This window comes from Kitasatospora sp. NPDC097605 (assembly GCF_040302725.1).
Taxonomy (GTDB): Bacteria; Actinomycetota; Actinomycetes; order Streptomycetales; family Streptomycetaceae; genus Kitasatospora.
Map to the genome: position 1 here is coordinate 56375 of NZ_JBEOSF010000023.1, position 56172 is coordinate 112546.

49 protein-coding genes and 2 tRNA genes (1 of these 51 running past the window's edge) are annotated in these 56172 nt (G+C 73.1%); 21 read left to right on the forward strand and 30 right to left on the reverse strand.

The features are described 5' to 3' along the window. The 3 genes from ABTX81_RS39725 to ABTX81_RS24775 all read left to right on the forward strand — a co-directional run. Positions 1–172, forward strand: partial view of an FAD-dependent monooxygenase gene (locus ABTX81_RS39725; RefSeq protein ID WP_502892842.1) — the 3' portion only. It extends 17 nt beyond the left edge of the window; only the last 172 of its 189 coding nucleotides appear in the window; the start codon falls outside the window, past its left edge; its stop codon occupies positions 170–172. A 145-nt stretch (positions 173–317) separates the two neighbouring features. Continuing rightward, entirely contained in the window at positions 318–1691 is a 1374-nt protein-coding gene (gene gltX, locus ABTX81_RS24770) for a glutamate--tRNA ligase (protein ID WP_350549422.1), read from the forward strand. A 188-nt stretch (positions 1692–1879) separates the two neighbouring features. Next, complete coding sequence (locus ABTX81_RS24775; RefSeq protein WP_350549326.1) at positions 1880–2386, forward strand: cupin domain-containing protein; 507 nt, start codon at positions 1880–1882, stop codon at positions 2384–2386. A 51-nt stretch (positions 2387–2437) separates the two neighbouring features. Here ABTX81_RS24775 and ABTX81_RS24780 read toward each other — a convergent pair whose 3' ends face one another. Continuing rightward, positions 2438–2731 (reverse strand): hypothetical protein, encoded by a 294-nt coding sequence (locus ABTX81_RS24780; protein ID WP_350549328.1) that lies wholly within the window; start codon positions 2729–2731, stop codon positions 2438–2440. 157 nt (positions 2732–2888) lie between these two features. Here ABTX81_RS24780 and ABTX81_RS24785 point away from each other — a divergent pair, with 157 nt between their 5' ends. Continuing rightward, positions 2889–3437, forward strand: a complete 549-nt coding sequence (locus ABTX81_RS24785) for a DUF7919 family protein (RefSeq protein WP_350549330.1) — start codon at positions 2889–2891, stop codon at positions 3435–3437. Between the two features lie 251 nt (positions 3438–3688). After that, positions 3689–3772: transfer RNA gene (locus ABTX81_RS24790), tRNA-Leu, on the forward strand. Positions 3773–3829: 57 nt separating this feature from the next. Here the strand turns inward: ABTX81_RS24790 and ABTX81_RS24795 are convergent. The 3 genes from ABTX81_RS24795 to ABTX81_RS24805 form a co-directional block, all read right to left on the reverse strand. Continuing rightward, positions 3830–4507 (reverse strand): hypothetical protein, encoded by a 678-nt coding sequence (locus tag ABTX81_RS24795; protein ID WP_350549332.1) that lies wholly within the window; start codon positions 4505–4507, stop codon positions 3830–3832. A 77-nt stretch (positions 4508–4584) separates the two neighbouring features. Continuing rightward, a tRNA-Glu gene (locus ABTX81_RS24800) sits at positions 4585–4656 on the reverse strand. A gap of 101 nt (positions 4657–4757) precedes the next feature. Next, a complete protein-coding gene (locus ABTX81_RS24805; RefSeq protein ID WP_350549334.1) occupies positions 4758–5384 on the reverse strand; it encodes a TetR-like C-terminal domain-containing protein in 627 nt (208 codons plus the stop codon). Between the two features lie 114 nt (positions 5385–5498). Between ABTX81_RS24805 and ABTX81_RS24810 the strand changes: the two genes are divergently transcribed. Beyond that, positions 5499–6551 (forward strand): alpha/beta hydrolase, encoded by a 1053-nt coding sequence (locus ABTX81_RS24810; protein ID WP_350549336.1) that lies wholly within the window; start codon positions 5499–5501, stop codon positions 6549–6551. Between the two features lie 71 nt (positions 6552–6622). On the opposite strand, the gene ABTX81_RS24815 is transcribed toward ABTX81_RS24810, so the two are convergent. Together ABTX81_RS24815 and ABTX81_RS24820 are read right to left on the reverse strand one after the other, a co-directional pair. Beyond that, on the reverse strand, positions 6623–10402 hold the full coding sequence (locus ABTX81_RS24815) for an endonuclease/exonuclease/phosphatase family protein (protein ID WP_350549338.1): 3780 nt from the start codon (positions 10400–10402) through the stop codon (positions 6623–6625). Between the two features lie 116 nt (positions 10403–10518). Next, positions 10519–10968, reverse strand: coding sequence for a peptidase inhibitor family I36 protein (locus ABTX81_RS24820; protein ID WP_350549340.1), 450 nt, complete (start codon positions 10966–10968; stop codon positions 10519–10521). A gap of 297 nt (positions 10969–11265) precedes the next feature. Between ABTX81_RS24820 and ABTX81_RS24825 the strand changes: the two genes are divergently transcribed. Beyond that, on the forward strand, positions 11266–11508 hold the full coding sequence (locus tag ABTX81_RS24825) for a hypothetical protein (protein WP_350549342.1): 243 nt from the start codon (positions 11266–11268) through the stop codon (positions 11506–11508). Between the two features lie 60 nt (positions 11509–11568). Here ABTX81_RS24825 and ABTX81_RS24830 read toward each other — a convergent pair whose 3' ends face one another. Further along, positions 11569–14259, reverse strand: coding sequence for a glycoside hydrolase family 3 C-terminal domain-containing protein (locus ABTX81_RS24830; protein ID WP_350549344.1), 2691 nt, complete (start codon positions 14257–14259; stop codon positions 11569–11571). A 163-nt stretch (positions 14260–14422) separates the two neighbouring features. Between ABTX81_RS24830 and ABTX81_RS24835 the strand changes: the two genes are divergently transcribed. Beyond that, positions 14423–15067, forward strand: a complete 645-nt coding sequence (locus ABTX81_RS24835) for a TetR/AcrR family transcriptional regulator (RefSeq protein ID WP_350549346.1) — start codon at positions 14423–14425, stop codon at positions 15065–15067. A 9-nt stretch (positions 15068–15076) separates the two neighbouring features. Here the strand turns inward: ABTX81_RS24835 and ABTX81_RS24840 are convergent, their stop codons facing one another. Together ABTX81_RS24840 and ABTX81_RS24845 are read right to left on the reverse strand one after the other, a co-directional pair. After that, positions 15077–16000, reverse strand: a complete 924-nt coding sequence (locus tag ABTX81_RS24840) for an RNA polymerase sigma-70 factor (RefSeq protein ID WP_350549348.1) — start codon at positions 15998–16000, stop codon at positions 15077–15079. Positions 16001–16058: 58 nt separating this feature from the next. Next, entirely contained in the window at positions 16059–16532 is a 474-nt protein-coding gene (locus ABTX81_RS24845) for a carboxymuconolactone decarboxylase family protein (RefSeq protein ID WP_350549350.1), read from the reverse strand. Between the two features lie 231 nt (positions 16533–16763). Between ABTX81_RS24845 and ABTX81_RS24850 the strand changes: the two genes are divergently transcribed. Then, complete coding sequence (locus ABTX81_RS24850) at positions 16764–20789, forward strand: hypothetical protein (protein WP_350549352.1); 4026 nt, start codon at positions 16764–16766, stop codon at positions 20787–20789. A 145-nt stretch (positions 20790–20934) separates the two neighbouring features. On the opposite strand, the gene ABTX81_RS24855 is transcribed toward ABTX81_RS24850, so the two are convergent. Together ABTX81_RS24855 and ABTX81_RS24860 are read right to left on the reverse strand one after the other, a co-directional pair. Beyond that, a complete protein-coding gene (locus ABTX81_RS24855; protein WP_350549353.1) occupies positions 20935–21171 on the reverse strand; it encodes a chaplin in 237 nt (78 codons plus the stop codon). A 116-nt stretch (positions 21172–21287) separates the two neighbouring features. After that, complete coding sequence (locus ABTX81_RS24860; RefSeq protein WP_350549354.1) at positions 21288–23825, reverse strand: SpoIIE family protein phosphatase; 2538 nt, start codon at positions 23823–23825, stop codon at positions 21288–21290. A gap of 241 nt (positions 23826–24066) precedes the next feature. Between ABTX81_RS24860 and ABTX81_RS24865 the strand changes: the two genes are divergently transcribed. Together ABTX81_RS24865 and ABTX81_RS24870 are read left to right on the forward strand one after the other, a co-directional pair. Further along, positions 24067–24984 (forward strand): AurF N-oxygenase family protein, encoded by a 918-nt coding sequence (locus ABTX81_RS24865; protein ID WP_350549355.1) that lies wholly within the window; start codon positions 24067–24069, stop codon positions 24982–24984. Between the two features lie 51 nt (positions 24985–25035). Then, positions 25036–26649, forward strand: a complete 1614-nt coding sequence (locus ABTX81_RS24870; RefSeq protein ID WP_350549357.1) for a 4Fe-4S binding protein — start codon at positions 25036–25038, stop codon at positions 26647–26649. Between the two features lie 219 nt (positions 26650–26868). Here the strand turns inward: ABTX81_RS24870 and ABTX81_RS24875 are convergent, their stop codons facing one another. From ABTX81_RS24875 to ABTX81_RS24905, 7 genes are all read right to left on the reverse strand, one after another. Further along, positions 26869–27327, reverse strand: a complete 459-nt coding sequence (locus ABTX81_RS24875) for a hypothetical protein (protein ID WP_350549359.1) — start codon at positions 27325–27327, stop codon at positions 26869–26871. Positions 27328–27508: 181 nt separating this feature from the next. Continuing rightward, on the reverse strand, positions 27509–28636 hold the full coding sequence (locus tag ABTX81_RS24880) for a PucR family transcriptional regulator (RefSeq protein WP_350549361.1): 1128 nt from the start codon (positions 28634–28636) through the stop codon (positions 27509–27511). A gap of 196 nt (positions 28637–28832) precedes the next feature. Continuing rightward, a complete protein-coding gene (locus ABTX81_RS24885; protein WP_350549363.1) occupies positions 28833–29855 on the reverse strand; it encodes an ABC transporter ATP-binding protein in 1023 nt (340 codons plus the stop codon). Beyond that, positions 29852–30871: an ABC transporter ATP-binding protein gene (locus ABTX81_RS24890; protein ID WP_350549365.1), complete on the reverse strand. Its 1020-nt coding sequence runs from the start codon at positions 30869–30871 to the stop codon at positions 29852–29854. The genes ABTX81_RS24885 and ABTX81_RS24890 overlap by 4 nt, the downstream gene beginning before the upstream one ends. Next, the gene (locus ABTX81_RS24895; protein WP_350549367.1) at positions 30868–31725 is read right to left on the reverse strand and encodes an ABC transporter permease; all 858 of its coding nucleotides are present in this window, start codon (positions 31723–31725) and stop codon (positions 30868–30870) included. Before ABTX81_RS24895 ends, ABTX81_RS24890 begins: the two co-directional genes overlap by 4 nt. Then, the gene (locus tag ABTX81_RS24900) at positions 31712–32683 is read right to left on the reverse strand and encodes an ABC transporter permease (protein ID WP_350549369.1); all 972 of its coding nucleotides are present in this window, start codon (positions 32681–32683) and stop codon (positions 31712–31714) included. The genes ABTX81_RS24895 and ABTX81_RS24900 overlap by 14 nt, the downstream gene beginning before the upstream one ends. Further along, positions 32680–34254 carry an ABC transporter substrate-binding protein gene (locus tag ABTX81_RS24905; RefSeq protein WP_350549371.1) on the reverse strand — a complete coding sequence of 525 codons (1575 nt, stop codon included), beginning with the start codon at positions 34252–34254 and terminating at the stop codon, positions 32680–32682. Before ABTX81_RS24905 ends, ABTX81_RS24900 begins: the two co-directional genes overlap by 4 nt. Before the next feature lie 235 nt (positions 34255–34489). Between ABTX81_RS24905 and ABTX81_RS24910 the strand changes: the two genes are divergently transcribed. Further along, positions 34490–35122, forward strand: a complete 633-nt coding sequence (locus ABTX81_RS24910; RefSeq protein WP_350549372.1) for a TetR/AcrR family transcriptional regulator — start codon at positions 34490–34492, stop codon at positions 35120–35122. Between the two features lie 4 nt (positions 35123–35126). On the opposite strand, the gene ABTX81_RS24915 is transcribed toward ABTX81_RS24910, so the two are convergent. Next, positions 35127–35924 (reverse strand): GntR family transcriptional regulator, encoded by a 798-nt coding sequence (locus ABTX81_RS24915; RefSeq protein ID WP_350549374.1) that lies wholly within the window; start codon positions 35922–35924, stop codon positions 35127–35129. 168 nt (positions 35925–36092) lie between these two features. Between ABTX81_RS24915 and ABTX81_RS24920 the strand changes: the two genes are divergently transcribed. From ABTX81_RS24920 to ABTX81_RS24935, 4 genes are all read left to right on the forward strand, one after another. Continuing rightward, a complete protein-coding gene (locus ABTX81_RS24920; protein WP_350549376.1) occupies positions 36093–36842 on the forward strand; it encodes a tyrosine-protein phosphatase in 750 nt (249 codons plus the stop codon). Next, positions 36839–38617 carry a glycoside hydrolase family 3 protein gene (locus tag ABTX81_RS24925; protein WP_350549378.1) on the forward strand — a complete coding sequence of 593 codons (1779 nt, stop codon included), beginning with the start codon at positions 36839–36841 and terminating at the stop codon, positions 38615–38617. The genes ABTX81_RS24920 and ABTX81_RS24925 overlap by 4 nt, the downstream gene beginning before the upstream one ends. A gap of 77 nt (positions 38618–38694) precedes the next feature. Next, the gene (locus ABTX81_RS24930; RefSeq protein WP_350549380.1) at positions 38695–39261 is read left to right on the forward strand and encodes a DUF4291 domain-containing protein; all 567 of its coding nucleotides are present in this window, start codon (positions 38695–38697) and stop codon (positions 39259–39261) included. Positions 39262–39345: 84 nt separating this feature from the next. Further along, the gene (locus tag ABTX81_RS24935; RefSeq protein ID WP_350549382.1) at positions 39346–39753 is read left to right on the forward strand and encodes a RidA family protein; all 408 of its coding nucleotides are present in this window, start codon (positions 39346–39348) and stop codon (positions 39751–39753) included. Positions 39754–39825: 72 nt separating this feature from the next. Here ABTX81_RS24935 and ABTX81_RS24940 read toward each other — a convergent pair whose 3' ends face one another. After that, positions 39826–40260, reverse strand: coding sequence for a YybH family protein (locus ABTX81_RS24940; protein ID WP_350549384.1), 435 nt, complete (start codon positions 40258–40260; stop codon positions 39826–39828). Positions 40261–40564: 304 nt separating this feature from the next. Here ABTX81_RS24940 and ABTX81_RS24945 point away from each other — a divergent pair, with 304 nt between their 5' ends. Then, positions 40565–42484 (forward strand): glycoside hydrolase domain-containing protein, encoded by a 1920-nt coding sequence (locus tag ABTX81_RS24945; RefSeq protein ID WP_350549386.1) that lies wholly within the window; start codon positions 40565–40567, stop codon positions 42482–42484. A 63-nt stretch (positions 42485–42547) separates the two neighbouring features. On the opposite strand, the gene ABTX81_RS24950 is transcribed toward ABTX81_RS24945, so the two are convergent. The 9 genes from ABTX81_RS24950 to ABTX81_RS24990 all read right to left on the reverse strand — a co-directional run bounded on the left by ABTX81_RS24950 (position 42548) and on the right by ABTX81_RS24990 (position 51965). Beyond that, complete coding sequence (locus ABTX81_RS24950) at positions 42548–43117, reverse strand: hypothetical protein (RefSeq protein WP_350549388.1); 570 nt, start codon at positions 43115–43117, stop codon at positions 42548–42550. Between the two features lie 150 nt (positions 43118–43267). After that, complete coding sequence (locus ABTX81_RS24955; protein WP_350549390.1) at positions 43268–44287, reverse strand: N-acetylglucosamine kinase; 1020 nt, start codon at positions 44285–44287, stop codon at positions 43268–43270. A 130-nt stretch (positions 44288–44417) separates the two neighbouring features. Next, positions 44418–45707, reverse strand: coding sequence for a 6-phospho-beta-glucosidase (locus tag ABTX81_RS24960; protein WP_350549392.1), 1290 nt, complete (start codon positions 45705–45707; stop codon positions 44418–44420). Further along, the gene (locus ABTX81_RS24965; protein ID WP_350549394.1) at positions 45707–46630 is read right to left on the reverse strand and encodes a carbohydrate ABC transporter permease; all 924 of its coding nucleotides are present in this window, start codon (positions 46628–46630) and stop codon (positions 45707–45709) included. Before ABTX81_RS24965 ends, ABTX81_RS24960 begins: the two co-directional genes overlap by 1 nt. A gap of 21 nt (positions 46631–46651) precedes the next feature. Beyond that, positions 46652–47650: a carbohydrate ABC transporter permease gene (locus tag ABTX81_RS24970; RefSeq protein ID WP_350549396.1), complete on the reverse strand. Its 999-nt coding sequence runs from the start codon at positions 47648–47650 to the stop codon at positions 46652–46654. A 39-nt stretch (positions 47651–47689) separates the two neighbouring features. After that, positions 47690–49051 (reverse strand): ABC transporter substrate-binding protein, encoded by a 1362-nt coding sequence (locus ABTX81_RS24975; protein WP_350549398.1) that lies wholly within the window; start codon positions 49049–49051, stop codon positions 47690–47692. 124 nt (positions 49052–49175) lie between these two features. Further along, positions 49176–50366: an ROK family transcriptional regulator gene (locus ABTX81_RS24980; RefSeq protein ID WP_350549400.1), complete on the reverse strand. Its 1191-nt coding sequence runs from the start codon at positions 50364–50366 to the stop codon at positions 49176–49178. 823 nt (positions 50367–51189) lie between these two features. Then, on the reverse strand, positions 51190–51426 hold the full coding sequence (locus ABTX81_RS24985; RefSeq protein ID WP_350549402.1) for a DUF397 domain-containing protein: 237 nt from the start codon (positions 51424–51426) through the stop codon (positions 51190–51192). Continuing rightward, positions 51423–51965, reverse strand: coding sequence for a Scr1 family TA system antitoxin-like transcriptional regulator (locus tag ABTX81_RS24990; RefSeq protein ID WP_502892843.1), 543 nt, complete (start codon positions 51963–51965; stop codon positions 51423–51425). Before ABTX81_RS24990 ends, ABTX81_RS24985 begins: the two co-directional genes overlap by 4 nt. Between ABTX81_RS24990 and ABTX81_RS24995 the strand changes: the two genes are divergently transcribed. The 4 genes from ABTX81_RS24995 (at position 51883) to ABTX81_RS25010 (ending at position 54930) form a co-directional block, all read left to right on the forward strand. Further along, the gene (locus ABTX81_RS24995; protein WP_350549406.1) at positions 51883–52401 is read left to right on the forward strand and encodes a DUF6879 family protein; all 519 of its coding nucleotides are present in this window, start codon (positions 51883–51885) and stop codon (positions 52399–52401) included. The genes ABTX81_RS24990 and ABTX81_RS24995 overlap by 83 nt on opposite strands. Next, on the forward strand, positions 52398–53249 hold the full coding sequence (locus tag ABTX81_RS25000) for a helix-turn-helix domain-containing protein (RefSeq protein ID WP_350549424.1): 852 nt from the start codon (positions 52398–52400) through the stop codon (positions 53247–53249). The genes ABTX81_RS24995 and ABTX81_RS25000 overlap by 4 nt, the downstream gene beginning before the upstream one ends. A 119-nt stretch (positions 53250–53368) precedes the next feature. Then, positions 53369–53545, forward strand: coding sequence for a hypothetical protein (locus ABTX81_RS25005; protein WP_350549408.1), 177 nt, complete (start codon positions 53369–53371; stop codon positions 53543–53545). A gap of 35 nt (positions 53546–53580) precedes the next feature. Further along, positions 53581–54930, forward strand: coding sequence for a tetratricopeptide repeat protein (locus ABTX81_RS25010; protein WP_350549410.1), 1350 nt, complete (start codon positions 53581–53583; stop codon positions 54928–54930). A 61-nt stretch (positions 54931–54991) separates the two neighbouring features. On the opposite strand, the gene ABTX81_RS25015 is transcribed toward ABTX81_RS25010, so the two are convergent. Beyond that, positions 54992–56104, reverse strand: a complete 1113-nt coding sequence (locus ABTX81_RS25015; RefSeq protein ID WP_502892844.1) for a mechanosensitive ion channel family protein — start codon at positions 56102–56104, stop codon at positions 54992–54994. Positions 56105–56172: the final 68 nt, after the last annotated feature.

Below are 56172 nucleotides of genomic sequence, written 5' to 3' on the forward strand. Positions count from 1 at the left end.
GGACGTCTGGTCCGCCGGCCGCGCCGTCCTGCTCGGCGACGCCGGCCACTGCGCCTCCCCGCTCTCCGGCCAGGGCACCGGCCTCGCCACGGTCGGCGCCTACGTCCTCGCCGACGAGCCGGCCCGGGCGCCCAGGCGGCCGAGGAATCGGTCGAGCGGGCGAGGAACGTGATCGGCCTGGACGCCGCGCAGACCCCGGTGACGGGCGCGGGGCGGGGTGCGCGTGCCGGGCATCCCGTCCCGGCCCGATACCCTTGGGTTTCATGACCGAGGTATCCCGTCCCGTCCGCGTCCGTTTCGCTCCGAGCCCCACCGGCATGTTCCACGTCGGCGGTGCCCGCTCGGCGCTGTACAACTGGGCGACGGCACGACAGCAGGGCGGTGTCTTCGTCCTGCGGATCGAGGACACCGACGCAGCCCGCAACAAGCCCGAGTGGACCGACGGCATCATCAGTGCTCTCGCCGCGATCGGCATCCACGAGGGAGACCCGGGCTTCGAGGGCCCGTACTTCCAGTCCGCCAACGCCGACAGCCACCGCGCCGCCGCCGAGAAGCTGTACGCGGCCGGCCGGGCCTACTACTGCGACTGCACCCGCGAGCAGGTCGCCGAGCGCTCCGGCTCCGCCCAGACCGGCTACGACGGCTTCTGCCGCGACCGCGCCCTCGGCTACGAGGAGGGCCGCGCGCTGCGCTTCCGCACCCCGGACGAGGGCACCACCGTCGTGGTGGACCTCATCCGCGGCGAGCCGGCCTTCCCGAACTCCGCGATCGAGGACTTCGTGATCGCCCGCGGCGACGGCAGCCCGGTGTTCCTACTGGCCAACGTGGTCGACGACCTGGAGCAGGGCGTCACGGAGGTCATCCGCGGCGAGGAGCACCTGTCGAACACCCCGAAGCAGCAGCTGCTGTGGGAGGCCCTCGGCGCCACCCCGCCGGTCTGGGCGCACCTGCCGGTGATCGTCAACGAGAAGCGGCAGAAGCTCTCCAAGCGCCGTGACAAGGTGGCGCTGGAGGACTACCTGGCCGAGGGCTACCTGCCCGAGGCGATGGTCAACTACCTGATGCTGCTGGGCTGGGGCCCGAAGGACGACGTCGAGATCCGCCCGTACGCGGAGCTGGAGCAGCTGTTCCGGATCTCGGAGGTGAACGCCGCCTCGGCCTTCTTCGACGTGCAGAAGCTGCGCTCGTTCAACGGCGAGTACATCCGCGCCCTGTCGGTGGACGCGTTCATCGCCGCCTGCGCCCCGTACCTGGCCGCCGACCGCGCCCCGTGGGCGGCCGAGGCCTTCGACGCGCAGGCCTTCGCCGAGCTGGCGCCGCTCGCGCAGTCCCGGATCGCGGTGCTGGGTGAGATCGTCGAGCAGGTCGACTTCCTGTTCCTGGCCGAGCCGGTCCAGGACGAGCAGTCGTGGGCGAAGGCGATGAAGAACAAGGACGTCGCGCTGGCCCTGCTGCGCACCGCCCGCGAGAAGCTCGCCGCGGTGGAGGCCTTCGAGGCCGCCGCGCTGAAGGACGAGCTGGAGGCCGTGGCCGCCGAGCACGGGCTGAAGCTGGGCAAGGCGCAGGCGCCGATCCGGGTCGCGGTCACCGGCCGCACGGTGGGCCTGCCGCTGTTCGAGTCCCTGGAGGTGCTGGGCCGCGAGCGGACCCTGGCCCGCCTGGACGCGGCGGCGGAGCGCCTGGCCGCCTGACGGCAGTGCCTCTCCGAGGGCCGTACCCCGTTGCCGGGGGGTACGGCCCTCGGGTGTTTCCTGGGGCGGAATTGACCCATGATTCTTCTCCCGAAATGCACCTCATCCAGGGTCTCTGTGTCTCCTAGAGTGATCATCACAAGGTCGCGGCAGGGGAGCCGGGACCGCCCGAGACGGGGAGAACCACCGTGAACGCCATCTCGCAGAAGCCGCTGCTGACCCGCGCCGCCACCGCCGAGACCACCAGCGACCCGAGCAGCGTGATGACCCTGCTCGCCGACTGCGGCACCGACGGCAGCCCGGTCACCAGCTACCGCTCCACCTTCGCCAAGGGCGCGGTCGGCGCCCCGGCCCACTTCCACACCCGGGCCTCCGAGCTGTTCTTCGTGATCGGCGGCTCGCTCCAGGTCCTGCTGGACGACAAGGTCGAGCTCCTCGGCGCCGGCGACCTCCTCCTCGTCCCCCCGCACACCCCGCACGCCTTCGCCGCCGCCCCGGGCTCCGAGGCCGACGTCCTCTTCGTCTTCACCCCGGGGATGCCCCGCTTCGACTACCTGCGCCTCCTCGGCCGCGTGATGCGCGGCGAGGTGAGCCCCCAGGAGATCAAGGACTCCTCCGAGCGCTACGACAACCACTACGTCGACAGCCCTCTCTGGCGCGCCACCCTGGAGGCGGCGGCCGGCACCGGAGCATGAGGTTGTTGTCGCACGGGAAGTCGGGCGGGCCGACTTCCCGCGCAACGGAGGTCACTTGACGAAGACGGAGGCGCCGAATTCCTGGGTCGCCTGGCCGCCGGGCGGAACGACCGCGATCACGTAGCCGGTGCAGTTCGGGCCGTTGTAGACGAGGGCGTACTCGTCGGTGTTGTTGCTCGCGACCAGGGGGACGACCGGGGCGTTGTAGCAGCCGCTCGGGTTGTCGATGAACGTGTTGGGCGCGATGAAGAGCTGCCCGTTGGCGGCGAGGGCCGTGCCGGGCAGGGCGAGGGCTATGGTTCCGGCGGCGGCGAGGGTGCCGAGGACGGTCGCGAGACGTCGCATGCTGACTCCTAGGGGGTCGGAGGTCGGGGCGAGCGTGCCCCGAACACAACTTCTCCGCCGCCAGGAATGGCCGCAATCCGCGCGCGCCGAGCGGGCGATGCGTATGCGTGCGAATGGGTGTCCGGGAAGGGGGTGGTGCCGCGTGGTAGACAGCGTTGTGACGTTCTTCCCAGATCTCAGCCCCTACAGTTACCTGGCCGAGGACGGCGTGGCCCATGCCGGCGGGTCCTATTACGCTTCGTTCGTCCCTTCCCGCCGACGCATCAATGTGGGTTGGCTGAGCGGGCGGCACGGCTACACGACGGGGCCGGTCCCGGACGGTTTTCTCGTCAGGCTCCTGGACATCCGCCGCTGGCAGAACGTGAACCTGACGCGGGGCTTCCATGTCTGCGAGCTGTGCCCACCCGGCAAGGAGAAAGCGGGCTTGCTGACCGTGGAACACAAGGGCGATGTGCTCCACCTGGGGAACGGTGAGATCCGCGTCCCCGGTACCTCCGGGGAGGTCTTCGCGGCGCCGACGCTCATAGCCCACTACGTGGACGGCCACGACTACCTGCCGCCGGTGTCGTTCATCGACGCGGTGCTGCTCTGTCCTGACGGATGGATGTCCGGGCCGGACGCGCCCGGCGTGCCGGCCGATGCGACGAGGTACGACTACAGGTCTCCCGGCGACGGCGGCGACGGCGGCGACGCTCGACGGCCGTGATCGTGCCGTGAGTTCGTGGAACCTCAGGTCAGGACGAGTCTCGGGGTGCGGCCGTAGGTTCGGTCGGCGGAGGCGGAGCCTGCAACAAGATCCTGGAGACGGGTGGCATGTTCTACCTGCTCCCTCCGGGCCGGTCCTCCTCTTCCCCGCCTCCTCCTGGCAGGCCTTCCTCACCTCCCTCCGGGACGGGTCGCTCCCCGTTGGTTAGGACCACCCCTCGGGATGGGCTACTATTTACCCATCACCCAGTTGCGCGGGTGGCGGAATAGGCAGACGCGCTGGATTCAGGTTCCAGTGCCCGAAAGGGCGTGGGGGTTCAACTCCCCCCTCGCGCACAAAATCGAGGGCCCCTCACAACTCTGTGAGGGGCCCTCGAGGTTTTCCGCCGGCCGTCAGTGCTCAACAGCCCACGTTCGCAACCGAGTCACCGCCTCCTCCCGGGACAGCGGGCCGTGTTCGAGGTGCAGCTCCTGGAGATGGCGGGTGGCCGCGCCGATCAGGGGGCCCGGAGGCAGGCCGAGCAGCTCCATGATCGCCCTGCCGTCCAAGGCCGCCGGAACGTCCGCGAGCTGCCGGCGCTTCTCGAACTCCGCCTCGGCACGCGCCGCTCTCTCATGCTCCTCGTGCCACTCGTCGTAGCTCGCCGCCCACTGGGCAGCGCGGCCGGCCGACCGCCAGCCGTCCATGTCCTGCTCCCGGCCGAGCCCCACCGCCAGGAACAGGTCATGGCCGCTCGGGACGACGCCGAGCAGGGCGAGCGCGGCGTTGATCGGCCAGCCCTCCCGTGGACCGCTGAAGTCCCGGCTGCGGACCGGGCCCCACACCTTCGCGCCGGCCCGCCACACGGCGGCGGTCTGGTACCCGTCTCCTCCGTGGAAGTCCGCCTCCACAGAGGCGATCGGCCCGCCCTCGGAGGACCAGGCGCTCAAGGTCCCGTCGAGGAGCTGTCCGGTGACGGGCAGCAGTCCCATGCGCTGTCGGAGCGGGGCGACCACCGCCTCCCGGATCCCGGAGGCCACGTCCCGGAGAGCGTCGAAACCTCCGACGACGGCGCTGAGTTCGTACGACATCCCCGCAGCGTAGACGTGGGGCGGGTGAACGCAGAACGGGGGCGGTAACCGTCATCACGGTTACCGCCCCCGAAGGTTGGAGCGCCGGGCCCGAATCGAACGAACGCTTCCCGCTGAAAGCGGGCGTGCTGCCATTGCACCACCGACGCCTGACCGACCGGGATCCGCTCTCGCGGCCCGCCCTGTCGACATGGAAAAACTTACCAACCGATGATCGAAAACCGAAATCGCCGGTGCCGGTGCTGGCTGCCTACGACCGCCAGCCCTCGGCCCGTCCCCCGCGCAAGCCGTCCAGCACCAGGTCCGCCAGGCGCTCCGGCAGGTCCGGTTCGACCGGGCGGTGGCCGAGCAGGGCGCGGGTCTGGATCGGGGCGCAGAGCAGTTCCAGGGTGAGGGCCGGGTCGGTGCCCGCCGGGAGTTCCCCGCGGTCGACGGCCCGGTCGACGAGGACACCGGCCTGGGCGAGGCGGGACTGCCAGAAGGTCTGCCAGGACGCGGCGAGGTCGGGGTCGTCGGAGCTGAACGCGGCGGCCCGGGCCACCGAGCGGCCGGCCGGGGTGGCCAGGTACTCGGCCAGCGCGCGGGCGAAGGCGGCCAGGTCGGTGCGGATCGCTCCGGTGTCGGGGACGGGGATGCCCTCGCTGCTCCCGGCCAGCATGGCGTCCAGCACCAGCTTCTCCCGGCTGCCCCAACGCCGGTACACCGTCGTCTCGTTGACTCCCGCGCGGGCCGCGACCGCGGCGACGGTGAGCCGGGCGACGCCCTCCTCGGCCAGCACCTCCATGGCGGCGGTCAGCACGGCCTGGCGGACGCGCGCGGCACGGCCGCCCGGGCGGCGGCGGATCGGCTCCGCGGGCTCCGGCGCTTGCTCGGTCATGTGGTGATCACCTCGGACACCACCTTAACGCAAGGGGGCTTGCGTTAAGAGGGGTTCGGGCGCATCCTCGTTAAGGCAAGAGTTCTGGCTTTAAGCGCAGCAGGAGGCACCACCATGTCCTTCACCTGGCCCCTGGACCCGCAGGACCTGTTCGTCGAGCGCTATCCGCAGATGACCCTCGGCCTGCCCGCCGACGAGGTGGACGCGGTCCGCGCCGCCGTCACCGAGATGTGGCCCGACCGGCCCGGCGGCTGGGTGCACGAGTGGTCCGCGCTCGCCGCCCGCCACGCGGCGGCCGGCAACCACCGGTCGGCCGCGCAGGCGTACGGCTGGGCCAAGTTCCCCTCGCTGGCCGACGAGCCGAAGCGCACCGCGCTCGACCGCCAGGTCGAGCAGTACGTGCTCGCCGCCCCCGGCTTCCCGGTGGAGTTCGAGCGCCGGGTGCTCACCGTCCCGTACCGCGGTGGCGAGGCCACCCTGCCGGTCCACCTGATGGCCGCCCCGGGGCTGCCCGCCGACGCCCCGGTGGTGCTCGCGAGCGGCGGGGTGGACTCCTGGAAGACCGACCTGCACGGGATGTGGGAGCAGCTCGCGCTCGCCCTGCCGGCCCGGCTGCTGCTGTTCGACCTCGCCGGCACCGGCGAGACCTCCCACCTGCCGATGACGCCGGACGGCGGCGCCGAGGTGGTCGACGGTCTGGCCGCGTACGCCCGGACGATCGGCGACGGGAGGGTCGGCCACTTCGGCATCTCGATGGGCGGCTACTACTCCGCCCGGGCCGGACTGGCGGGGACCGTGGACGCCTCGGTGGTGCTCGGCGGCCCGGTGGAGCGCTCGTTCGCGCCCGGCCGCGGCTTCGCCTTCGGCATGGACGGCATCGTCGGCAACGCCCTGGGCTTCGACGCCGTGCCGGACGCGGCCGAGCTGGCGCGGGCCTTCGCGCCCTTCGACCTGCGCCCGCTGCTGGACCAGGACCTCAACGGGCCCATGCTGGTGGTCAACGGCACCGAGGACGTGCACGTCCCGCTGGAGGACACCACGGTGTTCGAGGGCCGCCGGGACACCCGGGTCGTCCTGATCCCGGACACCGGCCACTGCGCCATCTCGCGCTTCGGCGAGGCGATGGCCGTGATCGTCCCCTGGCTGAAGGACACCCTGGCCCGCTGACCGGTCCCCGGACGGGCGACGGCCCCCCTGCGTGAGGGCAGGGGGGCCGTCGGTGGTCTACCGGGCAGCGGTCACTGGGTGACCGGGCGGAAGAGCCAGTGGAGGCGGGCGGTGGCGGTTCCGGGGCGGGTGATGGTGACGGTGTCGACGGTGGTGCTCTGGGTGAGGTCGAGGTGCTCGTCGGGGCTGGAGAAGTTGGACAGCAGGGTGCCGTTGGGGCCGTCGTCGACCTTGCACCAGAGGTAGCCGTCGTCGTTGGACCGGTAGTCGCCCATGGTGACGGAGTCGCCGTTCTGCGGGGTCCCGGGGTGGGCCCTCGTGGAGTTGACGTACTGGCGGTCGTGGACGAGGTAGAAGCAGTTGTCGGTCGGTCCTGCGGAGATGGTGCCGAACCGCTGGGAGTCCCCGTGCGAGTCCGGGGCCAGGTAGACCGGGTAGGGCGCGATCTCCAGGTCGTCGACCGCGAGCGCCGGGGTCGAGCCGGTGGAGTCCGTGGCGACGATCTCGGTGAGGGCGGTGGCCTCCTGGGGGTCCTGGAGGAACCAGCGCTGGTTGGCCGTGCCGTCCTGGTCGCGGGCCACGATGCCGAGGCCCGGGCCGAGGTCGGTGAGGAACTGGCGGGTGACGTAGTTCTGCAGGGTCCAGGTGCCGTCGCCCTGGCGGGCCGGCTGCCAGAGCTGGTCGAGCGCCGGGTTCGGCCACAGCACCGTCCGCGCGTCGCGGGCCCCGCCCTCCTGGCCGAGGTAGCGGCCGGCGTAGGGCACGTTGGCGTGGAAGATGCGGTAGTAGCCGCTGTACTCCGGGTCGGGCGACAGGCTGAACACCTGTCCCTGGACGCCGGCCCGGTTGACGGGCTGGTCACTGACCGCGTGGGTGCTGCTGCCGGGGGCGGCCACGTTGGTGGTGGCGGCGTTGCGCAGTACGGAGGGGCCCGCCACCGGCACCGTCGTCCCCAGGCCGGCGCCCGGCGGGTTCGGCAGGTTGCCGACCTCCATCACGACAGGGTAGTGGTCCGACAGCAGCACGGCGTCGGCCCGGTTGATGCCGAGGACACGGGGATTCGCGGCGCCGACGGGAGTGACCGCGTAGTCGAGGACGCGGTCCGGGGTGTTGTTCCCCAGGCGCCGGATGGTCGGATGGGTCGGCAGCCCCGGGGCGGTCACCGTGTACTGGCCGCCGATCGCGGTGGCCAGCGACGTGTCCGCCGCGTTCGGGTCGTCCGGGGGCAGCGGGATCCGGTTGAAGTCGCCGATGGCGATCCAGGGCAGCGGGCTCCGGTTGGGGCCCGCGGTGGCCATCCGGTCCCGGATGTTCGCCAGCTGCCCGGGGTCGTCGTTGCCGCTCCCCGAGAGGCCGTGCACCGTGAAGTACACGACGCCGTCGACGTTGATGCCGAGCGCGGGCCGGCCGGTGAGGCCGTGGTTCAGCCCCGCCCCGACGACGTACACGTCCTGCGGCTGGATCCGCGTGCGGCTCAGGAGGGCCATGTTGACCCGGCCCACGTCGGTGTTGGTGGCGGAGTCCGTGTGGAGCCAGTACAGGTATCCCTGCGGCCTGGTGGCCGTTCCCCCGTACCGGTACTCGCGGACCGGGGGGATGCGGCCGCCCCAGTCGAAGAAGACCGGCGGGTCCTGGTCGATGTTCCGCAGGAACACGGCGCCGCCGGGCGGGGCGCCGGCCTCCTGGAGGGCGACGATGTCGGCCCCGTTCTGCAGCGCCAGCTGATTCACTCCCAGCGTGTACTTGTTCTCGTAGGCGGCGTCGCCGTCGCCCGGCAGGCCGGTGGTGCCCGCGCCCTGCATGTTCCAGGTGACGATCGTGCGGCGGTTGCCCACCCGGGGGTCGAGTTCGCCGCCGGCGTCCCGCAGGAACAGCGACGACCGCTTGCCGACGTCGGTGGGGACGACGCCCTTGCCGGCGAAGTCGAGGGTCTCCCGGCCGGTCCAGTCCGGGATCGCCTGGCCGCCCTGGCTCAGCGGCTGGAACTGCCTCGGGTTGCCGTTGGCGGAGCCGAACTGGAAGGCGGTGCCGGACTGGGTGCCGTACGGCGCGTACGGCTCGAACGGGCCGCCCGGCGTCGCCTGCTTGACCATGGTGTTGTTGTAGAAGACGTTCTGCGGGCCCGAGGAGCCGGACCACTTGACCGCCTTGGGGCCGGCCGCCCACCAGACCGGGTACCACGTCCCCTCGTCGATCTCGCCGCCCTCGCCGCCGCAGTTGGTCAGGCAGTTGCCGGAGCGGTGCTCGTACGGGACCCGCAGGGTGTTCTGCTCGAACAGGTTGTTGTGCTCCCACCCGCCGTGCAGGTTGAGGTCCGAGTCGAGGTCGTTGCGGAAGGCGACGTTGCCGCTGGCCGACCACTGGAAGGTGAAGTGGCGCAGGTTGCGGCTGAGGTTGTAGGCGTACAGCGAGTCCCAGACCCGGCTGCCGCGCAGGTAGCCGTTGCCGCCCTTGCCCTTGTTCCAGGCGCCGTCGAAGCTGTTGCGCTCGATCTGGACGTTGCGGGCGTCCTCGGTGACGATCGGGTGCGAGCCGGTCATCTCGGCCTTCAGCCCGCGCGCCCAGTCGTTGGCGGCCCACTTGAAGACGATGCCGTGCATCGCGTACTCGGGCGCCATGTTGCCGTAGTTGTGCACGGCCTGGGCGGGGGTCAGGCTGTAGGTGCCGCCGCCGAGCTTGGGCAGGCCGGTCATGTCCTGGGAGAAGGCGAAGTCCTCGAAGCCGACGCCCTCGACCACCTTCAGCGGGGTGACCTTGCTGGCATAGGGCTTGTCGCCGAGCGCGGGGGAACCGTCCGAGGTGGAGTCGACCGGGACGTCCCACTCCAGCGGGCGGTCCAGGGTGACCGTCTTCGCGGCGGCGTCGATCGCGTTGACCCGGAACATCTGCTGCCGCATGTGGAGGTTGTCCATCTGGCTGCGGTCGGAGACGCCCTGCTGCTCGTAGAACTTGACGCTGTTGGCCGCGCCCACCCAGACGTAGCCGCCCAGGGAGAACTTCTTCATGTCGGCCTTGGGGTCCAACTGCACGACGTTCTGGCCCTGGCGGGCCGCCCAGCCGGGGTCGGAGGCCGGGGCGGCGACCTTGATGCCGGAGGCCCAGTGCTGGTTGACGCTGCCCTCGAAGATGTCCTTGCGGTTCGCCGGGGCGGCGGCCCAGTCGTCCTGGTAGCGGTCGGCGATGTCCCGGGTCTGGACCCGGAACAGTCCGCGGCCCGGCCAGATCCAGCCGCCGGTGCCGACGTCGCTGCCGCTGCCGGCCTTCATGCTGTCCTGGTCCCAGCGGCCGTTGACCAGGGTGTCGTAGCGGGTGTTGACGTCGGGCCGGAACACCAGGCGGGTGCCGCCGTCGCCGGAGCCCCGGCCGCGCAGGACGAGGTAGTCGGCGTCCACGTAGATCTGCCGGCTGACGTCGATCCGGCCGGCGGGCAGGGAGATCAGCGAGAGGCTGTTGAAGTTGGCGTTCGGCGAGCAGTCGGCCTTGACGTCGTCGATGGCCTTCTGCAGGCCGGTGGTGTCGTCGGCGCCGTCGTCCGCCCGCACGCCGTACTTGGCGGCGAGCACGTCGGGGGTGATCCGGCAGGCGGCGTTCCCGGTCAGGTCGCCGTCGCCGGGCAGAGGCCGGCCGCCGCGGAAGCCGACGCGGGACCAGTCGGGCATGCCGGGGGGCGGGCCGGTGCGGTTGGCGGAGCTCAGGTCGGGGCCCTCGGCGCCGGGGCCGGCCGTGACGGCGCCGGCCGGGGCCGCGGTGGCGGGCGCCGTCGAGGCGAGCGCCGTCGAGGCGAGCGCCGGCAGGGTGAGGGAGAGCAGCAGGCCGGACAGCAGCGCGGCCGTTGGTCGTAGGCGTTTCACGGGACCTCGTTCCGGGGGGTCATGGAAGTGCCCCCGGCTCCTTGGACGAGAGACGGGGGCGGTGTGGTGGGTGGTCCGGTCCGCCGGGTGTGGCGCCCGCGGACCGGACGCGGATGCTAGAAGCAGCCGAACCGCAGGCTGGAGATCCGGTCGTTCTTGTAGTAGTTGGAGCCGCCGGCGTCGTAGTCGCCCTTCGCGCCCCAGCTCCAGGCGGCGGTGTAGTCGACCTGGGACGGGTGCAGCTCGCCGTAGGGGTCGTCCCAGAACTCGACCGAGCACTGCGAGTTGTTGATCCAGGAGGACACCTGGTTGTCGGCCAGGACCCCGTTCAGGAAGTGGACGCTGTGGAGGCGCACGATGAGCGAGCCGCTGCCGGCGGGCGGCGGGGTCACGATCGCCTTCGAACCCGTGCCGCCGCTGTTCTGGTAGAGGCAGAGCGCCCAGTCCGGGCAGCCGTCGTACGGGGGGTTGGCGGCGGAGGCCGGCGTCGCCGCGAGGAGCATCATCGCCCCGGTGATCGCACCCGCGACGGCGGTGGTCGCCAGCTTGAAGGATTTGAGGGCCACGGTGGGACTCGCTTTCCGGGTTCTGCCTGCGGCTGTGGCACAGGCGGAGGTCAGTGCTCGCGCGCGACGGGCCCCGGGCCGGGCTCGTCGCACCGCAAGAGTGGCTCCGCGGAGGCGGCGGCGGCATCAGTCAAATGACTGCGGAGCGCCGAGGCCCCGGCCGGGGGAGGAGTCGGGGCGTCGGGGCGGGAAACGGCCCAGAAACCTGGGATGTCGCCGCACCGGTCACCGGCGCGAGGATGTGGCACGCGCCGACAGCGGCGCTTCCCGTCCGGTCGCACCGAAGGAGCCCACCGCATGAGAATCCGTCGACTGGCCGGCATGGCGGTCACCGCGGCCGTCCTGGCCCCGCTGCTGGTGCTGACCGCCGGCACCCAGGCGAGTGCCGGGGAGCAGTCGGCCGCGCCGATGCCTCCGCAGGTGCCGTTCGAGGTGTCGCAGTCGCGCTACGAGCAGTGCCAGGCGATGTGGAACGTCAACTACTGGTCGGGCGGCGCGGCGTTCGCCACCGGTCAGTGGTACGCCTGCATCGGCGGCTGACCGGGCCCTTCCCGGACAGCCTCGGGGGAACGGGGGGACGGGGCTGTCCGGGACGGTGGCTCAGGCCTGGGCCCGTGCGGCGCTGAGCTCGCGGTGGGCGGTGACCAGCCGGTCGATGTCCTCCGGCGTCACGCTGTTCACGAACGCCGGGATGCGGCCGACCGGGAGGCTCGCGCCCATCGCGCCGATGAGCGGGTCGTCGGTGTCGATGCCGACGGAGTCCGCCATCGCCCGCATCGCCGCGCCGATGATCTGCGCGCCGACCGGGTCGGCCATCCAGTCGCCGACGGTGGACTCCGCGGTGAGCACCGGGCGGTAGCCGTCGGCGGCGCAGTCGACGGTGGTGCGCAGCCGCAGGTCACGGGAGGAGGCGCCGATCCGCAGCTCGAACTCCCCGCCCTCGACCCGCCAGCGGTGGTCGCGCACCGACCAGTGGGCGAAGGAGCGCTCGTCGAGGGCGATCGTCACCCGGGCGCTCTCGCCGGGCTCCAGGCGGACCTTGGCGAAGCCCTTCAGCTCGTGCTCGGGGCGGCGCACGCGCGGGGCGCGCTCGTGCACGTACAGCTGGGCGACCTCGGCGCCGGCCCGGGCACCGGTGTTGGTGACGGTGAAGGAGACGTCGAAGCGGTTGTCCCCGGTGGGCGTCACCGTCAGGCCGTCGTAGCCGAAGGTGGTGTAGCTGAGGCCGTGGCCGAAGGGGTGGGCGACCGGTACGCCGAGCGTGTCGTAGTACCGGTAGCCGACGAACAGGCCCTCGCCGTAGTGGACCTGGCCGTCCGCGCCGGGGAAGTGCAGGTGGCTGGGGTTGTCCTCGAGCCGCAGCGGGACGGTCTCGGCGAGCCGGCCCGAGGGGTTGTCGAGGCCGAACAGCAGCCGGGCCAGCGCCGTTCCGCCGGCCTGGCCGAGCAGCCAGCCCTCCAGGACGGCCCCGACCCGGTCCTGCCACGGGGTGAGCCGCACCGGCGCGCCGTTGGAGAGCACCACGGTGACGTCGGCGCCGGCGGCCCCGGCGGCGGCGGTGACGGCGTCGAGCAGGGCGAGCTGGTCGGCGGGCAGGTCGATGTCGGTGCGGTCGAAGCCCTCGGACTCGTACGTCTCGGGCAGGCCGAGGAAGAGCACGGCGTGCCGGGCGCCGCGCACGGCCTCGACGGCCTCGGCGACCAGGGCCGGGGCGGCCGCGCCGTCCAGGGTGAAGCCGGGGGCGAAGCGGATCCGCTCCGGGTCGGTGACGGTCGCGCGGATCGCGTCCAGGGCGGTGTCCAGGCGGGTGGGCACCACGTGCGAGCTGCCGCCGCCCTGGAAGCGCGGGGTGCGGGCGAACTCGCCGATGACGGCGACGGTTTCGGCGGCGTCGGGGGCGAGCGGCAGCAGGCCGCCGTCGTTCTTGAGCAGCACGGCGCTCTGCACGGCGGCGGCGAGGGCCAGCGCGTGGTGCTCGTCCTCGTCGTAGCTCCCGCCGGGCACCCGGGCGGCGGCGGTACGCGCCAGCAGGTCCAGGACCCGGCGGGCGGCGGTGTCCAGGGCGGCCGGGTCGAGCGAGCCGTCCTCGACGGCCGCGACGACCAGGGCCTCCCGGCCGGAGGGCGGCATCTCCAGGTCGAGGCCGGCGGCGAGCGAGGCGACCCGGTCGGCGACCGCGCCCCAGTCGCTGACCACCGCGCCGTCGAATCCCCACTCGCCGCGCAGCAGTTCGGTCAGCAGCCAGTGGTTGCGGGCGGCCGGGACGCCGTTGACGGTGTTGTAGGCGGCCATCACGGTGGTCGGGCGGGCGGTGGTGACGATGTGCTCGAAGGCGGGCAGGTAGATCTCCCGCAGGGTGCGCTCGTCGACGTTGGCGCTCACCCGGAACCGGTCGGTCTCCTGGTTGTTGACGGCGAAGTGCTTGAGCGAGGTGCCGACGCCCCGGGACTGCACGCCGTTCACCAGGGCGGCGCCGATCCGGGCGGTGAGCAGCGGGTCCTCGGAGAGGTACTCGAAGTTGCGCCCGCCGAGCGGGGAGCGCTTGATGTTGACGCCAGGGCCGAGGACGACCGAGACGTTCTTGGCGACGGCCTCCAGGGCGATGGCCCGTCCGAGGCGCTCGGCGAGCTCCGGGTCCCAGGAGGAGCCGACGGCGCAGGCGGGCGGGTAGCAGGTGGAGGGCTCGCTGGTGCCGATGCCGAGGGCGTCCCCGTCCTCGGGCTGCTTGCGCAGGCCGTGCGGGCCGTCGGTGAGCATGACGCTCTCGACGCCGGCCTCGGGCAGGGCGCGGGTGTGCCAGAAGTCGCCGCCGGAGGTCAGCGCGGCCTGCTGCTCGGTGGTCAGGGCGGGGTGGTGGCTCTGGTCGGTCATGCGTGTGCTCCTTCGGGTGCTGGGTCGGTGGGGCGGGGGCGGGGCGTCAGGCCCCGGCGAGCCGGCCACCGGCCAGTCCGTGCGCACGTGCGGCGCACCGGACCTGACCGCCTCGACGGCCGGCCGGCGGGCCCGGACCGGGGCCTCGGTGGTTCGCTCGTCCGGGGCCGGCGGGCCGGCCGGCGGGAGCGGCATCGTGGCGGGGTCGACACGGCCGAGCAGCAGGTCGAGCAGCGGCGCCATGACGGCGAGCATGGTGGGCTCGTTGGTGGTGCGGACGTGGTCCACGCCGTCGGCGTGGACGGGGGAGGCGGCCTCGATGACGCGGGCGAACCGCTCGCCCGCGTCCGGGGCGGTCCAGCGGCCACCAGTCGCTGGTGGTGTTGCCGCCCTCGGTCTGGTGGCCGGGGGTGGAGGCACCCCGGAGGAAGCCCTGGGGCGGGGTCTGTGTCATGACGCCTCCTCGGCCACGTCGCGCAGGGGTTTCCTCACCCTAGGCACGAAAACATGACAGTGCAATGCTTTCGAGGGTGAAAACCTGGCGCCGATATGTTTTCGTGCCGCGGCCGGTAGACTCCGCCCCATGAGCAAGCCTCGGGGGCCGTACGCCAAGACCTCGGCGAAGCGGCGGCAGATCATCGACGCCGCCCTCGCCGCCTACGCGGAGGCCGGCAGCCGCAACGTCTCGCTGCGCGACATCGCCCAGCGGGTCGGGATGACCTACGCCGGCGTGATGCACCACTTCGGCAGCAAGGAGGCCCTGCTCACGGCCGTCCTGGAGGCCCGCGACGCGGCGGCCGAGGAGCGCTTCGGCCCCGAGGCCGGGAGCACCGAACTGCCGCACTCGGCGGTCCTGCGGCACAACGCGTCCACCCCGGGGCTGGTCAAGCTCTTCGTCGACCTCGCCGCGGCGGCCGCCGAGCCCGACCACCCCGCGCACGACTTCTTCGAGCAGCGCTACGAGCGCCTCCGCGCCCGGCTCGCCGAGCGCATCGAGCAGGGCGTCGCCGACCCCGTCGACGTGGACGCGGCCTGGCTCGCCCGGATCTTCATCGCCGCCGCCGACGGCCTCCAGCTCCAGTGGCTGCTCAACCCGGACATCGACATGGCCGCCGACATCGAGCGCCTCGGCGACACCCTGGTCGGTCCGTACCGGGCCACCGGCCCCGCCCGGGAACGCCCGGCGCCGGACGCTCCCGAGGAGGGGCGCCCGGCGCCGACGGCGTGAGCGGGCCGGTCAGTTCCCGGCGCGGCGGGCCCGCTTGAGGGCGTGGTGCACCGCCCAGGCGTCGGCGACCGGCCCGAGGTGGGCGAGCTTGTCGGGGTTGATGACGGAGCGCACCGTCTGGATCCGGCCGTCCACGACGTCCAGGACCAGGGTGTTCAGCACCCGTCCGGCCTGGTCGCGGAAAACGGCGCCCGGCTGGCCGTTGACCTCGTGCGGCTCGAAGGTCACGTCGATCCGGGCCATCAGCGGCACCACGGCCGCCAGCAGCCGGGCCACGTTCGCGGCGCCGGCGACCGCCCGGGCCAGCTGCGGGGTCTTGCCGCCGCCGTCGCCGACCATGGTGACGTCGGCCGCCAGCAGCTCCTGGAGGCCGGCGATGTCGCCCTCGCTCAGGGCGTCGAAGAAACGCGCCGCCAGCTCGTCCCGCTCCTTGCGCTCGGCCTCGAAGCGCGGCCGGCCGTCCCGCATGTGCCGGCGCGCCCGCACCACCAGCTGGCGGCAGGCCGCCTCGGAGCGGCCCACCGCGGCGGCGACCTCGTCGAAGCCGAAGCCGAACACCTCCCGCAGCACGAACACCGCCCGCTCCAGCGGGCTGAGCCGCTCCAGGAGCAGCAGGGCCGCCATCGACACCGAGTCCGCCAGCTCGGCCGCCCGGGCCGGGTCCGCGTAGGGGTCGGCTAGCAGCGGCTCCGGCAGCCACGGCCCCACGTACTCCTCCCGGCGCACCCGGGCCAGGCGCAGCACGTCGATCGCGATCCTGGTCACCGTGGTGGACAGGAACGCCTTGACCGACGTCGGCCGGGTCGGCGAGGCGTCGTAGCGCAGCCAGGCCTCCTGGACGGCGTCCTCGGCCTCGCCCACGCTGCCCAGGATCCGGTAGGCGATCGAGAACAGCAGCGGCCGCAGCTCCTCGAACTCCTCGACCTTGCTCACGCCGGCTTCCTCCCCTTCGAACGGTGACGTGCTGTCGATCATCGGACGCGCGGCCCGGTCAGTGGAACCGGCCGGCCACGTAGCCGCCCGCGGGCTGCCGGGTGATGACGTTCGCCCGGTTGGCCAGGTTCATGAACGCGATCAGCGTGACCAGGGCGGCCAGCTGGTCGGCGTCGTAGTGCTCGGCGGCCTTCGCCCACACCTCGTCACCGACCCCGCCGGCTCCGTCCGCGATCCGGGTCCCCTCCTCGGCGAGCGCCAGCGCGGCCCGCTCGGCCTCGGTGTAGACGGTGGCCTCCCGCCACGCCGCGACCAGGTTCAGCCGCAGCGCGCTCTCGCCCGCCGCGGCGGCCTCCTTGGTGTGCATGTCGATGCAGACGGCGCAGCCGTTGATCTGGCTGACCCGCAGCGACACCAGCTCCTGGGTGGCGACCGGCAGCGGCATGCTCTTGAGCTCCCGGCCCAGCGTCATCAGGCTCTTGATCAGCTTGCCGCCGGTCTCGGTGGCGAAGAAGTCGAGTCGCGCGTCCATGGTGGGTCTCCCTCGTGGTGGTCGGTGCGTCAGGTGCTTTCACTCCCTGGGACGGGACAGCCCGCCGTCCTGTGACACGCGCCGGTGCAAGAGATTCGTGCGGGCCGGATCCTGACGGCCCGAAGCCCGGGAAATACCCGTTCGGCACGGCCCGTGGCGGTCGCTAGAATCCGCCTGCCCACGAACTCTGTGATTGTCATATGAGTCGGGACCTCACCCCTGGGGGGAACCATGAAGCCGCTGCCATCGGGCAGCCGCGTACGCCACGGGCGAAGAAGGGCCGGCACCGCCGCTCCGGTCGCCCTGCTGCTCGCCGTCCTCGCCACGCTGGTGGGCCAGGCCGGCCCCGCCGCCGCCGTGGCGCCGCCGACGGCCACCGCCTCGCCCCAGCCGGGCGCGGGCACGAACCCGGCCGCCGATCCGGCCGCCGCCCCGTCGGCCGCCCCGAGCGCGGCGCCCGCCGCCGGGCCGACGCCCCCGCAGCCGGTGGACCCCGAGGCCCGGGCCGCGGCCGCCGCCCGGGAACTCCAGCAGGCCGACCCGACCGGCCCCTGCCCGACGGCGCTCACCGCCGGCACGGTCGTCGTCTGCGCGGTCGAGCCGGGCACGCCGCAGTCGTTCTCGCTCGATCTGCCCCAGGCCCAGGATGTGCTGTTCGCCCGGATCCTGACCTCCGGCGGTTCGGCGCGCTGGAGCCTGCTCGGGCCGGACGGCGCGGCGCAGAGCTGCGAGAACCAGTCCGGCGGGATGGTGCGCTGCGCCACCGCGCAGGCGGGCACCCACACGCTCCAGGTCACGCAGGAGTACGGCCTGCCGGGCAACCTCTCGGTCGCCTACCGGACGCTGCTCGCGCCCGGAGCCTGCCGGACGGTGAGCGCGGCCGACCTCTCCCTCGCCGCACCGGCCGTGCTCCACAGCGTGCTGCCGGCCGGCTCCGCCGGCGACTGCTACCTCGCCGAGGGCCTCGCGACCGGAGACCGGCTGCGCACGTACGTCACCAACTCCGTCGAGCGGGCCGTCCACGACGCCACCGGGCGGCAGGCCTGTTCCCCGTACAGCGGCGGCAATCCGCACTCCGACTGGTGGGACTGCACGCTGGTCGGCCAGGCGCCGTTCCGGGTCACGGTGAGGGAGAGCTACTACAACCCGCCGCAGGGGTACGACCTCACCCTGACGCGGTTCGCCGACCGGCAGGACTGCGTGGTCGTGGAACCGCAGGCCTTCGGCACCTCGCCGGACCTGAACCAGACCGCCCGCTGCCGCACGCTGCGCATCCCGGAGAAGGACCGGTACTACTTCGCCGCCGTCACCGCGACCAACCCCGGGCTCACCGGTGAGCTGTTCGCGCCCGACGGGAACTGGGCGAACGTCGGCTGCTCCCAGGACTACCCCTGCGAGCTGGCCCCCGGTGACCACACCTGGGTGGTCGACCCCCGGGCCGCCGCCGCCGACCAGGGCTTCGGCGTGGTCCTCCGTTCGGCCAGGGAGACCAGGGGCTGCACGGCGACCGGTGACACGGGCCTGGTGTCCGGCGCGGCCACCGGCTCCTTCGGTGCCTCGGGGCGGGCGTCCTGCCTCCTCCTGCCCACCGCCACCGGCACCGGCCTCCACCTGCTCAACCGGCCGTCGAACCAGATGGCCGCGGCCGGTTTCACGGTGCTCGACGCGGCGGGGGCCAAGCAGTGCGAGAACTACTGGGCGGCCTCCAGCACGATCTGCAAGCTGACCGGGACGGCGCCGTTCCGCGTCCTGCCGACCGGTGTGCCGAACGAGTCGTTCCGGCTGGTGGTCCACCGCACCGGTGAGACGGCGGGCTGCACGGCCTGGCCCCGCAGCGCCTTCGACGGCGGCTGGGGCGTGGAGGTCACGCCCACCCAGGCCGCGCCGCAGCTCTGCCTCGGCCTGCCGGCCGACCAGCACAGCACCGCCGAGTCCGTCGACTACACGAATTCCACCAACACCGGTGGGGCCTACCTGAAGGTGGTCGACCCGCAGGGCAACGTGGTCTGCGAGGGCAGCGCCTTCACCTGTGCCTTCACCGCCGGTACGTCCTACACGACGCTGGTGACGGGCGCGTTCGGCGAGACCTACAAGCTGGCCCGGCGGGACATCTCGCCGAGCGCCGACTGCCTCGCGCCGAACGCCACCACGGTCGGCGGCCGGTCGCTCCCGCTGGACCTGACGTCGACGCTGGACGCCCGCTGCATCCGGGTCACCGCCGCCGCCACCGACCGGCTCTGGCTGAGCGCCCGGTCGACCGCCGGCCGCTACGACCCGACCGTGCAGCTCCAGGTGGCCGACAGCAGTGGCCGGACGGTCTGCGTTCAGTTCGGCTACGGATGCAAGGTCACCGGTTCGAGCTCCTACACGCTGGTCGTGCTCGCGGCCGGCTACAAGGGTGCTCCGATCCACACGAACGTAGACACTTGGCGGGTGGGCACCGTGGACGGGTGGGCGCCGGAGTGCACCGCCCACCCGTTCTCGGTGGCGGGCTTCCCGCTGCGCAACGGGCTGCTCACGGAGTCGTCGTCGGCGTACTGCGCGGTGGTCGACATGAAGCCGTGGCAGTCCTTCAACCTCTTCGGTAAGAGCTCCGCGCCGTCTGCGGAGCAGCCCCTCGTGGAGCTGATGGGGCCCGAGTGGAACGAGCCCAACCCCTCCTACACGTGCAGCACCGACTTCGGCCAGATCAACAGCCGGTGCAGCGCCCACTCCAGCGCCACCGCGGGGCAGGCCGTCCTCCTGGTCGCCCCGGGCAGTGCCGCGACCCCGATCGAGTACAGCATGCAGGGGTCGTGCGACCACCGGTCCATCGTCCGCACGTGCAGCGGGCAGCCGAACATCGTGGCCATGAACTCGATCAGCCCCGCCACTGGCGTGGCCGGGACGCAGACCCAGGTGACTGTCCGGGGCTACGGCCTCACCCTGGGCACCAAGCTGCGCCTGAAGGGCAGCGCAACCTCCTCCCAGTTCGACCTCAAGCCGATCTCGGTGAACCCCGAGGGCACCGAGGCCCACGTCCTGTTCGACACCTACGGCCTCCAGCCGGGGGTGTACGACGTGCTGCTCGACGACGGGAGCACGGGCATCACCCTGGCCAAGGCGTTCACCGTGACGCCCGCGCCGGCCGCGAGCAAGGGCCGGTTCGTGCCGGTGTCGCCCTCGCGGATCCTGAACACCGTGCTCGGGGTCGGCGCGCCGGCCGGCCGGGTCGGCCAGGGCGGCGTGGTGTCGCTCCAGGTCGCCGGCGCGGGCGGGGTTCCGGCCACCGGGGCGACCGCGGTGGTGATGAACGTGACCGCCGTCAACCCGACCCGCAGCAGCGCCATCTCGGTGTATCCGAGCGGCCAGCGGGTGCCGGACCTGCCGACGGTGAGCTTCGCCGCCGGGCAGAACGTCACCAACCTGGTGACGGTGCCGCTGGCCAACGGCAGGGTGGACCTGCGCAACGCCTGGGGCGAGGTCGACCTCGGGGTGGACGTCGTCGGGTACTACACCGACAGCACCACCCAGGGCTCGCTGCTGAGCCCGGTGTCGCCGACCCGCATCCTGAACACCGTGCTCGGGGTCGGCGCGCCGGCCGGCCGGGTCGGCTGGGGCGGTGTGGTGCCGCTCAAGGTGACCGGCGTGGCCGGGGTGCCGAGCAGCGGGGTGACGGCGGTCGTGCTGAGCGTGACGGCCGTCAACCCGACCAGGACCGGCTTCGTGACGGCGTACCCGCACGGCGAGTCGGTGCCGGACGCCTCGGTGGTCAACTTCGCCGCCGGGCAGAACGTGTCGAACCTGGTGACGGTCCCGGTCGGGGCCGACGGCAGGGTCGACCTGTACAACGCCTGGGGCGAGATCGACCTCGGGGTCGACATCGTCGGCTACTACGGCGCCTCGGGTGCCACCTACACGCCGTCCTCCCTGGTGCGGCTGATGGACACCCGCACCGGTGAGGGCGCCCGGGCCGGCGCCCTGGGCGGGGACGGCGACGTGGTCAGCCTGAAGGTGGCCGGCGTCGAGGGCGTGCCCTCGACCGGGGTGACCTCGGTGCTGATGAACGTCACCGCGGTGTGGCCGACCGACCGGAGCTTCCTGACGGTCCATCCGCACGGACAGGACCGTCCGGACGCCTCGAACATCAACTACCGTCCGGGCGAGGTCGTCTCGACGCTGGTGATGGTCCCGGTGGTCGACGGCCGGGTGTCGTTCGCCAACCAGTGGGGCAGCACCGATGTGGTCGCCGACCTGGTCGGATACTTCTCCGCCTGACAGGTGATGACCCGTCACCTGCATGACACCGCGCCGCCCGGAGCTCCGGGCGGCGCGGTGCGTTCTGCGGGACTCCGCTGACGGACCCACCGGCGGGACGCGGGGCCGCCCGGGTGGGCGGACCCGCGTCGGTGGGCCGGCGGCCCTACTTGTTGATGCAGGTGTTGCCGAAGGCCGGGTTGAGCAGCCCGATGATGTTGATCGAGTTGCCGCAGACGTTGATCGGCACGTGGACGGGGATCTGGATCTGGTTGCCGGACAGGACACCGGGGGAGTTGGCGGCCACGCCCTCGGCGACCGAGTCGGCGACGGCGGTCCCGCCGCCGGCCAGCAGGGCGGCGGCCGCGAGGACACCGGCGGCGAGCGCGGTACGAGTACGCATGTCTCTCCTTAAGAGATGAGTTGGCAGATCAGAGCACCAATCACACCGGTGGAGAGTCCGAATCGCCCCGCATTGGGCGGAACGGGGGCGTGTCCGGCGCCGGGGCCGGCGGGGGGTCAGCCGGACGGGAGGTCCTGCTCGGCCCAGATGGTCTTGCCCTGGCGGGTGTAGCGGCTGCCCCAGCGGGTGGTGAGCTGGGCGACCAGGTAGAGGCCGCGTCCGCCCTCGTCGGTGAGGCGGGCCCGGCGCATCCGAGGCTGGGTGGCGCTGGGATCGGAGACCTCGCAGGTGAGGCGCTCGGCGCGGATCAGGCGGACGCCGACCGGGCCGCCCGCGTAGCGGATCGCGTTGGTGACCAGCTCGCTCAGCACCAGCTCGGTGGTGAACGCCAGTTCCTCCAGCCCCCAGGCCAGCAGCTGCCCGGTGGCCGCCTCCCGGACCCGCGCGACCGCCGCCGGGTCCGCCTCCAGCGTCCAGCCGGCGGTGGCCTCGGGCGGCACCTCCCGGGTGCGGGCCAGCAGCAGGGTGACATCGTCGGTGAGCCGGTGCGCCGGGAGGTCGGCGACCAGGTCCCGCCCGAGCTCGCGCAGCGCCGGGCCGGCCGGCGGGACGGCGCCGTCCGGCGGGGAGGCCGCGGCGGCGAGCCGGTGGGCCAGCTCGTCCATGCCCTCCTCCAGGTCGTCCGCGTACCCGAGGAGCAGCCCGTCGGTGTACAGCGCGAGCAGGCTGCCTGGCTCCAGCTCGACCTCGGTCACCTCGAACGGCAGCCCGCTGACGCCGAGCGGCGGCCCCGGCCGCAGCGGTACGTAGGTCACCCGGCCGTCCGGGTCGGCGACGGCGGGCGGCGGGTGGCCGGCCGAGGCCATCGCGCAGCGCCGGGACACCGGGTCGTACACCGCGTACACGCAGGTGGCGCCGAAGGGCACGGTCTGCTGCTCGTCCGGGGTGTCGTGGCCGGCGTCGCTCCACACGCCGTGGCTCACCGGGGGCCGGACGGCCGCGCTCGCGCCGGGCCGCGCGTCCAGGCCCTCGTCGTCCTCCTCCGGCCGTTCGGCCTCCACCATCAGCTGGGCGACCAGGTCGTCCAGGTGGACCAGCAGCTCGTCCGGCTCCAGGTCGAGGTCGGCCAGCGTCCGCACGGCGGTGCGCAGCCGCCCCATGGTCGCGCTCGCGGCGAGCCCGTGGCCGACCACGTCACCGGCGACCAGGGCGACCCGGGCGGAGGACAGCGGGATCACGTCGAACCAGTCGCCGCCGATCCCGCTCGCGGTGTCGGTGGGCAGGTAGACGCTCGCGGTGGAGACCGCGGTGGTCTCGGCCTGCGAGGGCGGCAGCAGGCTGCGCTGCAGCCCGACGGCGGCGCGGTGCTCGCGGGCGTAGCGGCGGGCGTTGTCCAGGGCGAGGGCGGCGCGGTCGGCGATCTCGCGCAGCAGCTCCAGGTCGGCCGGCGGGTACGGCGGCCGGTGCGGGGCGCGGTGCACGGTCACCCGGCCGAGCAGGCTGCCGCCGGCCCGCAGCGGGACCGTCATCGACGGCGGGAAGGCGGTGTGCGCGGTCTGCTCGCCGGGGTCGGCGGGCACGGCCACCCCGGTGGGCGGGGGCGCCGGCGACGTCCGGTCGCCCGGCTTCGCGGCCGCGACGGCGGTGCGGCGCAGCACCACCCGGCCGTCCCGCCCGGGGGTGGGCTCCCCGCCGGTGAACACGGCCTCGGCGACGTCGACCACCGCCAGGTCGGCGAGCCCCGGCACCGATCCGCCGTCCGCCTGCGGCTCACCCCCGGGGGACGGCGGGGCGAGGACGGCGGCCAGCTCCTCCGCCGTCCCGGTGACCGACAGCGAGCCGCCGACGGCGGCCGTGGCCCGGTGCAGCAGGGCGAGCCGTTCGCCGGACCGGTGCAGCTCGGTGACGTCGGTGAACAGCGCGGTCACCCCGATCACCTGCCCGTCGGGGGCCTGCAGCCGGAACGCCGAGATGGCCATCACCGCGCCGCCGGCCGGGTCCTCGATGGTGCGGACGATCTCCTCCGCGCCGATCAGCGGCCGGCCGGTGCGCAGCACGTCGCGCAGTCCGCGTTCGACGGCGGCGGCGTCCTGGGCCTGGAGGAAGTCGCCGAGCCGCCGCCCGCGCAGGTCCGGCGGCAGGCCGCTGTAGGGGAGCAGATGGGTGTTGGTGCGGACCAGGCGCAACCGCTCGTCGAAGACGGCCAGGCCGACCCGGTCCTGCAGGAACAGTTCGCGGGTGAAGGCCTGGTCCTGGCGCGAGCGGGCGATCAGCGGGGTGGGGGCGGCGAGCACGAAGTACCGGGGCGTGCCGCCGGTCGTCGGGTCCGCGGGGTGGTCGGCGTCGGGCGCGTTCAGCGGCAGCACCTGGTACGACAGCGCGAGCCGTTCGCCCCGGCCGGAGCGCAGCACCGCCTCGCCGGACCAGCCCTCGGCCCGCTGCTCCGCGCTGAGCTCGGACATCGCCGGCCATCCCACCGGGTCGGCGAGGAGGTCGTGCACGGGCCGGCCGTGGACCTGGTCGGCGCCGAGGGCGAGCAGCCGTTCCGCCTCCGGGGTCCAGCGGACGATGCGGCCGTCCGCGTCGAGCAGGGCGCCCATGGCGTTGACGACGAAGGGGGATCGGCCGCGGTACAGGGCGTCCGCCGTGTCCATCCGGTCCGCTCCTCTCCGTCGGCGGGCTGGCTGCCGCGACCCCTCCATCATCCCCCGGCCCGGCGAGCCCGCCAGTTCCCGGACGGCGCCGGGACGGCCCACGGGGCGGCTCGAGACCGGCTGGAGGACGGCTCGGGCCGGTCGCGCGGGGGCTTCTCGGACGCCGACTCCTATTGTAATCTCCGTCAATAAGCGGGGCGTGCGGGTTCCCGCGCAGGCCACGCACCTGACGGAGGCAGCCATGGCCCACTCGGCGGAACGCATTCCCACCCGGACCCACACCGCGGCCGACGACGACGTCTCCAGGCGGCTCCTCGACTCCGCGGCGGCCCTCTCCTACGACCCGGCCGTCGAGATCGACTGGGACGCGCCGCTGCCGCCCGGGCAGTACGGGCTCAACCCCGAGTGGAGCACGCTCTTCGGCACCGCGCTCTGGGCGGAGATGACCGAGGAGCAGCGGGTCACCCTCACCCGCCACGAGGTCGGCTCGATCATGACCACCGGCATCTGGTTCGAGATGATCCTGCAGCAGATGGTGCTGCGCGACCAGTACCTCAAGGACCCCGCCAGCGCCGAGTTCCGCTTCGCGCTCACCGAGATCGCCGACGAGTGCCGCCACTCGATCATGTTCGCCCGCGCCTGCGAGAAGATGGGCGTCCCCCAGTACCGGCCGCACCGGGCCGTCGCCCACGCCGGACGCGCCTACAAGTCCCTCGCCCGCGGCGAACTCGCCTACGGCGGCATCCTGGTGGCCGAGGAGGTGCTGGACGTCATGCAGCGCGACTGGATGCGCGGCGAGAACGTCCTCGACATCGTCCGCGGGACCTCCCGGATCCATGTGGTCGAGGAGTCCCGGCACATGAAGTTCGCCCGCCAGGAGATCCGCGAACGGCTGCGCGGGGCCGGTGCGCTGCGCCGCCGCAACGCCGCCTTCGGCATCGCGGCCGGCGCCTTCGTCATCGTCACCAGCATGGTTCACCCGTCCGTGTACAAGGCCGCCGGCCTGGACGTCGGACGGGCACTCGCCGAGGTCCGGGCCAGCGAGCACCGGCGCGCCATGATGCGCACCAGCAGCCGCCACCTGATGGCCTTCCTCGCCGAGAACGGGCTGCTCACCGGTACGGCGGCGAAGATCTACCGCCGCATCCACATGCTCTGACCGGCCCCTCCCCAGCCCCCGACCCCACGCAGCGAGGACCCCACCCCCGCCATGGCCTACGCGATCACCCGCACCTGCTGCAACGACGCCTCGTGCGTGTCCGTCTGCCCTGTCAACTGCATCCACCCCACCCCGGACGAGCCGGACTTCGGCCGTACCGACATGCTCTACATCGACCCGGCCGCCTGCATCGACTGCGGCGCCTGCGCCGACGCCTGCCCGGTGGACGCGGTCTTCCCGGTCGACCGGCTGACCGGGCCCGACGCGGTCTACGGCAAGCTCAACCGCGACCGGTACCGCGACCACCCCGCCGACCACGCCTGGGGCGCGCCGGTCTTCCCGCGCAGCCTGCCCACCGGCCTCGACCTCGGAGCCGGCCCGCTGCGGGTCGCCATCGTCGGCACCGGGCCGTCCGCGAGCTACACCGCCCAGGCGCTGCTGCGCTCCACCGGCGCCGAGATCACCATGATCGACCGGCTGCCGGTGACCGGCGGGCTGCTGCGGCACGGGGTCGCCCCGGACCACCAGTCGACCAAGCGGATCGCCGAGAGCTTCGCCTCCGTCTTCCACGACCCGCGGCTGCGGGTGCACCTCAACGTCGAGGTCGGCACCGACCTCGGCCACGCCGAACTCGCCGCCCACCACCACGCGGTGGTGTACGCGGTCGGGGCCGCCGCCGACCGCCGGCTCGGCGTGCCCGGCGAGGACCTGCCCGGCAGCCTGCCGGCCACCACCTTCGTCCGCTGGTACAACGCCGAACCGACCGTGCCCGCCGACGCGGTCGTGCTCGGCGGCGGATCGGGTCCGGGCGCCGAACGGGCCGTGGTGATCGGCAACGGCAACGTCGCCGTCGACATCGCGCGGATCCTGCTCACCGACCCCGACCGGCTCGCCGCCACCGACATCGCCGACCACGCGCTCGCCGCGCTGCGCCGCGGCCCGGTCCGCGAGGTGGTGCTGGCCGCCCGGCGCGGGCCCGAACACGCCGCGTGGACCGTGCCCGAGTTCCTCGCCCTCACCCGGCTCCCGGGCGTGGACGTCGTGGTGGACGACCGCCCGGAGGGCTCCGCCGCGCCGTTGCTCGCCGGCCTCGCGCGGGAGCGCCCGGACGGCGCCGCGCCGCCCCGGCCCGGCCGGCGGATCGTGCTGCGCTTCCATGCCCAGCCCGCCCAACTCCTCGGTGACGGCCGGGTCGAGGCGGTCCGCTTCGCCGGCACCGACGACCTGCTGCACACCTCCCTGGTGGTCCGCTCCATCGGCCACCGCGGCGTCCCCGTGCCGGGGCTGCCCTTCGACGACGCGGCCGGCACCGTCCCGCACACCGGCGGGCGCGTCCTCGACCCGGCGACCGGCCGGCCACTGCCGGGCACCTACCTGGTCGGCTGGGCCAAACGCGGACCCTCCGGCGGCATCGGCGCCAACCGCGCCTGCGCCGAGGAGACCGTCCACGCCCTCCTCGACGACGCCGTCGCGGGCGCCCTGCCCGTCCCCACCGCCGACCGCAGGGCCTTCGACCGCCTGGTCCGCACCCGACGCCCCGACGCCCTCGGCCTGCGCCAGCTGCGCGCCATCGACCGCGCCGAACGCGCCCGCGGCGAGGCCACCGGCCGCCCCCGCGTCAAACTCCCCACCGTCCCCGCCCTCCTCGCCGCCGCCCGCCGCTGACCCCCGCCGGCCCCGCGGGCTCACGGCCCGACGAGCAGCAGCACGATCCGGATCTCGTCCTCGCCGACCCGGTACCCCGACGTCACCCCGGGAGCCGCGTCATCAGCCGGAACGGTGACGAAACGTCACCGGCAAGGGGCGGTCGACCGCCGGGGCGGTGGTCCGAACCCGCCGTTGGGCCGGGCACGTGCGCTCCTCGGCGACCCCGGGCCTGCGGGCTCAGCTGAAGAGGGCGCTGAGGTCGAGGGGGGTGATGAGGAAGGTGTCGGTGGCCGGGTCGTGGGCGTGGAGGAGGGCGGTGCGGCCGGCGGGGACGGCGGGGTCGCCGGGCGGGGTGCGGACGGCGAGGAGGGCGGGGGAGCCGTCGTCGGTGGTGGCCTCGGCCCAGCCGTCGTGAGTGCCGGCGCCGCCCGGCAGGACCGTGCAGACACGGCCGACCAGGGGGAAGGGTTCGGAAGCGAGCAGGTCCCCTGGCAGGTCGTCGGGAAGCTCCCCGGGCGCGGCGTCGATGTGGGGCTCGGCGCCGCACCCCCCGCTCCGGGTGCCGGTGGCGCGGCCGACGTCGTGCCCCCCGGACACGGCGTCGGCCCCCAGGCCGCTGAGCAGGGCCAGCATCCAGTACTCGGCGGTCACCACCAGGGTCGGAAAGTCCGGCGCGGCCCTGAATTCCCCCCGCATCCGCCCGCTCCCCCCGACTCCCCGTGCGGCGCCGGACCCCCCGGGCGCCGTGGTGATCCTGTCAGGAGGAAAGCGTCCGCACACTGCCAGGACCTGGCAATCTTGTCGGTGCTTTGACACCGGAAAATATCCGGAAACCGAAAGCAACGAACCGCCCCCTGAAACGTTCAGGATGGAACGGTCACGGTCGCAGCGGCTGGGCCGGCCAGTCGAGCAGGCGCGCGCCCATCACGGCGGTCTCCAGGGTGTAACGGTGCAGCGCGTCCGCCGGGTCGTAGCCGGTGAGGTCGCGGATGCGCTCCAGCCGGTAGCCGAGCGCGCGCACGCTCAGGCCGAGCCGCCGGGCGGTCTCCGCGTTCACGTACCCGGCCTCCGCCTGGACGGTGATGGTCTCCAGCAGCGGGCGGGCGCCGCCGCGCGCGGAGGTGAGCGGGCCGAGCACGGTGCGCACCAGGTCGGCCATGGCGGCCCGGTCCCGCATCAGCACCGGGAAGACCAGCAGCTCCTCGGCGCGCAGCCGCTGCGCCGGCAGCTCCAGGCGCTGCGCGTACTCCAGCGCGGCGAGCGCCTCCTCGTAGCTGCGCACGATGCCGCCGGTGCCGCCGTGCCGGCGGCCGGTGGCCACCCGCTGCGCGGGCGGGTACCCGGCTCCGGGGCGGAGGGCCAGCTCGGTGAAGGCGGTCAGGACGGCCTGCTCGCCGTCGGAGGCGATGCAGACCAGCCGCCCGTCGCGGGCGGCCAGCAGCAGGGTGCGGTCGTCGTAACGGCCGGTCAGTTCGCGCAGCACCCGGTGCGCGGCGGGCGCGCCCTCCAGGTAGGGCTCGGCGGCGACGGCGACCGCGACGGTGTACCCGGCGGCCAGCCGCAGGCCGAACCGCTCGGCGCGCTCGGCGAGCCGGCCGAGGTCGGAGCGGCCGTGCAGCAGGTCGTTGACCAGCTCGCGCCGGTTGGCCTCCTCCTGGCGCACGGCCATCCGCTGGGCGCGCTCATGGCCCTCGGCGAGGGCGCCGAGGGCGGCCTGGATGCCGGCGAGCAGCGCGTCGCCGGTGCGCCGCAGCTCGGCGGCGGTGGCGGCGTTGACGCCGGGCAGGTGCTGCCAGGCGGCGCGGGTGGCGCCCAGGCAGGAGCCGACGAGCTCGCGCAGGCCGTGGCCGGCCTCGGCGCCGCGCTCGCCGAGGTCGCGCAGCCGCTCCAGTTCGGCGCGGCGCAGCAGGCGGCCGGTGCGGGAGACGTCGGTGAGCAGGTCCAGGCAGTGGTGGGCCAGCTCGTTGGGGATGTCGGGGGCGCCGGTTCCGTTGGCCACCGTCATGTCGTCGTGTCCCGCCCGGTCCGTCGGTGTGGTCCGGCCGGCCGGCGTGCCCGCCGGTCGGCCGGTCGGCCTTCCTGGCCGGTCAGCCGGCGCGTTCCGCCGCAGGTCGGGCTGCCGGCTGCTCAGCCCGGGCATGCTATCCGGTCGGCGCTCCGGCCGCTCAGGTGTCCACCGCCGCTCAGGTCTCCACTGCCGCTCAGGTCTCCACGGCCGCTGCGGCGTCCACGGCCGCGCCCGGCCGCGACGGCGTCAGCGGCCGGTGGCAGGCGACGGTCCGCCCGGGCGAGACCTCCCGCAGCCGCGGCACCTCGCTCGCGCACCGGTCGTCGGCGAACGGGCAGCGGGTGCGGAACCGGCAGCCGGACGGCGGGTCGAGCGGGGACGGCGGGTCGGCCGGGAGCAGGCCGGTGTCGCCGAGCGGACGGCCCGGCTCGGGAACGGCGGCCAGCAGCGCGGCGGTGTAGGGGTGGGCGGGGGCGGAGAGCACCTCCTCGGTGGGGCCCTGCTCGCAGAGCCGGCCGAGGTGGAGCACCGCGACGTCGTCGCTGACGGCGCGGACCACCCCGAGGTCGTGCGAGATGAACAGGCTCGCCAGGCCGCGTTCCTCGGTGAGCCGGCGCAGCAGGTTGAGCACGGTGGCCTGGGCGGAGACGTCGAGGGCGGAGACGGCCTCGTCGGCGATCAGCACCCGCGGCTCGGCGGCGAGCGCGCGGGCGATCGCGACCCGCTGGGCCTGGCCGCCGGAGAGCTGGGCGGGCCGGCGGTCGCCGAACAGCGCGACCGGCAGCCCGACGGCCTCCAGCTGCCGCTCGACCACCGCCGCGCGGTCGACCGCCGGGTCCCGGTGGGCGTCCAGCGGTTCGGCGACGAGGTCGCGCACGGTGCGGCGCGGGTTGAGCGAGGAGACCGGGTCCTGGAACACCATCTGCATCCGGGGGCGCAGCGCCCGCAGCGCGCGGGGGGAGAGCGCGGCGAGGTCGGTGCCGTCCAGGGTGACGGTGCCGGTGGTGGGCGGGGGCAGCCGCAGCAGGGCCTTGGCGATGCTGCTCTTGCCGGAGCCGGACTCGCCGACCAGGGCGAGGGTGCGGCGTTCGCGCAGCTCCACGTCGACGCCGCTGACGGCGTGCAGCGGGCCGGAGCGGGTGCGGTGGACCACGGACAGCCCGGTGGCCCGCAGCACGACGGGGGTGTCGGCACCCGGGGAGGGGATGGGGGTCATGCGGCGGTCTCCTCGGCCTTCGCCGGCAGCGCGGCCGACGGCGTGAGCGGGAAGTGGCAGGCGGCCGTGTGTCCGGCCCCGGCGCGGTGCAGCGGCGGCGCGTCGGTCGAGCAGATCGACTCGGCGCGCTCGCAGCGCGGCGCGAACGGGCAGCCGGGGACGGGCTTGGAGAGGTCCGGCGGCGAGCCGGCCACGGCGGGCAGGGTGCGGCGCAGCGGCCCGGTGACCCGGGGCACCGAGCGCAGCAGCGCGGCGGTGTACGGGTGGGCGGGGGTCTCGGTGACGGCCTCGGTGGGGCCGGTCTCGACGACCCGCCCGCCGTACATGACGGCGATCCGCCGGGCGCGGCCGTAGAGCAGGCCGATGTCGTGGGTGATCAGCAGGGTGGCCAGGCCCCGGCTCTCGCGGTGCCGGTCGAGCAGGTCGAGCACGGTGCGCTGGACGGTGACGTCGAGCGCGGTGGTGGGCTCGTCGGCGAGCAGCAGGGCGGGGGAGCCGGCCAGCGCGGCGGCGATGCCGACGCGCTGGCGCAGGCCGCCGGACAGCTCGTGCGGGTAGGCGCGGGCCCGCCGGGCCGGGTCGGGGACGTCGACGGCGGCGAGCAGCTCGGCGGCGGTGCGCAGCCGCTCGCGGCGCGGGATCCGGCGCCGGTTGGTGAGCGCCTCGGTGACCTGGTCGGCGATCCGCACCACCGGGTTGAGCGAGGTCATCGGGTCCTGGTGGACCATCGCGACGCCGGTGCCGAGCAGTTCGGCGCGCCGGGCGGCGCTCGCGGTGAGCAGGTCCTCGCCGTTCAGCAGCACCTCGCCGGTGGCGGTGGCCCGGGTGGTGCGCGGGTGGACGCCGAGCACGGTGCGGGCCAGCACCGACTTCCCGGAGCCGGACTCGCCGACCACGCCGAGGCACTCGCCGGCGTCGATGGCGAGGTCGATGCCGTGCAGCACGTGCAGCGCCCGGCCGTCGGGGGTGTGCAGGGTGGTGTCGAGCGAACGGACCTCCAGAACCGGGCTGGTCATCCTCGCCCTCCCTTCGAACGGAGCTTCTCGCCCAGGTAGTTGAGGGCGAGGACGGTCAGGCAGAGCACCGCCGCCGGGGCGAGCGAGATCCACGGGGCGCTGCCCAGGGTGGTGCGGCCCTCGGCGATGAGGCCGCCCCAGGACGGCTCCGGCGGGCGCAGCCCGAAGCCGAGGAAGCTGAGCGAGCCCTCGGCGACGATGGCGACCGTGGTGGCGGTGAACGCGAAGGTGAGCGCGGCGGGCGCGACGTGCGGGACCACCTCGCGGCCCAGGATCCGCAGCGGGGCGGTGCCGATCATCCGGGCGGCCTGGACGAAGCCCCGCTCGCTGAGCGACAGCACGACGGCGCGCACCACCCGGGTGAAGTGCGGCACGGTGAACAGGCCGATCAGCGAGCCGATCAGGGTCAGGCTGGGCCCGCGCAGCGAGACCGCGATCATCACCAGGATCAGGGTGGGGACGGACATCAGCAGGTCGGTGGCGAAACCGATCACCTTGTCCACCGGCCCGCGGAACCAGCCGGCCGCCACGCCGAGCGCCCCGCCGCCGAGCAGGCCGACGGCGATGGTCAGCCCGGCGACGGTGAAGGAGGCGCGGGCGCCGGCCACGGTCCGTTGCAGGACATCGCGCCCGGCGGCGTCGGTGCCCAGCCAGTGGCCGGGACCGGGGGCGGCGGCGGGGTTGGCGAAGTCGCCGTGCAGCGGGTCGAAGCCGGGCAGCAGCGGGAGCAGCAGGGCGGCGAGCGCGATGACGGCCAGCCAGGCTCCGGCGGCCAGCACTCCGGCGGAGGGGCGGCGGACGGCCGTCCCGCGCTTGCGCGCCGGCGTGGTCGGGACGGTCTCAGCGACGCTCATCGGCGATCCTCGGGTCGATCGTGCGGTACAGCAGGTCCACGGCGAAGGTGGCCGCCACCACGGCGACGGCGCTGACAACCACCACGCCCTGCACCACCGGGAAGTCGCGGCCGTTGATCGCCCCGGAGACCAGGGTGCCGACGCCGGGCACCGCGAACAGCGTCTCGACGAGCACCGAGCCGCCGAGCGAGGTCCCGATGCCGATGCCGATCAGGGTGACCAGCGGCAGCGAGGAGGGCCGCAGCGCCCGGCGCAGCAGCAGCCGCACGGTGCCCATGCCGCGGCTGCGGGCGGCGGCGACGTAGGTCTGGTCGAGGGTGTCGAGCAGCTGGCCGCGCAGGGTGCGGGTGAAGACTGCGGCCTCGGTGAGGCCGAGGGTGAGCGCGGGCAGTACCAGGTGGCGCAGGTTCTCCAGCGGGTCCTCGGTGAACGGGGTCCAGCCGGTGGCCGGCAGGATCCGGAGCTGGACGGCGGTGAGCCAGATCAGCAGCAGGCCGAGGACGAAGCCGGGCACGGCCAGCCAGACGAAGGCGCCGGCGGTGGCGATCCGGTCGACGGCGCCACCCGGCCGCCAGGCCGACCAGAGCGCGACCGGCAGGGCCAGGCCGAGCGCCACCACCTGGGCGGCGATGAAGAGTTCGAGGGTGACCGGGATCCGGTCGGCGAGCTCGGTGGTGACCGCGACGCCGGTGGAGAGCGAGTGGCCGAGGTCGCCCTGCAGGGCGTCGCCGATCCAGCGCCAGGTGGCGCTGAGCACGTTCTCGTCCAGGCCGAGCTTGGCCTCGTAGGCGGTGACCTGCTCCGGCGTGGCGGTGGGGCCGAGCGCGGCGAGGGCGGGGGAGCCGGGCATGAGGTGCGGCAGGGAGAGCGCCGCGACGGTGACCAGCAGGAGCACCGCGGCGGCCCGTGCGAGCCGTCCGGCGGTGCGTCCCGCCGTGCGGAGGGCGGTGGGCGTCACTTCTTCACCCACAGCGAGGCGGGGGAGACGTTGACGACGGTCCGCTTGGAGACGTCGGGCAGGCCGCCGGTCCTGGTGGAGGCCAGCAGGCCGGTCTTGTTCTCGGTCAGGAAGAGCATCGGGGCGTCGTTGACGACCTCCTGCGCGGCCTCCTGGTACGAGCGGGCGCGCTCGGCCGGGTCGACGGTGGCGCGCCCGGCGGCGATCGCCCGGCCGGCCTTCGGGTTGTTCCACCCGGTGAAGTTGTAGGGGCCGTCGGGCGCGTAGAGGCTGGCCAGGGCGGTGTCGGTGTCGCCGAACATGCTGGTGACGAAGTCCATCACCTGGAACTTGCGCTGGAACATCGCGGTGCTCAGGCCCGCCGGGTCCAGCGGCTTGATGGTCATCTTCACGCCGACCTCGGCGAACATCTGCTGGAGCACGGTGGCCCGCTGCTGGCCCTCGGGGCGGCTGTCGACGAGGTACTCGAAGGAGAGGTCGGAGTGGCCCGCCTCGGCGAGCAGGGCGCGCGCCTTGGCCGGGTCGTGCGCGGGGTACCCGGAGGTGTCACCGGCGGCCCGGTAGGGGGAGACGGAGCCGATCGGGCCGTCCGAGACCTTGCCCTGGTCGAGGTAGACGACCTTCTCCACGGCCGAACGGTCCACGGCGAGTTGCAGCGCCTTGCGCACCTTCGGGTCGTCGAACGGCGCGGCCTTGGTGTTGAAGATCACGGTGGAGGTGGAGCCGGGGCCGGCGGCCACCCGCAGGCCGTCGGTGGCGGCCTGCTTGAGCTGGGCGGGGGTCTCGGCCCAGATGACGTCGGCGTCGCCGGAGCGCAGCGACTGGTAGCGGCTGTCGGCGTCCGGCAGGACCTTGTAGACCAGCTTGTCGGCGTGGCCCTTGGCGCCCCAGTAGGAGGGGTTGCGGTTGAGGGTGACGGAGACGCCGGGCTGCACGCTCTCCACCGTGTACGGGCCGGAGCCGACGGCCGGGGCGTCGGGGGCGGTCGGCGCCTCGGAGACATAGCCGAGGGAGCGGGTGAACATGCTGGGGAAGGCGGCGTTGGCGCCCTTGAGGGTGAAGCCGACGGAGGTGGGGGAGTTGACCGTCATGGCGCCGATGGTGGCGACGTCGGTGACGCAGGAGCACTTGGCCTCGGGCTTGCCGAGCCGGGTGACGTGGTCGACGACGGCCTGCGCGTCGAGCGGCTTGCCGTCGCTGAAGGTGACGCCCTCGCGCAGTTCCAGCGTCCAGGCGGTGGCGTCGGCGGTGGCGGCGGTGAAGGACTTGGCCAGGTAGGGCTGCACGGCGCCGTTGTCGCCGTTGACCATCAGCGGGTCGTAGAGCGCGTTGGCCAGGATCATCATCGGCATCGAGGTGAGGCCGCTGTCCGCCGGGTCGAGCTTGGCGAAGGGCCGGTCGAGGCCGATTCTCAGGGTGCCGCCGTCGACGGCGGGGCCGTCGTCCTTGGGCGCGGAGGCGGCCGCGCCGCCGCCGGAGACCGTGTCGTCGGACGCGGAGCAGGCGGAGGCGGTGAGGGCGAGGGCCGCCGTGCAGACCGTGGACGCCAGGACGAGGGTGTGCCGCTTCATGATTCCTCGGGGGGATCGGGGGGCTTCGGGGGAGGGGGAGACCGGCGGGCGCAGCCGGACCGGTGGCCGCCGGACACCACCTTTTGGAAGTGGCACAACTGCCAACTGGCAGTTGTGCAAACTCCGGATGACGAAATGTCGACGACTTGGCGCGCGGCTTGAGCGGGCCACGCCGGGCGTGATTCGGTACGACCACGGCCGTGTGCGGCAGAGCAGTTGACGAGGAGCGAGCAGGATGCAGGGGCAGGGGACGGACACCGGGGCGGAGCCCGGGCTGCGCGACCGCAAGCGGGCGCGGACCAGGCAGGCCATCCGCACGGCGGGGCTCGACCTCTTCGAGGAGCAGGGCTTCGAGAGCACGACGGTGGACCAGATCTGCCGTCGGGCGGACATCGCCCACCGCACCTTCTTCCGCTACTACGAGTGCAAGGAGGCGCTGCTGTTCGGCATGGACTTCGGCGCCGCCGTCCTGGACGCCTTCGCCGCCGCGCCCGCCGGGCTCGACCTCTGGGCCGCCTTCGAACGCGCCGGGGGCACGATCGACGGGCAGCTGGAGGAGTCGGCCGAGCACACCGTGCGGCGCCGGGCGCTGCGGCGCCGGTTCATCGAGGTCCGCAGCGTGCACGACTTCGCGCTGATCATGATCGACAACTTCGCGCAGCGGGCGGCGGCGATCGCGGCCGAACGGCTGGGCGTGGACCCGGTCGTCGACCTGCGGCCGCAGGCGCTCGCCGCGCTGCTGGCGGGCATGACCCGGCGGCACGTCGTGGACGGGAACGACATGCGGTCGCTGGAGGACTGGGCGTCGGCCTTCCGGGTGCTGCTCGCGCAGTTCGACGCGCCGGCCCCGGCGGGAGCCGCCCGGTGAGCGCCTACCGCGCCGGCCCCGATCCGCCGCCCGGCTCGCGGTAGTGCAGCACGAACCGCGCGCTGCTGCCGTCGATCCGTCGCCGCAGGTAGAGCGCGGGCGTGCCGTCGGGCGTGCAGCTGACGCCCTCGCGGACCAGCAGCGCCGTGCCCGGCGGCACCCCGAGCAGTTCCGCGTCGGCGAGGTCCGCGCCGACCGCGCCGAACGCCCGCCAGTCGTACTCCAGCTCCACCCCGGCCGCCCGGGCCAGGTCGAGCACCATGTTGCCGGGACGGCCCGGCCGCAGCAGGTCGGCCGGCAGCGGCCCCGACGGCACCCAGTAGCTGCTCACCACCCGGGGCCGGCCGCCGAGCCGGATCACCGTGTCCACCCGGGACAGCTCCGCGTTGTCGCACCCCAGCTGACGGGCCGCCTCGACGTCCTCCGGGCTCCCGGTCACCGGCGGCGCGGCCACCACGAACTCGCCGTCCTGCGCCTGTTCCGGCGCCTGCGCGCCGAGCGGCAGCCCGGTGTGCACGCTGCCGAGGTCGAAGCGCTGGCTGCGCGGGTCGACGGTGATCGACACCCGTACCGCCGGCGGGCGGACGAAGGTCCCCACGCCCCGGCGGATCTCCAGCACCGCGGCCCGTTCCAGCTCGGCCACCGCCTGCCGGACGGTCAGCCGGTTGACGCCGAACTCGGCGCTCAGCTCCGGCTCGCTGGGCAGCCGGGAGCCCGCCGGGTACGTCCCGGCGTCGATGCGCTCCTGGAGCTGCCGGGCCAGCCGGCGGTACAGCGGGGTCTCGGTTCGGTGCGTCGCCACGGGCCAGATCCTACGGAGCCGGGTGGCGCCTTCTGTCCCCGGTTGTCCGGAAGTTCACCTCGTCGTCGCTTGCCGGGCGCCCCCCTTGCCAGGTAGACATCTAGACGTCTAGATGTCTTGCTCCCGCAGTCCCCCCACCCCGTTCTCCCGCACCGAAAGGCCCCCGCCATGACCCTGGTCAACTTCCGCGACCCCGCCGCCCTCACCGACCCCGAGGGCCGCTGGGTGCGCCCGGGCGTCGTCCACCGCTCCGCCCAGCCCTTCCCGGTCGACAACGCCTCGATCGTCGAGCAGCTGAACGCCGCCGGCATCCGTACGATCATCGACCTGCGTGGTGACGCCGAGGCGGACGAGGCCGACTGGGCGCACGCCCGGGCCGCCGGCATCGAGGTGGTCGCCGCCCGCATCCAGCCCACCAACCCGGAGCTGGAGGCGGCCATGCGCACCATGACCGAGGACGCCGAGCTCGGCGCCTTCTACCTGCTGATGGCCGAGTCGGACCCCGCCGCCGTCAAGCTGGCCGTCGAGGCCGCCACCCGCCCGGGCGGCCTGCTGCTGCACTGCGCCGCCGGCAAGGACCGCACCGGCTTCCTGACCGCGCTGCTGCTCGACCTGCTCGGCGTGCCCGCCGAGGAGATCGTCGCCGACTACGCCCGCACCACCGAGGCGCTGGCGCAGATCTTCGAGGGCCTGGCCGAGCGCAACCGCAACGCGCTGAACGACTACCACGCGGGCTCGTTCACCGTCCCCCGCCCGCTGCTGGAGGCCCCGGCCGGCGCCATGGCCGCCTTCCTGGAGCTGGTCGACGCCCGCTACGGCGGCACCGAGGGCCTGCTCGCCCACTGCGGGGTGGACACCGCGACCGTCGAGGCCTTCCGCGTCAAGGCCGCCGTCCCCGCCGCCGAGGTGACGGCATGAGGACCGTGCTGCGCCACACCGACGGCACGCCGTTCCGCGACCTCAACCACAACGGCACCATGGAGCCCTACGAGGACCCGCGGCTGCCCGTCGAGGAGCGCGTCGAGGACCTCCTGACCCGGATGACCCTGGAGGAGAAGGCCGCGCTGATGCTGCACGGACGGATGCTCCCCGGCAATAACGGCCCCTTCCCGTCCGGCGACCACCTGATCGCCGAACGCGGCCTCACCGCCTTCGCCATGACGGCCGTCCCCGACGCCCGCACCATGGCCGCCTGGAACAACCACGTCCAGGACCTCGCGGCCGCCGGCCGCCTCGGCATCCCGGTCACCCTGGCCTCCGACCCCCGGCACGGCTTCACCTCCAACCCCGCCACCGCCTTCACCGGCGGCGGCTTCTCCACCGGCCCCGAGCCGATCGGCCTCGCCGCCACCGACGACGCCGCGCTCGTCGAGGAGTACGCCGCGGTGATCGGCCGCGAACTGCGCGCCGTCGGCATCCGGGTCGCCCTCCACCCGATGGCCGACCTCGCCACCGAGCCCCGCTGGGCCCGGATCAGCGGCACCTTCGGCGAGGACCCGGAGCGCGCCTCGCGGATCATCGCCGCCTACATCCGCGGCCTGCAGGGCGAGTCCGTCGGCCCGCACAGCGTCGCCTGCATGACCAAGCACTTCCCGGGCGGCGGCCCGCAGTTCCGGGGCGAGGACTCGCACTTCGCGGCCGGCCGGCGCCTGGTCTACCCGGGCGGCGCCCTCGACCGGCACCTGCGCCCCTTCGAGGCCGCGTTCGAGGCCGGCACCGCGCAGATCATGCCCGCCTACGCGATCCCCTCCGGCTCCGGGCTCGCCGAGGTCGGCGCCAACTTCAACCATGACGTCATCACCGGCCTGCTGCGCGGCACGTACGGCTTCGACGGCGTCGTCTGCACCGACTTCAACGCCATCACCGGCATGGAGATCCCCGGCATCGTCTCCCTGCCGCCCCGTCACTGGGGCGTCGAGGAGCTGTCGGTGCCCGAGCAGGTGGCCCTCACCCTGCACGCGGGGGCCGACCAGCTCGGCGGCGAGACCGACCCCGAGCTGATCCTCGGCGTGGTCCGCTCCGGCGCCGTCACCGAGGCCCGCCTCGACGAGTCCGTCCGCCGGATCCTGCGCGACAAGTTCCGGCTCGGCCTCTTCGACGACCCGTACGTGGACGTGGCGGCCGCCGTCGAGCTGGTCGGCGCGCCCGAGGGGCGGGAGCTCGGCCGCCGGGCGCAGTCCCGCTCGCTGGTCCGGCTCGCCGGCGGGCCGCTGAGCGGGGAGCGGATCTACGTCGAGGGCGTGGACGCCGAGGTCGCGGCCCGCTACGGGACGGTCGTCGAGCGCCCCGAGGACGCCGACCTCGCCGTCCTGCGGCTCGCCACGCCGTACGAGAAGCGCGAGGGCCTGCTGGAGCAGCACTTCCACTCCGGCTCCCTGGAGTTCGAGCCGGCCGAGGCGGCCCGCGTCGCCGCCCTGGCCGCCGCCGTGCCGACCGCCGTGGTCGCCCAGCTCGAACGCCCCGCCGTGCTGACCCCGTTCGCGCCCCACGCGGCGCTGCTGGTCGGCGAGTTCGGCGCCGCCGACGACCTGGTCCTGGACGCGGTGCTCGGCCGCACCCTGATGACCGGCTCGCTGCCGTTCGACCTGCCCCGCTCGGACGCCGCCGTGGAGGCCGCCCGCGAGGACGTGCCCTTCGACACCGAGGACCCGCTCTTCCGCTGCGGCCACCCGACCGCCCCCCGGGAGGCCTGAGCGGCCTGACACCGGGCGGCCGGGGCGGGCGGAAAACCGCTCGCCCCGGCCGCCGCGCTGCGGAAGAGTCCGCGGTCATGCAGAACCTCTACGGGATCCGGGCCGACTTCGACGCCGACACCGTCGTCGTCTACCAGGCGTACGCCCCCGCGGTGGCCGGGCCGGCCCTCGCCGCGGGGCGGTTCGTCGCGCCGTTCTCCTTCGGGCGGATGACATGGATCAAGCCCTCGTTCAGCTGGCTGATGCACCGCAGCAACTGGGCCCGCAAGCCCGGCCAGGAGCGCGTGCTGGCGGTCCGGATCACCCGGGCGGGCTGGGAGGAGGCGCTCGGGCGGGCCGTGCTCACCACCGGCGACCCGGCGCTGCTCGCCCGCGCGGAGGTGCACGTCCAGTGGGACCCGGAGCGCTCCCTGCGCGGCGCCGCGCTCAACCACTACAGCATCCAGGTCGGCGTGGGCCGCACCCTGATCCGGACCTTCGCCGAGGAGTGGATCACCGGGATCACCGACCTCACCCCGCAGGTGCGGCGGATCGCCGGGCTGCTCCAGCAGGGCCGCACCGCCCAGGCGCAGCGCCTGCTGCCCCCGGAGCGCCCGTATCCGCTCCCGCGCCCGCTCGCCGCCAGGATTGGTGCCAATGGGTGACGTTCCGTCAGGAGGCGGATGAACCGGGGGCGGACCGGCGTTGTCCCGGCCAGAGGACGGACACCGCACCGGAAGGCACCGCTCGTGACCGACAACCGCACCATCACCAACCCCGCCGACCTGCACGACCCCAGGCCGTTCGGTTACAGCCACGTCGTCTCCGCCCCCGGCGAGACCGTCTACCTCGCCGGGCAGTACGCCTCCGACGCCGACGGCCAGGTGGCGGTGGAGGACTTCGCCGCCCAGGTCGCACTCTCCCTGGAGAACCTCCGCCGGGCGCTGACCTCCGTCGGCCTCGGTTTCGAGAACGTCGTCCGGCTCGGTTCGTTCATCGTGGACCACGACCCGCAGAAGCTGGAGATCCTCAACAAGGCCCTGCGCTACACCTGGGGCGAGCGCCTGCCCGCACAGACCCTCAGCGGGGTCGCCACCCTGGCGCTGCCCGGGATGCTCGTCGAGATCGACGCCATCGCCGTGCGCCCCGCGTCCTGACGGACGAGGGGGCCGCCTCCCCGGCACGATCACGGGATCGGGAGGCGGCCCCGGTCCGGGACCGGTCAGAACCTACGCCGCGGACTGGGCATCGACCGCGTTGTTCTGACCGGCCACGATCTTCCACCCGTCGGCCTGCCGGGCGACCACGTAGAGCGCCCGGCCGTGCGGGCCCTCCACCGGCGTGCCCTCGGCGTCGGTGGGCGTCTGGGCCACATTGACGGCGACCACGCCGTCCGCGACCGCCAGGAGCTTCACCACCTCGTAGCGGGCATAGGAGTCCTTGAGGAACTCCCGCATCGCCGGCCCGCTGAACTCGGTGATCGCCGCCCGCCCGTCCAGCCGCCGGCCCGCCGCGTTGGTCCAGGACGCCCGCTCGCCGAACTGCGCGCCGAGCGCCTGCGCGTCCTTGCGGTTGAACGCGTCCTCCAGCGCCGCGACCACCCCGGTCACCGCCTCCCGCACCGCCGCCGGTACGTCCCCCGCCACCAGTACCTCGCCCGCCATGGCCGGCCCCTCTCCCCGATCTCGGTGTCGTCCGGGCGGTGGTCACCGCCGGAACCCCATCCGACAACCTCAACCGCGGTTGAGGTCAAGCCGTTCGAAAGTGACAGCTTTTCTTCGGAGTGGCGCGTTAGCATTTCCCGTTCGTCCACAGTTGAGTGAGGCGGACCAACCCTCCGGATCCCAAAGGGTGATGACGATCAGTATGCGAAACATCCTCCTGGCCGTGGGCTGTTGCCTCGCGCTCGGAGCGACCACCGTGGGGACGGCCGTCGCGGCGCCCTCCGCATCGCCTGACACCAAGCCCGTGACGTACCTCGGGCACCGGTTCACCGTGCCCGCCGACTGGCCGGTGGTCGACCTCGCCGCCGACCCGACGACCTGTGTCGGCTTCGACCGTCATGTGGTCTACCTCGGGACCCCGGGCGACGGCGCGCTCTGCCCGCCCGGCCGGGTGGGCCGCACCGAGGCGGTGCTCGTCGAGCCCGCCCCGGCCGACACCACCCGGGGCTTCACGGCCGACCCCGTGGACCACGAGCTCACCGCCACCGCGCCGGGCATCCGGGTCACCGGCACCTACGACCTGGACGAGAAGCTGGTCCGCGGCGTCATCGCCTCCGCCGGCCTGCCGACCGCCGCCAAGAACCCGAAGCCCACCGCCCACGGCGAGGCACCCTCGGCGGCGCAGGGCCTGGCGGCCGCGCCGCAGGGCGCCGCGGCCGTCACCCCACTGCCGCCCGAGGTCACCAACTTCGCCGGCCGCGGCTTCGACGCCTGCGACGCGCCCGGCTCGGACCTCATGCGCGCCTGGAAGACGGCCTCCCCGTACGGCGCCATCGGCATCTACATCGGCGGCAGCGCCATGTTCTGCCAGCAGCGGAACCTCACCCCCGACTGGATGCAGCGGCAGGCCGCCGACGGCTGGCGGTTCATGCCGATCTACGTCGGCCGGCAGGCCTCGCGGATCACCAGCCCCGCGGCCGACGGCGTGACCGAGGCGGACAACGCCATCGCCAAGGCGGCGGCGCTCGGGCTGGTCCCGGGCAGCGTGCTCTACTACGACATGGAGGCGTACAGCGTCCCGCAGTACACCACCACGGTCCTCAGCTTCCTCTCCGCGTGGACCAACCGACTGCACGAGCGCGGCTACAAGTCGGGCGTCTACAGCAGCGGCTCCAGCGGCATCAACGACATCGTCAAGAACGTGTCCGCCGGCTACGCCATCCCGGACGTGCTGTTCTGCGCCAACTGGAACGGCCAGGAGACCACCGCCGACCCGTACATCCCGACCGGCATGTGGGTCAACCACGAGCGTGCCCGCCAGTACCGGGCCGACGTCACGGAGACCTGGGGCGGATTCACCCTGAAGATCGACCACGACATGCTCGACGTCGGCGTCTCCCGCTCGCCCGGCCCGGCCGCCCCGGTGCGGGTGGACTTCAACGGTGACGGGAGCGAGGACGTCGCGGGCAAGCTGTCCAACGGCGCGCTGCTGCTGTGGACCGGTAACGGCAACGGCACCCTCAACACCAACAGTGGTTACGCGATGTGGCCGGACAGCGGCTTCGGCCAGGTCAGCGAGCTGGTGGCGGCCGACTTCAACGGGGACGGCCGGACGGACGTCGCGGGCAAGCTGCCTGACGGCACGTTGCTGCTGTGGACCGGTAACGGCAATGGCACCCTCAACACCAACAGTGGTTACGCGATGTGGCCGGACAACGGCTTCGGCCAGGTCCACGACCTGGTCGCGGGCGACTTCAACAACGACGGCCGGATCGACCTCGTCGGCAAGACCACGGACGGCACGCTGCTGCTGTGGACCGGTAACGGCAATGGCACCCTCAACACCAGCAGCGGCTACGCGATGTGGCCGGACAACGGCTTCGGCCAGGTCCACGACCTGGTCGCGGGCGACTTCAACAACGACGGCCGGACGGACGTCGCGGGCAAGCTGTCCGACGGCACGCTGCTGCTGTGGACCGGCAACGGCTATGGCCGGCTGAACACCAACAGTGGTTACGCGATGTGGCCGGGCAACGGCTTCGGTCAGGTCCACGACCTGGTCGCGGGCGACTTCAACGGGGACGGCCGGACGGACGTCGCGGGCAAGCTGTCCGACGGCGCGCTGCTGCTGTGGACCGGCAACGGCAACGGCACCCTCAACACCGGCAGCGGCTACGCGATGTGGCCGGACACCGGCTTCGGCCAGGTCCACGACCTGGTGTAGCCCCGGGCGGACACCACGGACCGGGCTCCCGCCGCACCACGGCGGGGGCCCGGTCCGGCGTTCTCAGCGCCGCAGTTCCTGGATCCGGGTGATCCGGCCGCGGGCGTCCAGGGTCAGCTCATAGGTGTTGCCGTAGCAGGCGTACGGCGGCGCGGGCTCGCCGCCGTCCAGGCAGCTGTCCAGGTGGTCGAGCAGGACCGGGAGCTGGACCTCCTTGGCCGGCTCCTCGTGCGGGAGGTCGACCAGGGTGGCGGTGGCGTGCGCGGCGAGCGGGTGGACGGCCGGGGCGGCGTCGGGGGCGCAGGCGGGGCGGACGGTCAGCCGCCCGCCGGTGACGCCGAGGACCTGGACGGTCCGGTGGGTGGCGCCGGTGGCGCAGGGGGTGGGGGAGAGGGAGTCCGCGGAGAAGGAGTCGGGGGCGGCCCCGAACACCTCGACCTCGAAGTCCTGGGGATCCTCGAAGTCCTGGGGGTCCCCGATGTCCTCGGGGTCCTCGACGCCCTGGGGGTCCCCGATGTCGTCCGAGGCCATCGCCGGCGTCGGGTCCTCGTCGATCGGGGTGCAGGCGGCGATCCCGGCGGTGGCGGCGCAGCAGAGCAGCACGGCGAGGAGGAGGCGGCGGGGCGCGGTCATGGGGTGAGTCTCCCAGGAGCATGGCCGGACGAGACATCCTCCTACACGCGGAATCCACGGGACCGGTTCCGGACGACCGCCCCCGCCGGGCGTGCGGACCCGGCGGGGGCGGAAGCGGTGACGGTGGCGGGGAGGGTGGTGGGGAGGGCGCTACGCCGCGACCGGCTGCGCCGGGTCGTAGGCCTTGCGGACCCGCTCCTGGGCCTCCGGTCCGGCCGCCAGGTGGTCGAGCCCGAGCAGTGCCGCGCCGAGGACCGGCGGGGCGACGACGACCCGGGGCTCGGCGAGCGGGGCCTCCGCGGCCAGCCGGGCCGTCACATTGTCGATCAGCAGCGGCTGCCCGGAGGCGAGCACCCCGCCGCCGAGCACCAGCGGGGTGGGCGTGTCCAGCAGATCAAGGCGCCGCAGGGCGACGACGGCGAGCCGGGTGATCTCGTCGGCCTGGCGGTCGATCAGCGACCTGGCCGTGGCGTCCCCGGTCTCCGCGACGGCGAAGAGCACCCGGACGATCTCGTGCAGCCGCGCGGACGGCAGGTGCCCGAGGTGGACGGCCTCGGCGACGGCGCCGGTGCTGGGCAGGCCGAAGTGCTCGGCGATGCCGGCGGCCAGGCCGGTCGGCCCGCCGCGCCCGTCCTCGGCCCGGACGGCGTGCCACATGCTGGCGCCGGCCAGGCCCCAGCCGCCGCCCCAGTCGCCGGTGAGCTGGCCGAGGGCCGGGAACCGGGCGGTGCGGCCGTCGGGCAGCAGGCCGACGCAGTTGATGCCGGCGCCGCAGACGACGGCGACGCCGCGCGGGCCGTCGGTGCCGGCCCGCAGCAGGCCGAAGGTGTCGTTGACGACGGTGTTGCCGGCGCCCCAGGGGTGGGACTCCAGGGCGAGGCGCAGCGCCTCCTCCTCGACCGGCAGGTCGGCGTTGGCGAGGCAGGCGCTGACGTGGTCGGTCAGCGGGCCGCTCCAGCCGGTGATGCCGGCGGCCGCGGCGGCCTGCGCGACCAGCGGGGCGAGTCCGTCGACGGCGGCGGCGGCGCCGACGGTCGCCGGGACGAAGCCGCCGCCCCGGGCCGAGCCGAGGACGGAGCCGTCGGCGCCGATGAGGGCGACGTCGGTCTTGGAGTTGCCGGCGTCGATGGCGAGGACGCCGGGCAGGTGCGGTTCGGGCTGGTGGGTCATCGGGTTTCCCGCGGCTCGTGGTACGTGGCCCGGCCGGGGGTCTTTCCCGGCCGGGGGTGGCGTGGCTCCGCCCGTGGTCCGGCCCGCACTCCCCCACGGAATGCGGGCCGGAGACCGGGGGCCGGGCGGATCAGGCCCAGAGGAGGTGCTCGCGGTTGTGAGCGAGCAGCCGGTCCGTCAGCTGGTCGGCGAGTTCGATCTGGCCGACCAGCGGGTGGGCGAGCAGCGCGTCGAAGACCCGGTCGCGGCCGCCGCGCAGGGCGGCGTCCAGGGCGAGGTGCTCGTACGCGGTGACGGCGGCGACCAGGCCGGCGTACAGCGGCTCCAGCGGGCGCTGCGGCAGCGGGCGCACGCCCGCCGCGTCGACCTCGGCCGGCACCTCGATCACGGCGTCGTCCGGCAGGAACGGCAGCACGCCGTCGTTGCGGGTGTTGACCACCTGCACGGAGGTGCCGCCGCCGGTGCCGAGCAGCGCCGCGATGAGCTGCACCGCCGCCTCGGAGTAGAACGCGCCGCCGCGCTTGGCGAGCAGCTCCGGCTTGGTGTCGAGGGCCGGGTCGGCGTACATCTCCAGCAGCCGCCGCTCGATCTCGGCGACCTCGGCGGCCCGCGAGCCCTTGGACTTCAGCTCCTCCACGACCAGGTCGTGCTGGTAGAAGTACCGCAGGTAGTAGGACGGCACGACGCCGAGCCGCTCGATCACCCGCTGCGGCAGGTGCAGGTCCTCGGCGATCTCCTTGCCGAAGCCGGAGAGCAGCTCCGGCAGCACCTCGCGGCCGCCCGCCGCGCCCGGGGCGTCGAGCAGGGTGACCCCGCGCTCCCAGGTGAGGTGGTTGAGGCCGACGTGGTCGAGCCGGACCAGCTCCGGGTCGACGCCCAGGTGCTTGGCGAAGCGCCGCTGGAAGCCGATGGCGACGTTGCACAGGCCGACGGCCTTGTGGCCGGCGCTCTGCAGGGCGCGGGTGACGATGCCGACCGGGTTGGTGAAGTCGACGATCCAGGCGTCGGGGTTGGCGCGGCGGACGGTCTCGGCGATGTCGAGCACCACCGGGACGGTGCGCAGCGCCTTGGCGAGGCCGCCGGCGCCGGTGGTCTCCTGGCCGACGCAGCCGCACTCCAGCGGCCAGGTCTCGTCCTGGTTGCGGGCGGCCTGTCCGCCGACCCGCAGCTGCAGCAGCACCGCGTCGGCGTCGGCGACGCCCGCCGCGACGTCGGTGGTCGTGGTGACGAGCGCGCCGTGGCCCTGCTTGGCGAAGATCCGCCGGGCCAGCCCGCCGATCAGCTCCAGCCGGTCGGCGGCCGGGTCGACCAGGACGAGTTCGCCGATCGGCAGGGTGTCGCGCAGCCGGGCGAAGCCGTCGATCAGCTCCGGGGTGTACGTCGAACCGCCGCCAACGATGGCCAGCTTGAGTGCGGACATCAGCCCTTGACCCCTGTCAGTGTCACGCCTTCGATGAAGGCCTTCTGTGCGAAGAAGAAGAGGACGATCACCGGGGCCATCACGAGGAGGGTGGCGGCCATGGTGAGGTTCCAGTTGGTGTGGTGGGCGCCCTTGAAGGACTCCAGGCCGTAGGAGAGGGTCCAGGCGTCGTGGTTGTTGCTGGCGTAGATCTGCGGACCGAAGTAGTCGTTCCAGCAGTAGAAGAACTGGAACAGCGCGACGGCGGCGATGGCGGGCTTGGCCATCGGCACCACCACCCGCAGCAGGGTGCGCAGTTCGCCGCAGCCGTCGATCCGGGCCGCCTCGATGTACTCCCGGGGGATGGTCAGCAGGAACTGCCGCAGCAGGAAGATCGAGAACGCGTCGCCGAAGGCCATCGGGATGATCAGCGGCCAGAGCGAGCCGCCCAGGCCCAGCTGCTTCGCCCAGAACAGGTACATCGGGATGATGGTGACCTGCGGGGGCAGCATCATCATCGCGATGACCGCCGTCAGCGCCAGGTTGCGGCCGCGGAAGCGGAACTTGGCGAGCGCGTAGGCGACCGGCAGGCTGGAGACGATGGTCAGCACGGTGCCGAGGCCCGCGTACAGCAGGGTGTTGCGCCACCAGGTGAGGAACCCGGGGGTGTTGAAGACCTTCCCGTAGTTGCCCCAGTTCCAGGAGGTCGGCCAGTAGTCGGTGGTGAGTGCCTGGCCGTCCGACATCACCGAGGTCAGGAAGGCGAAGACGAACGGCAGCAGGAAGAACAGGGCGGCGGCGACGGCCAGTGAGTGGACGGCCACCCAGTTGAGCAGCGCGCGGCGCCGGGCGGTGCGGGCTGCGGCGGTGACCGGGCCGCGGGCGGTGCCCCGGCTGGGCCGCTTCCCGGGCGCCTCGGCGGGGAGGGTCGAGCTGAGAGTCATGATCGTGTCCTCACTGGGCCGCTAGTCGTCGCTGGCCATGAAGCCGGACCGGCGGCGCAGCAGCACCGAGGTGACGGCCATCGAGATGACGAACAGCACCAGGGCGACGACGCACGCCGCACCGTAGTTGAAGCGCTGGAAGCCGAGGTTGTAGACCATCTGCGGCAGGGTCCAGGTGGAGCCCGAGGGGTAGCCGGGCTCGAACTGCTGGCCGGAGTTGCCGGCGTTGCCACCGGCGACCTTCGCGGCGACGATCGCCTGCGTGTAGTACTGCATGGTCTGGATGACCCCGGTGACCACCGCGAACATGATGATCGGCGAGATGTTCGGCAGGGTGACGTACCGGAAGCGCTGGAGTGGGCCCGCCCCGTCGAGCTCGGCGGCCTCGTACTGCTCCTTCGGGACGTCCAGCAGGGACGCCATGAAGATGACCATCAGGTCGCCGACGCCCCACATGGCGAGCAGGGTGAGCGCGGGCTTGGACCAGTCCGGGTCGGAGAACCAGCCGGGCTGCGGCAGCCCGATCTCGCCGAGGAAGTGGTTGACCGGGCCGGTGCCGGGGTTGAGCAGGAAGGCGAAGGCGACGGTGGCGGCCACCGGCGGGGCCAGGTACGGCAGGTAGAAGAAGGTGCGGAAGAGGCCCACGCCGCTCTTGATCTTGGTGATCAGCAGCCCGATGCCGAGACCGAACAGCACCCGCAGGCTCACCATGACGACGACCAGCCACAGGGTGTTGCGCAGGCCCTGCCAGAACGCCGGGAGGTCGTTGAAGACGTAGTCCCAGTTCTTCAGACCGGTGAAGGTGGGCGAGCCGAAGCCGTTGTACTTGGTGAACGAGAAGTAGATCGTCGAGATCAGCGGGTACAGGAAGAAGACGCTGAAGCCGATCAGCCAGGGGGAGAGGAAGGCGAGGGTGCGGGCCGCCGCCCGGCGGCGCTTCCGGCGCAGCAGCTGCTGCACGGGAGGCGCCGCCGGGGCGGTCGCTCCGGCCCCCTTGCGGGTGGCGGACGCGAGTGACATGGGAGCTCCGTGGTGGGGCCGGACGCTTCGCGCCGAGCGCTACTTGGCCTGGGCGATGGCGGCGTCGATCTCCTTGGCGGTGGCGGCGAGGCCGGCCGCGAGATCGCCCTGCTTGCCCGACTCGTAGTCGTAGCCGAGGTTCTGCAGGGAGACGATGTAGCCGCCGCCGTTGACGACGGCCGGCGTGGTGGTGGAGTGCGCGTTCTTCGCGATGTTCACGAAGGTCTTGAAGTTCTCGTCGGCGATCAGCTTCGGCGACTCCAGCGCGGCGAAGGTGCTCGGCACGTTGTGGATCGCGTTGGCGAAGGAGACCACCGCGTCGGTGTCGGTGGTCAGGAACTTGACGAACTCCCAGGCCGCGGCCTGCTTCTTGCTGGTGCTGGCGATGCCGACGATGGTGCCGGTCTGGTAGCCGCGGCCGTAGGTGTCCTTCTGGTCGTCCGGCACCGGGAACGGCGCGGTGGCCCACTCGAAGTCCGGCTTGTCGGTGGCGAGCGAGGCGGTGCGCCACTCGCCGTCGATGGCCATCGCGACCTGGCCGGTGTGGAACGGGTTCTTGGCGCTGAACTCCTCGCCGAAGGCGGCGCGGAACTTCTCCAGCTTGTCGTAGCCGCCGAGCTGGTCGACCAGGCCCTTCTGCCAGTTCAGCATCGCGGCGACCTTGGGGTCGGTGGCGACGGTGGACTTGCCGGAGCCGTCGAAGTAGGTCGGGCCGTACTGGCCGAGGAAGTGCTCGGTGGTGGACTCGTAGCCGTGGTAGAGCGGCATGAAGCCGAGCTGCTTGTAGCCGTCGCCCTCGGCGACGGTGAGCCGCTTGGCGACGTCGGCGAACTCGCTGAAGGTCTTCGGCGGGTTGGTGATGCCGGCGTCGGTGAAGGCCTTCTTGTTGTAGTACAGGCCGAAGGCGTCGCCGAGCAGCGGCAGGGAGCACTGGTTGCCCTGGAACTGCGTGTAGTCGAGCATCGCGGCCGGGAAGGTCTTGGCGGCGTCGATGTTGTCCTTGGCCAGCAGCGGCTTGAGGTCGACGAAGGCCTTGGTCGAGCAGAACATGCCGACGTTGTTGGTGGTGAAGGAGGAAACCACGTCGGGGGCGTCGTCGCCGCCGGCCCGCAGTGCCTGGTTGACCTTGTCGTCGGCGATGTTGCCGACCGCCTTGACGTGGATGTTCGGGTGGGCCTTCTCGAAGGCGGCGATGTTGTCGTTGATCGCCTTCACCTCGGCGTCCTGGCTCCAGCCGTGCCAGAAGGTGATGGTGACGTCCTTGCCACTGGCCGAGTCGTCGCTGCCGCCGCCGTCGCTGCTGCCGGTGCAGGCGGTGGCGAGCAGGGCGAGGACGGCGCTGCCGGTCACGGCGGCGACGGTCCGGCGGCTTCTGCGGAAGCGGGAGGTGGTGGGGTGCACTTCGAGGTCCTCCTGGGGCTGCGCGGGCAGGCGTCATTGCCTCGGGTCCCGCGTTCGGGGGATGGGGGAGAGGTGGGTGCAGGGGCGTGCGGTGGAGCGTCGGGGCGTGGTGCGCGGTGGAGCGTCAGTGTGTGGAGAAGACCGCCTCGCGGGCGGCCGCCAGCGCGCGTTGCAGAGCGCCGAGCAGGACGGGGGAGCCGCTCAGCGCGCTGCCGCGCACCTCGGGCCGGGCGGCCGCGATCCGGGCCAGTTCCTCCGCGACCAGGGCCCGCAGCCGTTCGCCGCCCGCGTTCGGCACCCCGCCGGAGACCACCACGAGCCGGGGGTCGACGACGGCGACGATCACGGCCAGTCCGACGGCCAGCCGGGCGGCGAGCTCGGCGAGGAAGGCGTCGCCCGCGCCCGGGGTGGCCAGCGCCTTGGCCACGGACTCCTCGGCGGTCGGCGCGCCGAGCCCGTGCTCCTTGGCCAGGGCCCGGACGGCGGGGGCGCCGACCAGCTCCTGGAATCCGCCGGAGTTGCGGCGGCGGACGTCCTTGACCACCGGCGCGCCGGGCACCGGCATGTAGCCGACCTCCCCGGCGCCGCCGGTGAAGCCGCGGTGCAGCCGGCCGGCGATCACGATCGCCGCGCCGATGCCCTCGCCGGCCCAGAGCAGCACGAAGTCCTCGAACCCGCGGGCCGCGCCGGAGGACTGCTCGGCGACGGCGGCGAGGTTCACGTCGTTCTCGATCGTCACCGGCGCGCCGATCGCCTCGGCCAGGCCCTCGGCCAGCCGCGGCGCGTGCCAGCCGGGCAGGTGGGAGGCGTAGCGCAGCTTGCCGGTGACCGGGTCGGGCGCGCCGCCGACGCCGATCACCACGGTGTGCAGGGCGCCCTCGGCGAGCCCGGCGGCGCGGACCGCCCCGGCGACCGCGCCGGCGACCCGGGGCACCGTCTCGGCGGCCGCCCAGCCCTTGGTGGGGACGACGTGCTCGGCGAGCGTGGAGCCGGTGATGTCGGCGATCGCGACCCGGACGTGGCTGTTGGTGACGTCCAGTCCGGCGACGTGCCCGGCCGCCGGGTTCACCTGGTACAGCTGCGCGTTGGGCCCCGGGCCGCCGGCCGTGGTGCCCACCGGCAGCACCAGCCCGGCCGCCTCCAGCCGGGCCAGCAGCTGGGAGGCGGTGGGCTTGGAGAGCCCGGTCAGGGTGCCGATCTGCGTGCGCGACAGCGGCCCGTTCTCCAGCAGGAGCTCGAGGGCGGCGCGGTCGTTGATGGCGCGCAACAGGCTGGGTGTCCCGGCGAGGGGGGCCTTGGCGCTGCTTCCGGTCACGCGAAGATCCTCCTCCTCGGGGCGGCCCGGTGGCTGGCGGCGAACTGTTAGGAAACTTTCCAGTCGCTCGGAACAGGACCGTACGGGCCCCGTCATCGGGGTGTCAATGGCCCTTCCGCCGGAGGATGCCGACTCGTTACCGGACCGCGCGCGGCCCCGGTCCCACCACCACACGACTGGTCCTGCCCGCCTCCCCCGAACGGCGGGGCGGGCGGAGCCAAAGGGCGGATCCCAGGCGCTGCGGCCTCCTCCGGAGAGGAGGCCGCAGCCCGGCGAACGTGCCGCAAAGGAGGAGACCGGGGCAGGGGTGTCCGTGATCTTGCCGCCGGCTCTCCGTGCCCCGCCGCGATCGTGCTCGCGGCGGGGCACGGAATGTCACGCAACGCGGACAGGGAGCGGATGAGCAGAGCGGGCCCGCGCTATTGGACGCGGGCCCGCTCAGGCCCGGCTGGCCGGTTGAGTCCTTCATCGCCTATGACGATGCGCATGTGAACGTCGAGTTCGTCTCCGAGCACCTCGTCATCACCCAGCCGGCGGCCCTTCCACCGGCCGACCTTGAAGAGAAGATGAGACTCATGAGGATGGGGAGTAGGTGAGTTGTGATGCGGCCCCTCGGCTCATCGAGGGGCCGCATCACAAACTGGGGTTGCGGCGGCCTCCTCGGATGAGGAGGCCGCCGCCCCGAAGAAGGAACAGACCTTGCCGCAGGGCCTGTTGCCCGTCGCCTCCTCGGCCGTCGCCTCGGCGGCCTCCATGATCAAAGCACGAAGCCCCGCCGCCCGAGTTGCTCGGGCGGCGGGGCTCAGGTTCACCCGCGACGAGGTCAGGCGGCCGGGAAGTTCGGGTCGCCGTTCCTAATGGACTTCACGAACGCGGCCCACTCGTCCGGACGGAACGCGAGGTGCGGCCGGTCGAGATGCTTGTCGTCGCCGAGCCAGACATCGCCATTGTCGAAGTGGGCAATGCGGACGCAGGATCCACTATTGTCCGCAGAGAACTGGGAGACCGCCCAGAAGGCAGTCTCGGGGTCGTGGGCGTACGGGTCGTGCGGAGTGGTCACGAGATCTCTTCCAGCTTCTTCTGCAGCGCGGCGATGGTGTCCTGGGCCGAGAGGGCGAGCCGGTCCAGGCGCTCGAATGCGCGCTCCGCCCGGCGCACCTCCCGCCCCGAACCGCGGTTGAGCATACCGCCGACAGCTTCGAGGAATACGTGTTGTGCTGCGGGCTCCGTGAATCGCATGAGGACAAGCCCAGAGGCCAGGACGCCCCGCCGTCCCGCTTCCAGCGGCACCATCCGCAGGGTGACGTGATCGAACTCCGAAACCTTGATTGCGTTGCGGATCTGGCCTGCGAGGATGTCGAGGTCGCCCTTCAGTAGAAGGGCGACCTCACTGAAATAGGCCGTGTGCTTCAGCGGGGGTTTGTGGGTGAGGCGCCGCTGACGTAGGGTCCGGACCCGCACGAGACCGTGATCGAATTCCCCAGGCGCATGATGCAGTTCTTCCTGGAGGTGAACGGTGGCAGCGGTCCCGTCGCTTGAGGATCTGCTGCGGACCTGTACCCGCTCGGCTCTCCATCTGGAGATGCGCGACGGATACATGCGGGACGACCCGCTCTTTCTCCGTTGGCTCGGTGGGCAGCGCGACGACCCTGCCGACCGCCCGTCGTGGTGGAGCCCCTGGTTGCAGCTCATCGAGGAGACCACGAGCCGGGGCGTCGAGGTGCGGCGCGCGCGGGTCGTCTCGGAACCGGTGAGCGAGTACATCCGGTTCGAGCACGAGATCACGTTCCGGAACATCGCCTCCGGTGAACAGGTCAGGTGGCTTCCCCGTCGGCAGGCGACCGGCCTGGCGCTTCCGGGAAACGACTTCTGGCTGATCGACGAACAGCTTCTCCTGATCCACCACTTCAGCGGCGACGGCGACTTCATGGATGACGAGGTCATCACCGATCCGGAGACCGTGATGCTCTGCGCCTCCGCGTTCGAGGCGGTCTGGGAACGGGCGGTTCCGCACGAGGACTTCCGGCCGCACTGACCGTGTCCGCGTCGTCCAGCGTTCAGCAAGCCGAGCAGGCCCTCGGCCGGCGTCTGCGCGATATCCGGCGAGACTCCGGACTCAGCGCGCGGGCGCTGGCCGAGGCTGCGGGGTGGCACGAATCGAAGTGTTCCAAGATCCAGAGCGGCCGGGTGATGCCCTCGGAGACCGACCTGCGCGCCTGGGCGGTCATCTGCGGCGTCCCGGATCAGGCGGCGGACCTCATTGCGACGGCCCGGAACATCGACGGGATGTACGTCGAGTGGCGGCGCCTTGAGCGCCCCGGCCTCAAACGGGCTCAGGAGTCCGTGCGTCCCCTGTTCGAGCGCACGCGGCGATTCCGGATGTACCAGTCGTGGGTCGTCCCCGGCCTGCTCCAGACAGAGGCCTACACGCGTGCGGTGCTGAGCACGATCGTTTCGTTGCGCAGTACTCCCGACGATGTCGACGACGCTGTCGCCGTGCGCATGGAGCGGCAGAAGGTGCTGCACACGGGAGACCACCGGTTCGCCATCCTGATCGAGGAGTGGGTGCTGCGAACCGTCATCGGTACTCCGGCCATCCAGGTCGGGCAGCTCGGCCACCTCATCACTGTCGGCTCACTTCCCTCGGTGAGCCTCGGGGTGATTCCCCTCGGCTCGATCAGAGGCGCCGGTTGGCCGGTCGAGTCCTTCACCGTCTACGACGATGCGCAGGTGAACGTCGAGCTCGTCTCCGCCCACCTCACCATCACCCAGCCGACCGAGATCTCCGAATACGGTCAGGCATTCTCCGAGCTGGCCAGCATCGCTGTCCACGGTCCCGAGGCAAGGTCGCTCATCACTGGAGCCATCAACGCGATCGGGTGAGTTCGAGCAAGCTCAAGCAAGTTCGTCGACCGTGCACCCATGTGCTTCCTACCGTCTCTCACCAGACGCTCTGCTCGTCCATTCCCGGGCGAGCAGAGCCAACCCGATTGGAGAGGCACGTGAGCGACACCACTACGGAGTCCGGTGACCCGCGGGTCACCAACCTGACCCGTCGCCTGGACCACTGGGTCCCGGACGGCGACTTCGTCCCGGCGGCGTCCGTCGAGTCCCTGACCCGTCGCTTGGACCACTCGGTCCCGGACGGCGACTTCGCCCCGGTGGGTACCGAGGTCTGACCGCAGCTCCGAACCGACGCCAGCCAGTTGCCGGCATGGCGGGTCGGCTCCGTGATCATCCGAGCCGACCCGCCGTTCGGCGGCGCGCACACCAACCAGGGAGAGACCGCAGTGAAGACCACCACCATCGCCACCCGCGTCCCCGCCTGCTCATTCTTCGACCTCGGCCGGAAGGACCCGGATCTGACCCGTCTGCGGGAGGAAGGCGCGGACAGTGCTCTGACCGGAACGAGCTGGCCTGCGCGGTCGGTCGACTCCAGGAGGAGCTGCGGGGCCTGCCCCGGGGGATCGACCCCGCTCGCACTCGGGTCCTGACCAGGTGGATCGGCATCGGTCTGATGTGCCTGGGCAACCACGAGGACGCCCGTACGTTCCTTCGGCAGTCGCTCGACCTGGCCGCAGCGAGCGGCAACACCGGGGCCGTCATCGCCACCCGGCTCAACCTCGCCGACGCGCACCGCTACTCCGGTGACGTGCGGACGGCGGACGCGCTCTACCGCAGCGCGCTGACCACCGCGCGCAGCCGGCACCCGGAACTCGTCGACTTCGCCCTCCAGCACACCGGCAAGCACCTGATGGAGCGCGGCGACCTCGCGGAGGCGCGGGCGCATCTGCGAGAAGCCCTGCGGCTGCGGATCGCCAAGGGGAACACCGAGCTGGTCGAGTCCACGCAGGCCGCACTCGACCGGGTGGAGCTGCTGCTCGGCGAGGTACCGAGCGAGTGGAGCCGCAGGTGGACCTCATGGCTCCAAGCCCGCACCACGGCCCGGACGCCGGCCCGGTGGGCGAAGGACTTCCCCGCTCTCCGGGGCGCTGTGCGAGGGCTCACCGCACTCCAGCGCGTACACCCGCGCCACCTGTGTGATCAGCCATTTCCCGTCGAGCTGATCGCTGCCATGGCGGAGGAAGCCGAGAAGGCCGTAGCCGCTGACGGACACCTCCACAACGGCAAGTGGAACGCGGCCGTCGGCGACGCCGCGAGCCGCTTCGCCGGACAAGTCGATCTCGCCGCAGTCGTAGCACGGTCCACCGGCCTGGAGGTCGAGCAGCCGCACACCGGCGTTTACATCGGCTACAAGGAAGCGCAGTTCCTCGACTTCCACCTGGACGAGTTCGGCTTCGGCGAGGCCAACCTGATCCTCTGCCTCAAAGACGAACGCCCCACCGGGGCACTCACGGCCAGCACCACCGTCTTCATCAACGCCGAAGGCTACTTCGAATGCGATCTCCGCGCGGGTGACTGCGTCGTCTTCGACGGCGCGCTCACGCCGCACGGCCGGACGCCGCTCGGTTCCGGAGAGAGCGCCACCCTCGTCAGCTTCGGCTTCCGTGCGCGTGATCAGGCTCTTCGCGCGCTCACGAACCTCCTGCCGGCCCCTCGGTAGGGAAAGGCCCCGTTTCCGAGCAGTTCGGAAACGGGGCCTCGGTGGGAACGCGTGCGGCCGGTCAGGGGGCCTTGGCCGTGTCGTCCGCGGGGCGTACCGGGGCCGGTATCGGGGTCGCGGCCTTGTAGCCGGCCGAGGCCGGGTCGGACAGGGCGGACGGCGGGGCCGGGTCGGTGGCCGGGGCCGACGCGGTGGCGAGGACGGTCGCGGTGGCGGCGGTGGTCCCGGTGCCTGCGGCGGCCGGGAGCGGGACCTCCTCCTTGACCTTGATCCCGGCCTCGTCCAGCACCCGCTTGACCCGCTGGCGCAGCGCCCGGGCCACGCTCAGCGACTTGCCGGGGGCGGTCCGGGCTTCGATCCGCAGCACCACCGAGTCCGCCGCGACCGACTCCACGCCCAGGATCTTGAACGGCGCCCAGACCAGCTCGTCGAACGGCGCCTCCTTGGCCATCGCCTCGGCGGTCTCCTGGATCAGCGCCTCGACCCGCTCCAGGTCCTCCTTGTAGCCGACCTGGACGTCCACCGAGGCCGTCGACCAGCCCTGGCTCATATTGGCGATCCGCTTCACCTCGCCGTTGCGGATGTACCAGATCTCACCGCCCGCGCCGCGCAGCTTGGTGACCCGCAGGCCGACCTCCAGCACCGTGCCGGAGGCCACCCCGGTGTCGATCTCGTCGCCGACGCCGTACTGGTCCTCCATGATCATGAAGACCCCGGACAGGAAGTCGGTGACCAGGTTGCGGGCGCCGAAACCGATCGCCACACCGGCCACACCGGCGCTCGCCAGCAGCGGCGCCAGGTTCATCCCGAGCGCCGACAGCACCATCAGCGCCGCCGTGCCCAGGATGGTGAACGACGCGACGCTGCGCAGCACCGAGCCGATCGCCTCCGCGCGCTGCTGGCGCCGCTCGGGGTTGACCACCCCGGTGTTGGCCAGCAGTCCGCCCAGCCGGCTGGGCTCGTCCTCGCTCTCGCCCGGGCGGACCATCCGGGTGATCAGCTGGGTGATCACCTTGCGCACCATCGCCCGCAGCACCAGCGCCAGCACGATGATGAAGACGATCCGGATCCCGCTCGCGAGCCAGTCCTGCCAGTGCTCGTCGAACCAGCCGGCGGCCTGCCGGGTGGTGTCGGAGACCTCCTGCGCGCTGGTCGGGATTCTCAGGTCGGGCAACTCCGGGGCCGTGGGAGTCGGGGACGGGGCGGGCGTCGAGGCCGACGTCGTGGCGGACGCGTCGGCGA

Excerpts from the sequence above, each read along its gene's own strand:
- gltX (WP_350549422.1), top strand. The coding sequence starts at position 318 with ATGTTCCACGTCGGCGGTGCCCGCTCGGCGCTGTACAACTGGGCGACG.
- ABTX81_RS24780 (WP_350549328.1), bottom strand. The coding sequence starts at position 2,731 with ATGCGACGTCTCGCGACCGTCCTCGGCACCCTCGCCGCCGCCGGAACC.
- ABTX81_RS24795 (WP_350549332.1), bottom strand. The coding sequence starts at position 4,507 with ATGTCGTACGAACTCAGCGCCGTCGTCGGAGGTTTCGACGCTCTCCGG.
- ABTX81_RS24805 (WP_350549334.1), bottom strand. The coding sequence starts at position 5,384 with ATGACCGAGCAAGCGCCGGAGCCCGCGGAGCCGATCCGCCGCCGCCCG.
- ABTX81_RS24810 (WP_350549336.1), top strand. The coding sequence starts at position 5,499 with ATGTCCTTCACCTGGCCCCTGGACCCGCAGGACCTGTTCGTCGAGCGC.
- ABTX81_RS24825 (WP_350549342.1), top strand. The coding sequence starts at position 11,266 with ATGAGAATCCGTCGACTGGCCGGCATGGCGGTCACCGCGGCCGTCCTG.
- ABTX81_RS24835 (WP_350549346.1), top strand. The coding sequence starts at position 14,423 with ATGAGCAAGCCTCGGGGGCCGTACGCCAAGACCTCGGCGAAGCGGCGG.
- ABTX81_RS24845 (WP_350549350.1), bottom strand. The coding sequence starts at position 16,532 with ATGGACGCGCGACTCGACTTCTTCGCCACCGAGACCGGCGGCAAGCTG.
- ABTX81_RS24850 (WP_350549352.1), top strand. The coding sequence starts at position 16,764 with ATGAAGCCGCTGCCATCGGGCAGCCGCGTACGCCACGGGCGAAGAAGG.
- ABTX81_RS24855 (WP_350549353.1), bottom strand. The coding sequence starts at position 21,171 with ATGCGTACTCGTACCGCGCTCGCCGCCGGTGTCCTCGCGGCCGCCGCC.
- ABTX81_RS24860 (WP_350549354.1), bottom strand. The coding sequence starts at position 23,825 with ATGGACACGGCGGACGCCCTGTACCGCGGCCGATCCCCCTTCGTCGTC.
- ABTX81_RS24865 (WP_350549355.1), top strand. The coding sequence starts at position 24,067 with ATGGCCCACTCGGCGGAACGCATTCCCACCCGGACCCACACCGCGGCC.
- ABTX81_RS24870 (WP_350549357.1), top strand. The coding sequence starts at position 25,036 with ATGGCCTACGCGATCACCCGCACCTGCTGCAACGACGCCTCGTGCGTG.
- ABTX81_RS24875 (WP_350549359.1), bottom strand. The coding sequence starts at position 27,327 with ATGCGGGGGGAATTCAGGGCCGCGCCGGACTTTCCGACCCTGGTGGTG.
- ABTX81_RS24880 (WP_350549361.1), bottom strand. The coding sequence starts at position 28,636 with ATGACGGTGGCCAACGGAACCGGCGCCCCCGACATCCCCAACGAGCTG.
- ABTX81_RS24885 (WP_350549363.1), bottom strand. The coding sequence starts at position 29,855 with ATGACCCCCATCCCCTCCCCGGGTGCCGACACCCCCGTCGTGCTGCGG.
- ABTX81_RS24890 (WP_350549365.1), bottom strand. The coding sequence starts at position 30,871 with ATGACCAGCCCGGTTCTGGAGGTCCGTTCGCTCGACACCACCCTGCAC.
- ABTX81_RS24895 (WP_350549367.1), bottom strand. The coding sequence starts at position 31,725 with ATGAGCGTCGCTGAGACCGTCCCGACCACGCCGGCGCGCAAGCGCGGG.
- ABTX81_RS24905 (WP_350549371.1), bottom strand. The coding sequence starts at position 34,254 with ATGAAGCGGCACACCCTCGTCCTGGCGTCCACGGTCTGCACGGCGGCC.
- ABTX81_RS24910 (WP_350549372.1), top strand. The coding sequence starts at position 34,490 with ATGCAGGGGCAGGGGACGGACACCGGGGCGGAGCCCGGGCTGCGCGAC.
- ABTX81_RS24920 (WP_350549376.1), top strand. The coding sequence starts at position 36,093 with ATGACCCTGGTCAACTTCCGCGACCCCGCCGCCCTCACCGACCCCGAG.
- ABTX81_RS24925 (WP_350549378.1), top strand. The coding sequence starts at position 36,839 with ATGAGGACCGTGCTGCGCCACACCGACGGCACGCCGTTCCGCGACCTC.
- ABTX81_RS24930 (WP_350549380.1), top strand. The coding sequence starts at position 38,695 with ATGCAGAACCTCTACGGGATCCGGGCCGACTTCGACGCCGACACCGTC.
- ABTX81_RS24940 (WP_350549384.1), bottom strand. The coding sequence starts at position 40,260 with ATGGCGGGCGAGGTACTGGTGGCGGGGGACGTACCGGCGGCGGTGCGG.
- ABTX81_RS24950 (WP_350549388.1), bottom strand. The coding sequence starts at position 43,117 with ATGACCGCGCCCCGCCGCCTCCTCCTCGCCGTGCTGCTCTGCTGCGCC.
- ABTX81_RS24955 (WP_350549390.1), bottom strand. The coding sequence starts at position 44,287 with ATGACCCACCAGCCCGAACCGCACCTGCCCGGCGTCCTCGCCATCGAC.
- ABTX81_RS24960 (WP_350549392.1), bottom strand. The coding sequence starts at position 45,707 with ATGTCCGCACTCAAGCTGGCCATCGTTGGCGGCGGTTCGACGTACACC.
- ABTX81_RS24965 (WP_350549394.1), bottom strand. The coding sequence starts at position 46,630 with ATGACTCTCAGCTCGACCCTCCCCGCCGAGGCGCCCGGGAAGCGGCCC.
- ABTX81_RS24970 (WP_350549396.1), bottom strand. The coding sequence starts at position 47,650 with ATGTCACTCGCGTCCGCCACCCGCAAGGGGGCCGGAGCGACCGCCCCG.
- ABTX81_RS24990 (WP_502892843.1), bottom strand. The coding sequence starts at position 51,965 with ATGTATCCGTCGCGCATCTCCAGATGGAGAGCCGAGCGGGTACAGGTC.
- ABTX81_RS25010 (WP_350549410.1), top strand. The coding sequence starts at position 53,581 with ATGGCGGGTCGGCTCCGTGATCATCCGAGCCGACCCGCCGTTCGGCGG.